Annotated in this window: 53 protein-coding genes (1 of these 53 cut by a window edge); 29 read left to right on the forward strand and 24 right to left on the reverse strand. The window is 41.4% G+C overall.

Annotated elements, in window-relative coordinates:
- Nucleotides 1-332: 332 nt before the first annotated feature.
- Both NH454_RS04315 and NH454_RS04320 read left to right on the forward strand, forming a co-directional pair.
- Entirely contained in the window at nucleotides 333-1,694 is a 1,362-nt protein-coding gene (locus NH454_RS04315; RefSeq protein WP_135926003.1) for a hypothetical protein, read from the forward strand.
- A gap of 105 nt (nucleotides 1,695-1,799) precedes the next feature.
- The gene (locus NH454_RS04320) at nucleotides 1,800-4,403 is read left to right on the forward strand and encodes a DUF2339 domain-containing protein (RefSeq protein ID WP_253038310.1); all 2,604 of its coding nucleotides are present in this window, start codon (nucleotides 1,800-1,802) and stop codon (nucleotides 4,401-4,403) included.
- Nucleotides 4,404-4,422: 19 nt separating this feature from the next.
- On the opposite strand, the gene NH454_RS04325 is transcribed toward NH454_RS04320, so the two are convergent.
- Nucleotides 4,423-7,863 (reverse strand): PAS-domain containing protein, encoded by a 3,441-nt coding sequence (locus NH454_RS04325; RefSeq protein ID WP_138558386.1) that lies wholly within the window; start codon nucleotides 7,861-7,863, stop codon nucleotides 4,423-4,425.
- A 386-nt stretch (nucleotides 7,864-8,249) separates the two neighbouring features.
- On the opposite strand from NH454_RS04325, the gene NH454_RS04330 reads away from it, so the two are divergent.
- The 12 genes from NH454_RS04330 (at nucleotide 8,250) to NH454_RS04385 (ending at nucleotide 21,647) form a co-directional block, all read left to right on the forward strand.
- Nucleotides 8,250-8,513 carry a DUF4212 domain-containing protein gene (locus NH454_RS04330; RefSeq protein WP_054551160.1) on the forward strand — a complete coding sequence of 88 codons (264 nt, stop codon included), beginning with the start codon at nucleotides 8,250-8,252 and terminating at the stop codon, nucleotides 8,511-8,513.
- Nucleotides 8,514-8,523: 10 nt separating this feature from the next.
- Complete coding sequence (locus NH454_RS04335) at nucleotides 8,524-10,248, forward strand: sodium:solute symporter family protein (protein ID WP_138558385.1); 1,725 nt, start codon at nucleotides 8,524-8,526, stop codon at nucleotides 10,246-10,248.
- A gap of 119 nt (nucleotides 10,249-10,367) precedes the next feature.
- On the forward strand, nucleotides 10,368-12,206 hold the full coding sequence (locus NH454_RS04340; protein WP_253038315.1) for a DUF294 nucleotidyltransferase-like domain-containing protein: 1,839 nt from the start codon (nucleotides 10,368-10,370) through the stop codon (nucleotides 12,204-12,206).
- 8 nt (nucleotides 12,207-12,214) lie between these two features.
- Nucleotides 12,215-12,838, forward strand: coding sequence for a 3'-5' exonuclease (locus NH454_RS04345; RefSeq protein WP_138558384.1), 624 nt, complete (start codon nucleotides 12,215-12,217; stop codon nucleotides 12,836-12,838).
- Complete coding sequence (locus NH454_RS04350) at nucleotides 12,835-13,296, forward strand: isoprenylcysteine carboxylmethyltransferase family protein (RefSeq protein ID WP_138558383.1); 462 nt, start codon at nucleotides 12,835-12,837, stop codon at nucleotides 13,294-13,296. The genes NH454_RS04345 and NH454_RS04350 overlap by 4 nt, the downstream gene beginning before the upstream one ends.
- Before the next feature lie 220 nt (nucleotides 13,297-13,516).
- Nucleotides 13,517-14,533, forward strand: a complete 1,017-nt coding sequence (gene epd / locus NH454_RS04355) for an erythrose-4-phosphate dehydrogenase (RefSeq protein ID WP_135925996.1) — start codon at nucleotides 13,517-13,519, stop codon at nucleotides 14,531-14,533.
- Between the two features lie 42 nt (nucleotides 14,534-14,575).
- On the forward strand, nucleotides 14,576-15,751 hold the full coding sequence (locus tag NH454_RS04360) for a phosphoglycerate kinase (protein ID WP_135925995.1): 1,176 nt from the start codon (nucleotides 14,576-14,578) through the stop codon (nucleotides 15,749-15,751).
- 198 nt (nucleotides 15,752-15,949) lie between these two features.
- Nucleotides 15,950-17,014, forward strand: a complete 1,065-nt coding sequence (gene fba, locus NH454_RS04365) for a class II fructose-bisphosphate aldolase (protein WP_063703260.1) — start codon at nucleotides 15,950-15,952, stop codon at nucleotides 17,012-17,014.
- Between the two features lie 399 nt (nucleotides 17,015-17,413).
- On the forward strand, nucleotides 17,414-18,364 hold the full coding sequence (locus NH454_RS04370; protein WP_135925993.1) for a porin: 951 nt from the start codon (nucleotides 17,414-17,416) through the stop codon (nucleotides 18,362-18,364).
- A 145-nt stretch (nucleotides 18,365-18,509) separates the two neighbouring features.
- A complete protein-coding gene (gene phoB, locus NH454_RS04375) occupies nucleotides 18,510-19,199 on the forward strand; it encodes a phosphate regulon transcriptional regulator PhoB (RefSeq protein ID WP_054551169.1) in 690 nt (229 codons plus the stop codon).
- Nucleotides 19,200-19,255: 56 nt separating this feature from the next.
- Entirely contained in the window at nucleotides 19,256-20,587 is a 1,332-nt protein-coding gene (phoR, locus tag NH454_RS04380) for a phosphate regulon sensor histidine kinase PhoR (RefSeq protein WP_135925992.1), read from the forward strand.
- Between the two features lie 91 nt (nucleotides 20,588-20,678).
- Nucleotides 20,679-21,647 (forward strand): phosphate ABC transporter substrate-binding protein PstS family protein, encoded by a 969-nt coding sequence (locus tag NH454_RS04385; protein WP_135925991.1) that lies wholly within the window; start codon nucleotides 20,679-20,681, stop codon nucleotides 21,645-21,647.
- A 52-nt stretch (nucleotides 21,648-21,699) separates the two neighbouring features.
- On the opposite strand, the gene mdoH is transcribed toward NH454_RS04385, so the two are convergent.
- The 10 genes from mdoH to sfsA all read right to left on the reverse strand — a co-directional run bounded on the left by mdoH (nucleotide 21,700) and on the right by sfsA (nucleotide 32,130).
- On the reverse strand, nucleotides 21,700-23,682 hold the full coding sequence (mdoH, locus tag NH454_RS04390; RefSeq protein ID WP_253038316.1) for a glucans biosynthesis glucosyltransferase MdoH: 1,983 nt from the start codon (nucleotides 23,680-23,682) through the stop codon (nucleotides 21,700-21,702).
- Nucleotides 23,654-25,372, reverse strand: a complete 1,719-nt coding sequence (locus tag NH454_RS04395; RefSeq protein ID WP_253038317.1) for a glucan biosynthesis protein G — start codon at nucleotides 25,370-25,372, stop codon at nucleotides 23,654-23,656. The genes mdoH and NH454_RS04395 overlap by 29 nt, the downstream gene beginning before the upstream one ends.
- Before the next feature lie 341 nt (nucleotides 25,373-25,713).
- Nucleotides 25,714-25,953 (reverse strand): hypothetical protein, encoded by a 240-nt coding sequence (locus tag NH454_RS04400; RefSeq protein ID WP_062564854.1) that lies wholly within the window; start codon nucleotides 25,951-25,953, stop codon nucleotides 25,714-25,716.
- A 57-nt stretch (nucleotides 25,954-26,010) separates the two neighbouring features.
- Nucleotides 26,011-26,862 (reverse strand): pantoate--beta-alanine ligase, encoded by an 852-nt coding sequence (gene panC / locus NH454_RS04405; RefSeq protein ID WP_135925988.1) that lies wholly within the window; start codon nucleotides 26,860-26,862, stop codon nucleotides 26,011-26,013.
- Nucleotides 26,863-27,657 carry a 3-methyl-2-oxobutanoate hydroxymethyltransferase gene (gene panB / locus NH454_RS04410; protein ID WP_138558378.1) on the reverse strand — a complete coding sequence of 265 codons (795 nt, stop codon included), beginning with the start codon at nucleotides 27,655-27,657 and terminating at the stop codon, nucleotides 26,863-26,865.
- A gap of 29 nt (nucleotides 27,658-27,686) precedes the next feature.
- Nucleotides 27,687-28,175 (reverse strand): 2-amino-4-hydroxy-6-hydroxymethyldihydropteridine diphosphokinase, encoded by a 489-nt coding sequence (gene folK / locus NH454_RS04415; protein WP_135925986.1) that lies wholly within the window; start codon nucleotides 28,173-28,175, stop codon nucleotides 27,687-27,689.
- 2 nt (nucleotides 28,176-28,177) lie between these two features.
- A complete protein-coding gene (gene pcnB / locus NH454_RS04420) occupies nucleotides 28,178-29,464 on the reverse strand; it encodes a polynucleotide adenylyltransferase PcnB (RefSeq protein WP_235383261.1) in 1,287 nt (428 codons plus the stop codon).
- Nucleotides 29,465-29,756: 292 nt separating this feature from the next.
- Nucleotides 29,757-30,701, reverse strand: coding sequence for a tRNA glutamyl-Q(34) synthetase GluQRS (gene gluQRS, locus NH454_RS04425; RefSeq protein WP_253038318.1), 945 nt, complete (start codon nucleotides 30,699-30,701; stop codon nucleotides 29,757-29,759).
- A 25-nt stretch (nucleotides 30,702-30,726) separates the two neighbouring features.
- Nucleotides 30,727-31,170, reverse strand: coding sequence for an RNA polymerase-binding protein DksA (dksA, locus tag NH454_RS04430; protein WP_135925983.1), 444 nt, complete (start codon nucleotides 31,168-31,170; stop codon nucleotides 30,727-30,729).
- 240 nt (nucleotides 31,171-31,410) lie between these two features.
- Nucleotides 31,411-32,130, reverse strand: coding sequence for a DNA/RNA nuclease SfsA (gene sfsA, locus NH454_RS04435; RefSeq protein ID WP_253038319.1), 720 nt, complete (start codon nucleotides 32,128-32,130; stop codon nucleotides 31,411-31,413).
- Between the two features lie 149 nt (nucleotides 32,131-32,279).
- On the opposite strand from sfsA, the gene pepB reads away from it, so the two are divergent.
- Both pepB and NH454_RS04445 read left to right on the forward strand, forming a co-directional pair.
- Nucleotides 32,280-33,575, forward strand: a complete 1,296-nt coding sequence (gene pepB, locus NH454_RS04440; RefSeq protein WP_253038321.1) for an aminopeptidase PepB — start codon at nucleotides 32,280-32,282, stop codon at nucleotides 33,573-33,575.
- Nucleotides 33,576-33,776: 201 nt separating this feature from the next.
- Nucleotides 33,777-34,343 (forward strand): phosphoribosyltransferase family protein, encoded by a 567-nt coding sequence (locus NH454_RS04445; protein WP_138558375.1) that lies wholly within the window; start codon nucleotides 33,777-33,779, stop codon nucleotides 34,341-34,343.
- A gap of 27 nt (nucleotides 34,344-34,370) precedes the next feature.
- Here the strand turns inward: NH454_RS04445 and NH454_RS04450 are convergent, their stop codons facing one another.
- The gene (locus NH454_RS04450) at nucleotides 34,371-35,027 is read right to left on the reverse strand and encodes a Crp/Fnr family transcriptional regulator (RefSeq protein ID WP_135925979.1); all 657 of its coding nucleotides are present in this window, start codon (nucleotides 35,025-35,027) and stop codon (nucleotides 34,371-34,373) included.
- A gap of 268 nt (nucleotides 35,028-35,295) precedes the next feature.
- On the opposite strand from NH454_RS04450, the gene NH454_RS04455 reads away from it, so the two are divergent.
- Nucleotides 35,296-35,532 (forward strand): YgjV family protein, encoded by a 237-nt coding sequence (locus NH454_RS04455; RefSeq protein ID WP_253038323.1) that lies wholly within the window; start codon nucleotides 35,296-35,298, stop codon nucleotides 35,530-35,532.
- Here the strand turns inward: NH454_RS04455 and NH454_RS04460 are convergent.
- The 5 genes from NH454_RS04460 to NH454_RS04480 all read right to left on the reverse strand — a co-directional run bounded on the left by NH454_RS04460 (nucleotide 35,529) and on the right by NH454_RS04480 (nucleotide 38,400).
- On the reverse strand, nucleotides 35,529-37,169 hold the full coding sequence (locus NH454_RS04460) for an amidohydrolase (protein WP_253038325.1): 1,641 nt from the start codon (nucleotides 37,167-37,169) through the stop codon (nucleotides 35,529-35,531). The two genes, NH454_RS04455 and NH454_RS04460, sit on opposite strands and share 4 nt — an antisense overlap.
- A gap of 91 nt (nucleotides 37,170-37,260) precedes the next feature.
- On the reverse strand, nucleotides 37,261-37,494 hold the full coding sequence (locus NH454_RS04465; RefSeq protein ID WP_135925976.1) for an EF-hand domain-containing protein: 234 nt from the start codon (nucleotides 37,492-37,494) through the stop codon (nucleotides 37,261-37,263).
- A 4-nt stretch (nucleotides 37,495-37,498) separates the two neighbouring features.
- Nucleotides 37,499-37,732: an EF-hand domain-containing protein gene (locus NH454_RS04470; protein WP_138558372.1), complete on the reverse strand. Its 234-nt coding sequence runs from the start codon at nucleotides 37,730-37,732 to the stop codon at nucleotides 37,499-37,501.
- Between the two features lie 251 nt (nucleotides 37,733-37,983).
- Entirely contained in the window at nucleotides 37,984-38,211 is a 228-nt protein-coding gene (locus tag NH454_RS04475) for a hypothetical protein (protein WP_253038327.1), read from the reverse strand.
- Nucleotides 38,212-38,220: 9 nt separating this feature from the next.
- The gene (locus NH454_RS04480) at nucleotides 38,221-38,400 is read right to left on the reverse strand and encodes an EF-hand domain-containing protein (protein WP_235383269.1); all 180 of its coding nucleotides are present in this window, start codon (nucleotides 38,398-38,400) and stop codon (nucleotides 38,221-38,223) included.
- A gap of 359 nt (nucleotides 38,401-38,759) precedes the next feature.
- Between NH454_RS04480 and NH454_RS04485 the strand changes: the two genes are divergently transcribed.
- From NH454_RS04485 to NH454_RS04500, 4 genes are read left to right on the forward strand one after another with little or no spacing between them, the layout of a single operon-like run.
- Complete coding sequence (locus NH454_RS04485) at nucleotides 38,760-40,217, forward strand: HAMP domain-containing sensor histidine kinase (protein ID WP_235383265.1); 1,458 nt, start codon at nucleotides 38,760-38,762, stop codon at nucleotides 40,215-40,217.
- 1 nt (nucleotide 40,218) lies between these two features.
- On the forward strand, nucleotides 40,219-40,746 hold the full coding sequence (locus NH454_RS04490; RefSeq protein WP_235383266.1) for a hypothetical protein: 528 nt from the start codon (nucleotides 40,219-40,221) through the stop codon (nucleotides 40,744-40,746).
- Nucleotides 40,747-40,748: 2 nt separating this feature from the next.
- The gene (locus NH454_RS04495; protein ID WP_253038328.1) at nucleotides 40,749-42,092 is read left to right on the forward strand and encodes a sigma 54-interacting transcriptional regulator; all 1,344 of its coding nucleotides are present in this window, start codon (nucleotides 40,749-40,751) and stop codon (nucleotides 42,090-42,092) included.
- 8 nt (nucleotides 42,093-42,100) lie between these two features.
- Nucleotides 42,101-42,601: a DUF1543 domain-containing protein gene (locus NH454_RS04500; RefSeq protein ID WP_253038329.1), complete on the forward strand. Its 501-nt coding sequence runs from the start codon at nucleotides 42,101-42,103 to the stop codon at nucleotides 42,599-42,601.
- A gap of 1 nt (nucleotide 42,602) precedes the next feature.
- On the opposite strand, the gene NH454_RS04505 is transcribed toward NH454_RS04500, so the two are convergent.
- From NH454_RS04505 to pdsR, 4 genes are all read right to left on the reverse strand, one after another.
- Entirely contained in the window at nucleotides 42,603-42,812 is a 210-nt protein-coding gene (locus tag NH454_RS04505) for a hypothetical protein (protein ID WP_054560860.1), read from the reverse strand.
- 50 nt (nucleotides 42,813-42,862) lie between these two features.
- Nucleotides 42,863-43,033, reverse strand: coding sequence for a hypothetical protein (locus NH454_RS04510; RefSeq protein ID WP_156426462.1), 171 nt, complete (start codon nucleotides 43,031-43,033; stop codon nucleotides 42,863-42,865).
- A gap of 113 nt (nucleotides 43,034-43,146) precedes the next feature.
- Nucleotides 43,147-45,273: a proteobacterial dedicated sortase system histidine kinase gene (pdsS, locus tag NH454_RS04515; protein WP_253038330.1), complete on the reverse strand. Its 2,127-nt coding sequence runs from the start codon at nucleotides 45,271-45,273 to the stop codon at nucleotides 43,147-43,149.
- Nucleotides 45,273-45,962, reverse strand: a complete 690-nt coding sequence (gene pdsR / locus NH454_RS04520) for a proteobacterial dedicated sortase system response regulator (RefSeq protein ID WP_253038331.1) — start codon at nucleotides 45,960-45,962, stop codon at nucleotides 45,273-45,275. Before pdsR ends, pdsS begins: the two co-directional genes overlap by 1 nt.
- A 219-nt stretch (nucleotides 45,963-46,181) precedes the next feature.
- On the opposite strand from pdsR, the gene pdsO reads away from it, so the two are divergent.
- Genes pdsO through NH454_RS04535 form a run of 3 tightly spaced genes read left to right on the forward strand, consistent with a single transcriptional unit; the run spans nucleotide 46,182 to nucleotide 49,521 of the window.
- Nucleotides 46,182-46,919 (forward strand): sortase-associated OmpA-like protein PdsO, encoded by a 738-nt coding sequence (gene pdsO, locus NH454_RS04525; RefSeq protein WP_063703305.1) that lies wholly within the window; start codon nucleotides 46,182-46,184, stop codon nucleotides 46,917-46,919.
- A 26-nt stretch (nucleotides 46,920-46,945) separates the two neighbouring features.
- Nucleotides 46,946-48,946, forward strand: a complete 2,001-nt coding sequence (locus NH454_RS04530) for a marine proteobacterial sortase target protein (RefSeq protein ID WP_253038332.1) — start codon at nucleotides 46,946-46,948, stop codon at nucleotides 48,944-48,946.
- A complete protein-coding gene (locus NH454_RS04535; RefSeq protein ID WP_253038333.1) occupies nucleotides 48,934-49,521 on the forward strand; it encodes a class GN sortase in 588 nt (195 codons plus the stop codon). The genes NH454_RS04530 and NH454_RS04535 overlap by 13 nt, the downstream gene beginning before the upstream one ends.
- Here the strand turns inward: NH454_RS04535 and NH454_RS04540 are convergent.
- Nucleotides 49,428-50,375 carry a DMT family transporter gene (locus NH454_RS04540; RefSeq protein ID WP_199526281.1) on the reverse strand — a complete coding sequence of 316 codons (948 nt, stop codon included), beginning with the start codon at nucleotides 50,373-50,375 and terminating at the stop codon, nucleotides 49,428-49,430. The two genes, NH454_RS04535 and NH454_RS04540, sit on opposite strands and share 94 nt — an antisense overlap.
- Nucleotides 50,376-50,497: 122 nt before the next feature.
- Between NH454_RS04540 and proB the strand changes: the two genes are divergently transcribed.
- The 5 genes from proB to NH454_RS04565 all read left to right on the forward strand — a co-directional run bounded on the left by proB (nucleotide 50,498) and on the right by NH454_RS04565 (nucleotide 55,873).
- A complete protein-coding gene (gene proB / locus NH454_RS04545; protein WP_135925964.1) occupies nucleotides 50,498-51,601 on the forward strand; it encodes a glutamate 5-kinase in 1,104 nt (367 codons plus the stop codon).
- 64 nt (nucleotides 51,602-51,665) lie between these two features.
- Complete coding sequence (locus tag NH454_RS04550; protein ID WP_135925963.1) at nucleotides 51,666-52,637, forward strand: GGDEF domain-containing protein; 972 nt, start codon at nucleotides 51,666-51,668, stop codon at nucleotides 52,635-52,637.
- Nucleotides 52,638-52,703: 66 nt separating this feature from the next.
- Nucleotides 52,704-53,063 carry a glutathione S-transferase N-terminal domain-containing protein gene (locus NH454_RS04555; protein ID WP_135925962.1) on the forward strand — a complete coding sequence of 120 codons (360 nt, stop codon included), beginning with the start codon at nucleotides 52,704-52,706 and terminating at the stop codon, nucleotides 53,061-53,063.
- Nucleotides 53,064-53,144: 81 nt separating this feature from the next.
- Entirely contained in the window at nucleotides 53,145-54,629 is a 1,485-nt protein-coding gene (gene gltX, locus NH454_RS04560; RefSeq protein WP_135925961.1) for a glutamate--tRNA ligase, read from the forward strand.
- A 401-nt stretch (nucleotides 54,630-55,030) separates the two neighbouring features.
- Nucleotides 55,031-55,873 carry a MipA/OmpV family protein gene (locus NH454_RS04565; protein ID WP_135925960.1) on the forward strand — a complete coding sequence of 281 codons (843 nt, stop codon included), beginning with the start codon at nucleotides 55,031-55,033 and terminating at the stop codon, nucleotides 55,871-55,873.
- On the opposite strand, the gene NH454_RS04570 is transcribed toward NH454_RS04565, so the two are convergent.
- Together NH454_RS04570 and NH454_RS04575 are read right to left on the reverse strand one after the other, a co-directional pair.
- Nucleotides 55,857-57,047, reverse strand: coding sequence for an ATP-binding protein (locus tag NH454_RS04570; protein WP_253038334.1), 1,191 nt, complete (start codon nucleotides 57,045-57,047; stop codon nucleotides 55,857-55,859). The genes NH454_RS04565 and NH454_RS04570 overlap by 17 nt on opposite strands.
- A protein-coding gene (locus NH454_RS04575; protein WP_253038335.1) for a response regulator transcription factor crosses the window boundary here: on the reverse strand, nucleotides 57,047-57,671 show its 3' portion. 62 nt of this gene lie beyond the right edge of the window; the window shows 625 of its 687 coding nt (coding positions 63-687); its start codon lies beyond the right edge, outside the window; its stop codon occupies nucleotides 57,047-57,049. The genes NH454_RS04570 and NH454_RS04575 overlap by 1 nt, the downstream gene beginning before the upstream one ends.

Raw genomic sequence — 57,671 nt, forward strand, 5'->3', positions numbered from 1 at the left:
TTCTAATCCCGTTTGTGTGAGCCTCATTATTTGCTAATTTTTTAGCGCTGCATAGCGCAAATTGAACTATCTAATAATTTATCTGAATTCATTGTCTAACCTTACAAAATGTAATCATTATTTACTTTTCGTGTAAAAGTAAGCTGCTTTCACTATAAATGTGATTTTCTGTCCATAATTATGATTAATTGAGTGCCTTTCTATACCTTTTTCTACACTTTTTAACCTTAACGTAAGCAACTGTAAGTGAAGGTAATCGTTTGTAAAATATAGAATTTTATTGCTTTAGTTGAGTCAAAGTAGATTATTACAAACAATAAGGAATAAACTCCATGAAAAGTACTCTGCTTAAAACAATTGTTGCCACAAGTTTGCTTTCGGTGCTGGCTGCCTGTTCTAGTGACGACAGCAGCAATAGCAACAGCGGCTATGTGCAACTGTACAATGGCTCTTATAATAGCCCCTATACACGTTTATTTGTTGATGACACTGAACGTTCGGGCGCAGATTTTGGTGATGTATCAACCCGCCATAATTACAGCTCGGGTGAGTATGAGCTGAGTTTTCAGTATGTTGATGTCAACGATAGCTATATCACTATTGATGAAGAAACCATTAAAATTAAAGACGATCAAACCCAGTTGCTAGTAATGAATGGTGATTTTGCTGAGCCAACATTTACTGAGCTAAGTGTGCCATCTTCAAGCGATGAAGATGAGTTTAATGTTGGCTTTTTTAATATCGTCGGCGAAGACAATATTTACGACGTTTACATTGCCACTGATGACGGGTTATTTGATACCGCAGAGTTACTGATGACTTCGCAGTACCTGGTAGAGCCAGAACTATCTACGCTTGAGGAGGGTTATTACACTATTTATGTCACTGCCAGTGGTAGCACTGATGTGATTTTTGAATCACCAAAATTGTATTTTAATGATGAAGCAACTTACATGGCGATGATCCGCCCAAGTTATGCAACAGAAGAAGACGGCATTACCCTTGATGTAGTGACGGCAAGTAGCTCGGTGACTCAACTAAACCACCAAGACGCACAAGGCCAGTTGCGATTTATTAATACTATTGATGATTACACACAAACCCAATTTAAAGTAACCAGAGGAACAACGTCTACCAATACCGAAGTTGTAAGCAACGATAGTTACTCTGAATACATGAGTATGTCACCAAATAGTTACAGCGTAGCCATGTTAGATGAGGCTGGCGACAAGATTGTTGATAACTTCTTAATGACATTAGAGCGTGAGCAAAGTGCGGTTGGTCTATTCTACAATGACAAAGACTACGGCCCTCGTATGATGACCATTGAAGAAAACCTAACACCTAGCAGCTATAGCCACACAGTTACTGTGGTTAATTTAATTGATAACTATGCAGGGCAACAGATTGACGAAGTCGATGTGTATTTCACTCTCAATGGTGAAACCGTTGATGATACTAGTAATGTCGTTGAAGGTTTAGATCAATACGACCAAAAAAAGCAGGTGGTTGATAACGAAGTTTATACAACCTATGTGGTGTTTGAAGACAACGGCCAGCAGATTGTGCTATTGCAACAAAGCGACATGGATTTTACCGAAGAAGGTAACTATATCTTGGTGATTGAACATGATGAAACCACTGATTCAGGTTACAAAATGACCTTAGAGCGAACGGTGACTGAGCAGTCTTAATTGGCTTGAACGCAATATCGTTGTTTCTTTACTCTTGCTAAGTGTTTATTATATAAACAATTAAGGTTTTTGCTTTTTTGTTTAAAGCGTACACATGGAGTGAGTATGGACGACGGTATTGCGTTACTAGTATTACTAGCACTAGTTGTTGTAGGTGGCTCAATTGCTGGCATTATTGCCTTTTTTCAACTCTCTAGTTTGAAGCGTGAAGTAGCTGCTCTTCGAGTAGAACTTAACGCGACCTATATCCATAATCCACAAGCAACTATTGTAAATTCGTTTGATAATTTAAACGAAGATCTGACCGACGCTGCAAAACGAGAACCAAAGCCTGAAGCCATCAATAAGCCAACTGAGGCAATGGCTAAAAAGCCACAGCAAACGAAACCCAAGCCTGCAACTTTTAATCCGCTAGTTAGCCAACTAGTTACACAAATCAAAGCCAATTGGCTAACTTGGGTAGGAGCGGTTGCACTTGCCTTTGGTGGTATCTTTTTGGCCCGCTATTCACTTGAAGCCGGTTTATTATCCGAAACCATGCGACTCATACTTGGCGCTATTTTTGGCCTGAGTTTAATTGTTGCAGCTGAGGTTTTACATCGTAAAGGTATTACCTTTGAAGGATTTAGCAACTATATTCCCGCAGCGCTGGCAAGTGGCGGCTTTATTAGTTTGTTTGCATTGACCTTGCTGGCCTACAGTCATTACGGCTTACTCCAAGCCTTACCAGCATTTAGCATTTTAACCTTGGTTTCTTTGGCTGCAAGCTGGATGGCATTACGTTTTGGCCCCGTGCTGGCTGTAATTGGTATTATTGGCGCTTACAGTGTGCCTGTATGGGTAGATACTGGGAGTAATGACTTTATTGCACTCCTTACTTATGTTGCTTTTGTCAGTGTATCAGCTTCGCTAGTCGCACATTACGTAAAACGGCATTGGTTGTGGTATTTGTTATGGGCGGGGCATTTAGGCTGGTATTGCTTGGTTGCAATGAGTGCAGCTAAAAACCTGCACTGGTTTATTAACCTTTATGCGCTGTTTAGCATTATATTGTTAATTGCGATTCCACGCTTAGGGCTGAGTATTAAACAAGTTGAATACCGCCCACACCGCTTTAAAACGCTACTGAAACAACTGCCCGACAACCCTCTGTTATTAGCTGTTGTCATGCCACTTTATCTTTTACTCATCAGTCATAATGATCTGCTTACTTGGCAGCTTAGTATGTTGTCGTTAGTGGCTTTACTGTTGTTTTTGGTATTAAAAAACAGTGCATGGGATCACTGGCTGATAATTGCTGTAGTGAGTGTGGTGTGTTTGCTAACAGGGCAATACAATGCTGTTGATTACTCTGAGCAGCTTTTTGTTTTTAGACAAAATTACGGAGCAGGGCTGTTTTTTATTGCTTTGTTTGCTGGTTATGGTTTTTTGTTTGGTCGTAAATACCCTAAACGCTTTGGCTTTACCTTACTCGCTTCACTTTCAAGCTTTGTGATTATTAGTTGCTTATATGTCATCACTCCTGATCATGCCTTAATGACGGCATACCCGGTTTGGTGCTTTGTATTACTGGCACTGTCTGCTTGGTTATTTAAGTTATCAATTAACAGCACGAATCCGATGCAGGTATTTAGTTACTGGCTTGGCGGCAATGCCAATATTAGTTTGGCGTTAACCATGCTTCTTGAAGGGAGTAGCTTAACCTTGGCACTCGCTGCGCAAGTGTTGTTGATCAGTTTTTATGTCAATAAACATGCACTACACATACCTACTTGGCCGCTAAAAGGTTTAGTTGGTGCTTTACTTGTTAGGTTAAGTTTTGCACCTTGGTCAGCTGATTACAGTGATGCGCTATTACTTGGTGTGCACTGGAGTTTAGTTGTTTACCCTGTGTCTGCTTGCTTATTTTACTTGGCAGCAAGACACTGGCAGCAGCAATCTGTTCGGGTGTGGCTAGAAGGTGCTACGCTTCATTGTATCGCCTTATTCATTACTACAGAGACGAGCTATCAGTTAGTGGGGCACTATCCTGATTTTGAGAACTTGTCAGTGTATGAGCACATTTTGCTGACCTGTAACTGGGGTATATTGGGCTGTGTTTACCTGATGCGTTCACGTTTTACTGCGCAATTAGCTAAGCTCTATCAAGTGGCAGGTTTTGCGTTATTAGCATTAAGCGGTTTGTTAGTTCTGAAAAGCTTTACCGCTGAAAATCCGTTTTTTGAGCCGATAAATATTGGCAGTTGGTCGATTATTAATTGGCTACTATTACTTTGGTTAGTTCCAGCCATTATTGCAATTTGGGCAAGCCGACTGACGAAATCTCAGCACTATTTACAAAAGCTGTTTACAGCACTTGCAGGTGTGATGAGTGTTTTATATATCAATGCGGAAATTCGCCACAACTGGCAAGGGGAGTATATAAATCTTGCTTTACCGACCTCAGATGCAGAGCTGTATAGCTACTCTTTAGTTTGGCTTATTATTGGTGCTTTGGTGGTCGTGGCGGGGCAGTTAAAAACTATTACGGTTTTACAAAAGCTAGGCCTTGGTTTATTAGCGCTGGTGGTATTAAAAGTGTTTCTGATAGACATGGCAAACTTAACCGGATTATTACGTGCTATTTCGTTTATCGGTTTAGGCTTGTCGTTAGTTGCACTTAGTTGGTTGTTCCAAAAATTTAAGGCAAAGCCTACTGCTTTGCCTTAAATAAAGGGAATACATGGTGTTAAGTGCTATGGTTAAGCAGGGCTTTTAGTTTAGCGGGCTTAACGGGTTTGCTAAGGTAATGAATTTGCTCAGCTTTGGTTTGTTGTTTTAGCGCTTCATCACGTACTGCTGTGATTAAAATTGCCGGTACTGGGCTTTGCCAAATTTCTCTTAATGTTTTAATTAGCGTGATACCATCGCAATCATGGCCAAGCTGATAATCCATTAAGATCACATCGGGTGCGCCGTGGTCTTTAGCATAGGCCATGACAGTTTCAACTTGATCAAAGAGCTGATAATTTGCCTGCCATTTTTGCAATAGGCTTGCCATGGCATTAAGGTTTTCTGGGTCATCATCCACCGCAATAATGTTCATTGCACTGCGATTTTCAACGCCTTTTTTAGGCGTGTCTTTTTGCTGAATAAATTGGCTTTCACCATATGGTACTTCAATACTAAAGCGGCTACCTTTGCCGGGCGTTGAAGTGACATCCATACGTAGCGAAAGCAAGTCGACCATCCGTTTTACTACCCCTAAACCAAGTCCGACTCCTTTGTTATCGCCCGCTTCAATACGGTAGAAATCATTAAATATTTTTGCTTGCTCCACTTCACTTATACCCGGGCCTGTGTCCCAAACTTCAATACGTAAATGGTGTTTGCGTTTGCGACACGCAATTAAAACTCGGCCGCTTTCGGTGTACTTAACCGCATTTGACACCAAGTTTTGAATAATTCGTCGCAAATAGGTGATATCGCTGTGTACGATTGTCCCTTTTGAACGCACTGTAAGCTTTAAGCCTTTTTCACTCGACATAATGGCGTATTCATTTTTTAGCGGTGCAAGTATGTCATCAATACTAAAATGACGTGGCGTTGGGGTCATTGCCCCTTGCTCTAGCTTGGCAATTTCTAACAGTGCCGACATCAAATGCACCGTTGAATCTAAACTTGCGCCAAGCTTTTCAAAGTTGTTTAAGTTGTTGCTCGAAAGGGATTTATCATCGATGGCAGCAAGGTAAAGGCGCGCCGCATTCAGCGGTTGTAAAATATCGTGGCTTGCTAAGGCTAAAAATCGCGTTTTACTATCGTTGGCTTGCTCAGCCTCTTTTTTCGCTAAAGTAAGTGCTTGCTCAGTTTGTACTCGGCTATCAATTTGCGCTTGTAAATCTCTATTTATGGTGCGTATTTCTTGGGTACGCGCTTCGATGCGGTTTTCAAGATCCATGTTTACTTCTTCGAGGGCGTTTTGCGTTTCGATATGCACAGTAATATCAGAGAAGCTTGTTACAAAGCCGCCATCAGGTAATGGGTTACCTATCATTTCAAATACTTGGCCATTTCGGCGGTGGCGAATAAAGTGATGAGGTGTGCCGTTTTTAAGATGCTGTACACGCTTTTCTACATGACGTTCAACCTCACCCGGACCACATTCACCGCGCTCTGCGTTATAGCGGATCACTTCTTCAATTGGTTGACCAACCTCCAGAAACTCATCAGGGTAGTTAAACATTTCGGCATAGCGTTTATTCCAAGCAACCAAATTTAGTTCTTTATCAACAACCGAAATACCATGACTGAGGTTCTCAAGGGATGTGAAAAGTAAATTTTGATTAAATTGCAGTGCTTGTGTGGTTTCATCAAAAAAGTTAACCACTTCTTCAAATGCCATGCGTTTACCAGAGGCAACCGTGTGGATCAGCGCTTGTGCTGAAGATGCGCCAAGCACACCGGTTAAGGCTCGCTCACAATAAGCGATAAACTCAGGATCTGGATGTGCGTTGTTGTCATCCAAATTATGTGACAACGCAAAGTGAGCCAGTACTTGTTGCGAGCGTTGAACGCCTAAAAAGGTTTGTAGCAGCACTTTAAAGTCGTAAACGGTGGCTTTAACGTTTTTATTTAAGCGTCTGGCGAATACAGCTTGCTCTTTAGGGTTAACAAAGGCTGCAGCCTGAATCTTATCAATTAAACGCTCATCTGCACCGAGCGAAAAACTAATATAACAGCCAATATTGGCAAACAAGGCGATTAGGGTGCCACGTGTAATAAGTGTTTGTTGCAGCTCCGTATTTAGGCTATTACCCGCATCTAAAATAGGTAACATTAAGAATAATACCCAACAAATGAAGCCTGCTAATAATCCGGCATAAACGCCATAAGCGTGGCCTTTTCGCCAGTATAAGCCGCCAACAATGGCTGGAAGTAATTGCGACACCAAAGAAAAGGCCACTAACCCCATACTTGCCAGTGCTTTACCATGACCAAACCATTGCTGGTAGAAATACGACAAAATCAAAATACCTGCAATGGTGAAGCGCCTCACTAATAAAATTTGTGATTTATAGCTGCTGGTAATGAGGTTACGTTTAAACTTACGACGTAGCATTAACGGTAGTACCACATCATTTGAGATCATGGTGCTGAGGGTGAGTGTAGCCACTACAATCATTGCCGTGGCTGCTGATAGACCACCAATAAATACAAAAGTCGTTAAGAAGGCATTTTCATGGATCAGTGGTAGGGCTAATACAAAGCTGTCGGGCGAAAATCCACTGCCAATACCAGGGTGAATAGCGGCAGTTGCAATAGGGAAAATCATTGCCGCAGTTAGCAGTAAATACAACGGGAACGCCCAACGTGCAGTAAAAAGATGGCGTTTATCTTGGTTATCAACCACGGTGACATGGAACTGCCTTGGTAAACAGATAATCGCTGCTGCCGCCATCATTGATTGGCCGATAAAGTTGAAGCTAAAAAAGTCAAAATTATGCCAATGCTGCCAAACTGAACCTGTTAATTGCTCTGCTTGTACCTCACTGAGGTTAAACAAAGTGTATAGTGCAAGTCCTGCCACAGCGACTAAAGCTAGTAACTTCACCATAGATTCAAAAGCGACAGCGAGCATCAGCCCTGAGCGATATTCGGTAACATCCACTTTGCGGGTGCCAAAGAATATCGCAAACATTGCCATGATTAAGGTTGCAGATAACGCCAACATAGAGCCTGAAATACGGCTATCGTTTTGTAGTAATAAGAAACTACCACTGAGAGCTTTTAATTGCAGAGCAATGTAAGGAATCGTCGCTAATAAAGCGATAATTGTCACCATAATGGCGGTAGTTTGTCGTTTACCGTAGCGCGCTGAAATAAAGTCGGCAATCGTGGTGATATTTTGCTTTTTACTCACCAAAACTAATTTGCGCAAAAAACCTTGGCCAAAGAAAAATAGCAACGCAGGACCAATTAAAATCGGTAAGTAATTCCAACTGTTAGTAGCGGCTGTTCCGACTGAACCGTAGTAAGTCCAAGACGTACAGTAAATGCCTAATGAAAAAGAATAAACAAATGGATGGTGACTAATTCTTTTTGCAAGAGGAGTGGTTTTGTCCCCCCAATTTGCCAACCAAAACAACACGCCAATGTAGGCGAGTGCAACAAATAAAAGCGCAGCTGTCATGTTTAAATTCAGTAATTATTGTAATAACACTACCTTACCAGAATTATGCGCGATTTCGATGGCTAGATTTTTTGCAATAAAAATTAATAAAAAGCAAGTTGTTGATAATAAATGGATAGTTCTGTTTTATGCACGGTTATTAGACTAATGTCGCAGATCATTCGTTTTTACTATTTTCGCTATTTCGCAAATTTATCTTTATAGGTTAAGTTGTTGTTAATTATTGTTTTTTACCATTTGTTAACAAAAGGCGTTTTGCAGTTTACGTAAACGTAAACTGACTGTTACGACTATGGTCTCAATTCCATAAATCAGAACCCTTGCTAACTTAGTTAATGACAACTAATACCACTCATTACTTTTTTGTAATGCATAAGGGGATAAAAATGGCTTTTAAAGATGAAGAACAAGCAAAAGCTTATTGGGCGGAAAACCTCGCACTGCTATTTAAATTATTAGCAATTTGGTTTGTCGTTTCATTTGGTTTTGGCATTTTACTAGTAGACGTACTCAATGAGATACGTTTCTTTGGGTTTAAACTCGGCTTCTGGTTCTCCCAGCAAGGCGCTATTTACACCTTTGTAGCTTTGATTTTTGTTTACGTTTTCAAAATGAATACGTTAGATAAAAAATACGGCGTAGACGAATAGGAGCTAAGCAATGGATGTTCAAACACTCACGTTTATTATCGTCGGTTTAAGCTTTGCGCTTTATATCGGCATCGCAATCTGGGCCCGCGCGGGGTCAACAAATGAATTCTATGTTGCAGGTGGTGGTGTACCGCCGCTGGCAAATGGTATGGCAACCGCTGCTGACTGGATGAGTGCGGCATCGTTTATCTCAATGGCGGGTATTATCTCGTTTGCGGGTTATGACGGTGGTGTATATCTAATGGGTTGGACAGGTGGTTATGTACTACTTGCGTTATGTTTAGCACCTTACTTGCGTAAATTTGGTAAGTTCACAGTGCCAGATTTTATCGGCGATCGTTATTACTCACAAACTGCACGCGTTGTTGCGATTTTATGTGCGATCTTTATCTGTTTCACATACATCGCTGGTCAAATGCGTGGTGTAGGTGTGGTTTTCTCTCGCTTCTTAGAAGTGGATATTGAGACCGGTGTTTACATTGGTATGGTGATTGTATTCTTCTACGCTGTACTTGGCGGTATGAAGGGGATTACTTACACGCAAGTAGCTCAGTACTGTGTACTTGTATTTGCTTACCTTGTTCCAGCAATCTTCATTTCAATGATGATGACAGGTCACTTCTTCCCACAAACAGGTTTTGGTGCAACGCTTAGCGATGGCTCAGGACAGTTTGTACTTGATAAACTAGATGGGCTCAGTACTGAACTCGGCTTTGCGCAATACACCGAAGGCTCGAAGAGCATGATTGATGTATTCGCAATCACAGGTGCGTTAATGGTTGGTACTGCAGGTTTACCGCACGTAATCGTTCGTTTCTTCACTGTTCCTCGTGTTAAAGACACGCGTATCTCAGCTGCATGGACACTTGTTTTCATTGCAATCGTTTATACAACAGCACCTGCTGTAGCGTCATTCGCTCGTGTAAACATGATTGATACAATTAACGGTAAAGACGGTAGCGGTACAGAGTATGCAGAAGCACCAGCATGGGTTAAAAACTGGGAAAGAACAGGCCTAATCACCTTTAACGATAAAAATGGTGACGGCAAAATGTTCTACTCAGCAGGTAAGATTGATGATCCAAACAGCGCTAACGAAGTTAAAGTTGACCGCGACATCATGGTACTTGCTAACCCTGAGATTGCAGACTTACCAGCATGGGTTGTAGCATTGGTTGCAGCAGGGGGTATCGCAGCAGCGCTATCAACTACAGCAGGCTTACTATTGGTAATCTCGACCTCGGTTTCGCACGATTTATTAAAACGTACCTTAAAACCAGATATTAGTGATAAACAAGAGCTACTTGCTGCGCGCTTAGCAGCGATGATAGCGATTGTGATTTCAGCTTACTTTGGTATTAACCCGCCTGGATTCGTGGCTTCGGTTGTTGCCTTTGCCTTCGGCTTAGCAGCGGCGAGCTTCTTCCCAGCCATCATTATGGGTATCTTCTCTAAGAAGATGAATAAAGAAGGTGCGGTTGCGGGTATGGTGACAGGTATTACATTCACAGCGGCTTATATTATTTACTTCAAGTTCGTAAGTCCTGAATTAAATACACCGGCACACTGGTTATTTGGTATCTCACCTGAGGGTATCGGTCTAGTTGGTATGATTGTTAACTTTGTAGTTGCAGCTATCGTACTTAAACTAACAGCTGAAACACCAGTTGAAATCCAAGAAATGGTTGAAGGTATCCGTAACCCTAAAGGTTCTAGCGCAGCACACGCGCACTAATAAAACCATTTTATGAGAACACACTCTTGAAGATCAAAAGCCCGACTTAAGTCGGGCTTTTTATTTATTTAAAACAGGGGTAGTGTAGATATTGTCTCTATTTTATAGCGAGAATGACCATGAATATCGAGCAACAGGAAGTCGCCCAATTTGTGATGCAACAAACGCCGTTTAATCAGCTAGATAGCGCTGCATGCGAGTATTTTGTTAATCATCTCGATATTATTTATCTGACCCGAGAGAATCAAAATCAGTGGTTAAGCTCTGATAATTTACGGTTATTTTTAATTCGCTCTGGCGACTACGACTTAGTCGACCCAAAAGGCGATGTGATCACTAAGTTATCAAGTGGCGATTACTTTGGTTTTCCGTCACTGTTAACCGGCGAAGCGATTCAAAATAGCATTGCAGTGCAAAAGGAAGGCATTGTTTACATGCTAAACCAAGCGGCATTTGATTACTTACGCCGAGAGTACAAGGTGTTTGAGCAATACTTTGTTCGCGCCCATAAAAATCGTTTATTGTCGTCTCATTATAAAAGTCAAAACGACAGTTGGTCGGAGAAAAAAATTTGCGAATTGATGAATCGCAAAGCGGTCACTTTGGCGCCAGAGGCAAGTATTCGTCAAACCGCTAAAAAAATGAAACAGCATGGTGTTTCGTCGATTATGCTAACTGAACATGATCGCCTCGTAGGGGTCGTCACCGACAGAGACTTACGCAATCGCGTATTGGCCGATGAGGTTGACCCTCAAGAGTCAGTAAGTAGCATCATGACCTGTAAGCCCAAGTTTATTTTTGAAAACAATCGCGTGTTTTCGGCATTGCACTTAATGCTTAAGCACAACATCCACCATTTACCTGTGCTTGATGAACATCACAAACCGCTTGGTATGCTCACCAGCACAGATTTGCTGCGTCAGCAAAAAAGCGATCCAGTGCAATTGATTGGACGAATTTATAAAGCGCATAGCGTGGTAGATTTAAAGCGTTATTCGCAAGAGATACCCGGCTTGTTAAAAGGCTTTTCAAACAATATTGATGACATCTCCTTGATTGGTAAATTATTAAGTGGCTTAACCGATGCACTGACTTCGCGGTTAATCCTTTTGTTCCAAGAAGATAATGGCGCGGCACCAACCAGCTTTAGTTTTATTTGTTTTGGTTCACAAGCAAGGGAAGAGCAAACATTGCATTCAGACCAAGATAATGGCTTGTTACTACCTGATGATTTAACGGACGAACAACAAGATTACTTTAAGCGTATGGGCGAATATGTCTGTGAGCATTTAATTGAGTGCGGCATAAAACGTTGTCCTGGCAATATCATGGCGAGCAATGCAGAATGTCGAATGGGCATTAACGCTTGGACTGAAAAGTTTCATAAGTGGATCACCTCACCGACACCAGAGGCGATGCTCAATTGTAAGATATTTTTTGACTTACGTTTTATAGAAGGTTCCACTACCTTATATGCACGCTTTTGTGAGCAGCTAAAACGCATTTCTAAGAATGACTTATTCTATGCGGCTATGGCGAGCGACATTAAAAATACCCCAGTGCCCATTGGTTTGTTCAATCAGTTCAAATTAGAAAAAGACGATAAACAGCATAAATACCTCGACTTAAAAAAACGCGGTGTGGTGATCATTAACGACATAGTGCGTTTATATTCCCTCAAAGCGGGTATTCAGCGCGCTAATACCCAAGAGCGCATAGACGCGTTAATGAAATTTTCGCTACTCAATAAAGATGACCTATATAACTTAAAAGACTGTTGGCGCTTTTTAACTCAACTGCGTTTAGGCACGCAAATTAACGAAGAGGGACTGCCTAGCAACTGCATTAACCCAAATGCGTTGAATTCATTGGAGCGACATCAATTAAAAGAAGCATTTTATTTGGTTAAGCAGGCGCAGCAAGCCGCCGCATTTAAGTTTGCTCGCGGTAGTTTATAGGAGAGGGTATGGTTAAACGCTGGTTAAGTCGGTATTTAGCGCGAAAGCAACTTTTGGCAGCTGATGCCTATAAAGAGCGCTATGTAGTGATAGACATGGAGTTAACGGGCCTTGACCCTCGCCAGCACGAAATTGTTTCGGTGGCGTGGGTAATGATAGAAGAGCAATGCATTAAACTCAGTGGTGCGCAGCACTTAATAAATAAAGACGTGCAAAGCTTAGAGCAAAGCCCGATTTATCACGGTATCGCTAAACATGATATCGCTGCAGGTGAGAGCCTCGAAACCATTCTTGGCAAGCTGCATCAGCATTTTGGTGAGTGCATTCTAGTGTTTCATAACGCGGCACTTGATTGGGGATTCTTAAAACAGGCGTGCAGAACGCTTGGTTTAGATGCAAAAGCGCGTTTAATTCTTGATACCTTCGTTATTGAAAAAAAACGCCTGCACCAGCAAGGCCACGAAATTGGCCACGATGATTTAACACTTAGCGAATGCCGCAAGCGCTACAACTTACCGCATTACAGCTCGCACCATGCCCTTACTGATGCGATGGCAACGGCCGAGTTATTCTTAGCACAGTGTCATCAAATTAGTCGTGGTAAGGCATTGAAAGTAGGAGAGCTTGTGTGAGTCAGTTAGAATTAAAAGTGCCCCCAGTTGTGCTGGTTTTGATCATTGCGTTGATGATGTGGGGCACTGCAGAGTTGATTGCGAGCTTTAGCTTCTCGTTTTTTGTATCATCTTTTGTAGCACTACTCATTGCATTTTCAGGTGTGGTGTTTGCTTTATTAGGTGTTTATCAATTTCGCAAGCAAGGCACGACCGTTGATCCTCGAATTCCAGAACAGTCAGCAAGTCTTGTTACCAGTGGTGTTTATCAATTTAGCCGTAACCCAATGTATGTAGGTATGTTATTAATGCTAGTTGGTTGGGGAATTTATCTTGGTAATATTGCGAGTTTTATTATGCTGCCGATATTTATTCTTTATATGAATCGATTTCAAATTATGCCAGAAGAAACGTTTATGGCAGAGAAGTTTGGATTAGCATACCAGCAATACAAAAAATCTGTTCGTCGCTGGTTATAAAGGATTAAATAAAGAGACTGAGGTTGCTAACGCAGATTTATTTACCTTGCCCTCTTATAATAACTTTTCAGGTCGATTACCAAAATTGTGCCATCTAGGGTTGTTAAAGTAGTTTTATTTACCTTGCCCTCTTATAAAAATGTGTAAGGTCGATTACAATACCGCCATCTAAAAGGCAGCTGCCTTTATCTGCAAGCAAATAGAGTGGATTTTCTTCTTCATGGCAATCAAACTTGCAATTAATGGTTTTGGTCGAATCGGGCGCAATATCGTCCGTGCCCTGTATGAATCTGGGCTTGAAGATCAAATCAAAATTGTCGCTATTAACGAATTAGCCGACCCAAAGGGCATTGCCCATCTCCTTAAATACGATACATCTCATGGCCGCTTTTCATTCCCTGTTAATCTTGGCGAAGATACTTTAACGGTTGCTAACGACTCTATAGCCTTATTTGCAGAAGAAAACCCTGCAGAACTGCCTTGGCAAACACTAGATGTTGATGTGGTTCTTGAATGTACTGGGGTGTATCACTCACGTGAACATGCAGAGCTACACTTAGCTGCGGGCGCAAAAAAAGTATTGTTTTCACAGCCAGCAGATGCTGATGTTGATGCCACAATTGTGTATGGTATTAACGATGATGAGCTAAAAGCAGAACATACGATTGTTTCAAATGGTTCATGTACCACAAACTGTATTGTGCCAGTGATTAAAGTGTTAGATGACGCATTTTCAATTGAGTCTGGGGCCATTACGACGATTCATGCCTCGATGCATGATCAACAAGTGATTGATGCGTATCATCATGATTTGCGTCGTACTCGCGCCGCAAGCCAGTCTATTATTCCGGTAGATACAAAGCTTGCGCGTGGTATTGAGCGCATTTTGCCTAAGTTTCATAGTCGCTTTGAGGCCATTGCTGTTAGGGTACCAACTATCAATGTGACGGCGATGGATTTAAGTGTAACAGTGAATACCGATGTGAATTTAGCGACTGTCAATCAAGCACTTAAGTTAGCAGCAAAAGACCGTCTTGAAGGTATTTTAAGCTACACAGAAGAGCCATTGGTATCGGTAGATTTTAATCATGACCCACATTCTTGTATCATAGATGGCACTCAGACACGTGTTAGTCATAAACGACTGATAAAGTTGTTAGTGTGGTGCGATAATGAGTGGGGCTTTGCTAATCGTATGCTCGACACTGCGCGTGCGATGATGGCTGTAAGCCAATAATGTATAAATATAATATTAGTATCGTTAACTAAGGAGAAGTCCATGTCGGTCATTAAAATGGCAGATTTAGATTTAAACGGCAAACGCGTGTTAATTCGTGAAGATTTAAATGTGCCTGTAAAAGAAGGTAAAGTGACCTCTGATGCACGTATTCGTGCAGCATTACCAACTATTAAATTAGCGTTAGAAAAAGGCGCTAAAGTAATGGTGATGTCACACCTTGGCCGCCCTACGGAAGGGGAATATGATGAAGCGTTTTCACTCGCCCCTGTTGTTGATTATTTAAATAATGCTCTTGAGCAAACTGTTCGTCTTGAAAAAGATTACCTTGATGGCGTTGATGTAGCAGACAACGAAGTGGTTGTTTTTGAAAACGTTCGTTTTAACGTTGGCGAAAAGAAAAACGACGAAACACTGTCTAAAAAATTAGCTGCATTATGTGATGTTTACGTAATGGATGCATTTGGTACGGCTCACCGTGCACAAGCATCGACTCACGGTGTGGGCTTATTTGCTGATGTTGCATGTGCAGGTCCACTTCTTGCGGCCGAGCTAGACGCACTAGGTAAAGCGCTTGATAACCCAGCTCGTCCTTTAGTGGCTATCGTTGGTGGCTCTAAAGTATCGACTAAGTTAACTGTACTTGATTCGCTATCTAAAGTGGTTGATCAACTTGTAACGGGTGGTGGTATTGCTAATACCTTCATCGCGGCAGCAGGGCACCCAGTAGGCAAGTCTTTATATGAAGCTGATTTAATCGATGAAGCAAACAAATTAAGTGCAGCTGCAAAAGCGAATAATGGCGAAATTCCTGTACCAACAGATGTTGTTGTAGGTAATGAATTCTCTGAATCTGCAGTAGCGACACTAAAAGATGTGACTGAAGTAACAGATGAAGACATGATTTTTGATATTGGCCCTGATACAGCAAACCAATTAGCAAAAATTATTGCTAATGCGGGTACCGTTGTATGGAATGGTCCAGTAGGTGTATTTGAATTTGATCAATTCGGTAACGGCACACGTGCTATTGCAGATGCGATTGCTAACTCAAATGCATTCTCGATTGCTGGTGGCGGTGATACGCTTGCAGCGATTGATAAATACGGCATTGCCGATAAAGTTTCTTACATTTCAACCGGTGGCGGTGCTTTCCTTGAATTTTTAGAAGGGAAAAAACTACCAGCAGTTGCTATGCTTGAAGAACGTGCTAAGTAATTAGTGCGAAAGCCAGCGTAGTTGTTAAGTAATTACGCTGGTTTAGCTGTTTATAAAATACCTCTCACCCTCATTTTATTTACAGCTATTACGGTAGGCGACAGCTTCTCGCGATGCAGTGATGCATCAAAAAATAACTTATATCCGTTCAAACTAGATGGTAGGTAACTACTGTCGATACAATTTGGAGAATACCAAATGGCTTTAATCAGTATGCGACAACTTCTTGATCATGCAGCTGAAAATGGTTATGGCGTACCTGCGTTTAACGTTAATAACCAAGAGCAAATGCGTGCAATTATGGAAGCAGCTGACAAAACAAACAGCCCAGTAATTGTACAAGGTTCTGCAGGCGCTCGTGCCTATGCCGGTGCCCCTTTTATTCGTCATATGATTTTAGCTGCCGTTGAAGAATGGCCACATATCCCAGTTGTAATGCATCAAGACCACGGTACATCACCGGGTGTATGTCAGCGTTCAATCCAATTAGGCTTTTCATCAGTAATGATGGATGGCTCATTAATGTCTGATGGTAAAACCCCTTCAAGCTACGAATATAATGTTGATGTAACACGTCAAACAGTTGAAATGGCGCATGCTTGTGGTGTGTCTGTTGAAGGCGAGTTAGGTGTTTTAGGTTCACTTGAAACAGGTGAAGCAGGTGAAGAAGATGGTGTTGGTGCAGAAGGTAAACTGTCTACGGATCAAATGCTAACAGATCCAGAAGAAGCGGCTGACTTCGTTCGTAAAACGAAAGTGGATGCACTGGCTATCGCTTGTGGTACATCACATGGTGCGTACAAATTCACTCGTCCACCAACAGACGATATCTTAGCGATTGATCGCATCAAAGAGATCCATGCCCGTATTCCTAACACTCACTTAGTAATGCATGGTTCGTCTTCAGTGCCACAAGAGTGGTTAGAAGTGATCAACCAATACGGTGGTGAAATCCCTGAGACTTATGGTGTGCCAGTAGAGCAGATCATCGAAGGTATTAAGTACGGTGTTCGTAAAGTAAATATCGATACCGATCTTCGTTTAGCATCAACAGGTGCAATTCGTCGTCACTTAGCTTTAAACCCAGCTAACTTCGATCCACGTAAATACTTAGCAGAAGCAACGAAAGCAATGACTGAGATCTGTGTTGCTCGTTATGAAGCCTTTGGTACTGCCGGTCAAGCGGCGAAGATCAAGCCTATCTCTTTAGATGATATGCACCTTAAATACTTATCGGGTGAACTTGATCCACAAATCAAGTAATTGATAATAAGTTGAAAAAGCCGGCTTTTTGCCGGTTTTTTATTGCCTTGATCAAGACGGATCATCGGTTTACTTACTCATGCACCTCAGGATCAGTGTTTTACTAACCCTGGCTTTCACGGATCATTATTTTACTAGTTGTAGACTGATCAGGGGCTTTTCTTTGTTCACCTTTTAAACAATGGGCTGATCGCCCTAACATTAAATCAACAAGTTAACGTACTCTCTAAGTAAAAAACTGATCTGTGATTGATCAACTTAGTAAAAACCTGATCCTGATCTGATTTAGTTGGTAGATCAGTGATCCGTGATTTTTATTTGAAATATCCTCTCCTTGCCTTGACCAAAAGCCCTTTATGTTCGATTTTTAAGTTACTGCTTAAATTAAGGATCGCTACCATGAAAAAACCTGCCATGATGTTGTCGAGCTTTGCTATGTGCTTTATTTCTTTTCATAGTGCTGCCGAAGCAGTGGATGTATATGGACGGGCTCATTTAGGGATTGCTAACAGCGACACTGGAAATGGCAGTGAAACTTCCATAGAGAGCTACAACTCACGAATGGGGATCAAAGGTAGTGGTGATATAAGTGATGGTTTAAAAGCCGTATATAAATTTGAATTTGCGGTTAATGCCGCTGATCAAGACAGCGATGGTAAAACTGAAGAGAATATTACCGCACGTAATCAATATGTAGGTTTACAAGGCAGTTATGGGCAAATTGTGATAGGCCGTCATGATACTGCGTTGAAGGTCGCGCAAGGCAAAGTTGATTTAATGAATGACTTTAATGGTGATATTAAGGCTTTGTTTAATGGTGAAAACCGTCTTGGTGATGTGCTGCATTATAACTCACCAATAGTTGGTAATATGCAGTTTGTAGTGACCTATATTGCTGAAGATAACTCCAAACAAAATGATGAAACAGGTATTTCTGCAGCGATAACATATGGTGATAGCAAGCTTAAAAAAGCGCCTTATTTTGTAAGTGTTGCCCACGACAGTAAAGTAGCAGGTTACGATACAACACGGTTTACTGCGCAAGGTAAATTAGGTGAGCTAACCTTAGGCGGTATGTATCAACAAAGTGAAAAAGTATCGGGTTCAAACAAAGAAGATGGCTTTTTAGTCAGTGCCTCTTATAAAATTGATAAATATAAATTACTCGCACAATATCAAGACTCTGATGGTGACTTTGGTAAGCTCAAAGATTCAGGCAGTGGTACCTCAGTCGGTGTGGAGCGAAGCCTGTCAAAACAAGCACGTATGTATATGTGGTATACGCAATTTTCACTAGATAATAATTCTGATGAAGATCATTTAGCAGTCACTTTAAGGTATGATTTTTAGCCTGAAAAGGCTGTTTTTTCCTTAAAATTGCTTATTTTTACGCTGATTTTTTTGAAGTTTTTGAATTACTCGTTAGACTTTCATAAAAATGTCATACTTAGTCATAATAATGAAACCAGTTCGCTAACGTAAGAGATAAATTGGAATGTCACGTAAAGTACTAGTCGTCGATGACGAAGCGCCTATCAGAGAGATGCTGGTTTTTGTTTTAGAACAAAATGGTTTTCAAGCAATTGAAGCCGAAGATTATGACTCTGCTATTGAAGCGATGGTTGAGCCATACCCAGATATGGTTTTATTAGATTGGATGTTACCTGGTGGTAGCGGTATCCAAATCGCTAAAAAGTTCAAGCAAAATGAATATACTCGTCAAATCCCTATCATAATGCTGACAGCGCGCGGTGAAGAAGAAGATAAAGTGCGCGGATTAGAAGTAGGTGCTGATGACTACGTAACAAAACCTTTCTCACCAAAAGAATTAATGGCGCGTATTAAAGCGGTTATTCGCCGTGTTTCACCTACTTCATTAGAAGAAGCTATTGAAGTTCATGGTTTACGCCTTGACCCAATTTCACACCGTGTAACATCAGAAGGTAGTGAATTAGATATGGGACCAACAGAATTTAGACTACTGCATTTTTTCATGACTCATCCTGAACGTGTTTACAGTCGTGAACAATTACTTGATCATGTATGGGGAACAAATGTATACGTAGAAGACCGTACTGTTGATGTGCATATTCGTCGTCTACGTAAAGCGATTGCACCATTGGGGCATGACCGTTTAGTGCAAACCGTTCGTGGTGCAGGCTATCGTTTTTCAAGTAAATTATAAGTGTCATAGGAATGACCTTAACAAGCTAATTTACATACTTAAGGTAAAGTGAGTGTATGTATCGAGTAGTGAATAAACAGGCGTTAGCAAAACGCCTGTTTATGTATTTCTTACCCTTGTTATTAGTTGGCGTACTTGTAGGTGCGCCTTTTTTGCTTTTATTTTTAGGCTCTTTTGCACTTCTAATTTGGCATTATCATCAATTATATCGTCTCAGCGATTGGCTTCTTAATCAACGTAGTTTTAACCCACCTGAAGGGGAGGGAGCGTGGGAGCAAGTCTTTGAAGGGATTTATCATTTACAACATCGTAACCGTAAAAAACGCAATGAACTGGCAGATTTAATACGCCGTTTTCGAGATGGTGCTGAAGCGGTACCTGATGCCGTTGTGGTACTACAAAAAGATCTCAGTATTATATGGTGTAACCAGCTAGCACTTAAAGTGTTAGGGCTACAATGGCCGACCGATCATGGCCAACGCTTAGATAATCTTATTCGCGATCCCAAATTTGCTAAGTATATGCACAAAGCCTGTTTCGATGAACCGCTCGAGCTTGATGGTGGCCACAGCTACGATCAAACTCTAGAGTTTCGTGTTATGCCTTATGCAAGTTCGCAGTTGATGATGGTGGTGCGTGATGTCACGCGCTTAAAGCAACTAGAACAAATGCGAAAAGATTTTGTGGCTAATGTGTCTCATGAGCTAAGAACACCGCTTACGGTGGTAACCGGTTACTTGGAAATGCTTGATTCAGAAAGCCTGCCACCTCCTGCAATGTGGCACAAAGCGCAAACGACTATGCTCGAGCAATGTAAGCGAATGGACAGCTTGGTTAATCAATTGCTGTCGCTGTCGCGGATTGAAGGGGCGCGTCGTCAAGATAACGACAAGCCTGTCAATGTACCGCAGCTGCTTACCTATATTCAAACTGAGGCACAGTCACTAAATCAAGATAAAGGTCATGAACTGATTTTTAACATTGATGCCAGCCTCGATATAAAAGGTGCTGAAGATGAATTGCGTAGTGCCTTTTCTAACCTTGTTTTTAATGCCATTCATTACACCAAGCCTGGCGGCAAAATCGTGGTTGATTGGCAGCGTAAAAATGACCAAGCTTTATTTAGTGTGACCGATAATGGCGATGGCATTGCGGCTGAGCACATAAACCGCTTAACGGAACGTTTTTATCGTGTAGACAAGGCTCGTAGCCGCACTACTGGTGGTTCTGGCTTAGGTTTAGCTATTACAAAACATGTACTTACACGTCATGACAGCCGTTTAGATATTCGCAGTCAATTAGGAAAGGGTTCAACTTTTTCGTTCGCATTTGGTAATGAAAAAATCGTATCGATAGTAGAAAAAATTGAAAAAACTGCAAAGTCATAAAAATGTCATTTTAGAGTAATCTAACTGTCATCTAGTGTCATTAGAGTAGACCGCAGTTAGGAAATGGGACGAACAAATCGGAGTAACCCCTATGAAATTCAAAAATCTCGTTGCCGCAATGGGTGTGGCTGTAACAACATTTGTATCAGCACAAGCAGCTGCAGTAGATAAAGATATGCCTGAGTACACAAAAACAAGTGGTATCTCTGGTAACTTCTCATCTGTAGGTTCTGACACGCTTGCAAACATGATGACGTTCTGGGCAGAAGAGTACAAACGCTTCTATCCAAACGTGAACATCCAAATTCAAGCAGCGGGTTCTTCAACGGCTCCACCTGCATTAACTGAAGGTACAGCAAACTTCGGCCCTATGAGCCGTCGTATGAAGTCAAAAGAAATTGAGGCATTCGAAAAACGTTACGGCTATAAGCCAACTGAAGTACGCGTTGCAATCGATGCACTTGCTGTATTCGTACACAAAGACAATCCAATCAAAGGTTTACGTATTGACCAAGTTGACGCGATTTTCTCTTCTACACGTAAATGTGGTGCTGAAGCAGAAGTTAACCGTTGGAGCGATGTTGGTCTAGAAGGCGATTGGGCTGCAAAAGATATTCAGCTTTACGGTCGTAACTCAGTATCGGGTACTTACGGTTACTTTAAGAAAAAAGCACTTTGTAAAGGTGACTTCCGTAATAACGTAAACGAACAGCCTGGTTCTGCATCTGTAGTACAGTCAATCTCTTCGTCAGTGAACGCGATTGGTTACTCAGGTATCGGTTATAAAACATCAGGTGTACGTACAGTACCACTTGCTAAGAAAGGCGATAACTTTGTTGATGCAACATTAGAAAACGTAGCAACAGGTAAATACCCACTATCTCGTTTCTTATATGTTTACGTGAACAAGCACCCTAACAAGCCTCTTGCACCAATTGATGCAGAGTTCTTAAAAATGGTGTTATCTGTAGATGGTCAAAAAATTGTTGAGAAAGATGGTTATGTGCCACTTTCAGGCAAAATGGCAATGGCTGAACTTAAAAAGCTAGGCCTTCTGTAACAACCATACAGACATAGCTAAGAAAACCGCTCATTGAGCGGTTTTTTTTCGTTTAGCTTTTGGCAAAGAGCTTGGCTTTAATACGTTGCTGAGCAATACGTACTTGCTTACGCTTTTTACCCGAAGGTGCCTTAAAGCTTTGAATTGGCATTACCGTAGGGTATTCATTCGGTAATGCAGGAACACTAAAGTCAGCATGTTCATCTTTTGGTAAACCAATTTCTTGTTGGTGTACACGAAGTGCCGCTAAAGTATCATCGTTTTCAACTTCACTTGGGCATAAAAATAAACCCATTTTACGCATTTTAACACCTAAGCCGATGCTACTTGAGTAGCGTACAATCGGTGCAGCCAAAATAAGACCCACTAAAATAGGTGATAACCACCAAAAGAAGGTTGGTGTGAAGTAGTAAGCGACGCCTCCCCAAATAATTGCGGTAATAGTCGAAAATAACGTATAACCAATCGCTTCTTTCCAAGGCACCATGCGGCCTTCACGAGGCTGTGCATCCCAACTGACTTTTTTACCCAAAAATACGCATACTACAAAATAGCTATGAAATACCATCATTAGCGGTGCAATCACAATCGCAAAAATGGTTTCGATGACTGAACCTGCAATAAGCTTCATGGTGCCGCCAAAGGCTTTGTTACGGTGTACCAAAGTTACAATAACACCCATTAATTTTGGCAGTAACAACAGCACGGCAGTAATAAATAATAACGAATCAATTAAATCTGTTTTGGCAATTTGCCAAGTAGGGAAAAGCTGATAAGCATGGTTAAAATACACGTCACTATTCAGCGCACGAGTCACCGCATCTAAGGTACTTAATGCCAGCATAGATAACCAAATTAACGATGAGATATAGGCTGTGGCACCAAATAAAAAGTGCATTTTACTCATTAGCTTAAGGCCAGATTTAGGCAATAAACCTAAATGCTGGATATTACCTTGCACCCAACGTCTATCACGAATCGCATAATCAAGAATATTACTTGGTACTTCTTCGTAACTACCTTCAACATCGCTCAGCAGTAACACATCCCAGCCACTACGATGAAGAAGTGAAGCTTCGACGAAGTCATGACTTAAAATTTCACCACCAAATGGGGCATTGCCTTTTAAAACTGGCAGACCGCAGCATTTAGTGAATGCCTCAACGCGAATAATGGCGTTGTGACCCCAGTAATTTGCTTGGTTTGTTTGCCAAAAAGCAGAACCGGTTGCTAGCATCGGGCTATATAAAATTGAGGCAAACTGTAAAAAGCGACCAAAAAAAGTGTCTTGGCGAACTGGAATTGGAATAGTTTGGATTAAGCCTGATTTTGGATTACTGATCATGCTAGCAGTAAGCTCAAGCATACACTGACCCGTCATAATGCTATCAGCATCAAGTACAATCATGTGATCGTATTGGCTACCCCAACGTTCACAAAAGTCGGTTAAGTTACCTACTTTACGGTGTTTATTGTCTTCACGGCGACGATAAAAGGTATGCTTTGCTAAATCACCTAAGCGTTTAGTAAGTGCATTCCATGCTTTAAGTTCATTACGTGCAATTTCAGGGTCTTGCGTATCACTAAGCAAGTAAAAGTCGTAATGTGGCATCTGCCCTGTTTTTGCCAGCGAGCGAAGACTAACTTCAAAACCAGCTATCACACGTTCAGTATCTTCATTGTAGATAGGCATAACAATGGCTGTTTTAGTTTGGCTTAAGGCATGCTGATCAATCTCGATTGGTTTTTGACGTTTTAAGGTCAACGGGTCAATACGAAATAATTGCAGGATGAAGCCTATACAGCCACTACAAAAGGCTGTAACAATCCACGCGAAGGTGACTGTAAATAATGCCAGTAAAGCGTACTCAAGCGGTGTCATGCCGTTAGAATTTAAAATATCGAACATGATCCACACGCCATAGGCGGTAATGGTGAGCGCTAGGCTCGAAAAAAGCCAAGCGCGTGTTTTTTTGAACGGCATTGCTGTTGCTTCTAATGCTTTACTATTGGACGTCGTTTGGATACCAGACATAGCTCCATACCTCGCTGATTTCTTTGTCACGTAGTTTTAACGATAAGCGCATATCTACAGGCTTATCTCCCTCTGGCGCCACTTTAAAGGCTACGCGCCATCCTTGATTATTTGGTAACTGCTGCACAGTTTTATCGCTCACTTGACCTGATGACAGGGTTAAATCGGCCATCATGGCAAAATTAGCTGAAAGTTGATTGATGTTTTCACCACTAAAATCAACGGTAAATTGACGATGGCTTTTCGGTGGTGGGTTTTTCTCACCTGGTAGCGCTGCACTGCCAATTCGGGTTCTTAACACGCTCGCTTTATCTTGAGTTGCCAGCGTGGCATTGAAAGTTGAAAGCTTGTAACTAAAGCTTAAGCTGTCACCGGCTTTCATTGGTTGCTCTGGCACCCAATAGCTAACAATATTGTCGTTGGTTTCTGTATCTGTTGGGATCTCAACTAACTCAACGCGTCCTTTACCCCAGTTACCCATTGGCTCAATCCACATGCTCGGACGATTATGGTAATGCGCCTCAGTATCAAGGTAGTTATTAAAATCACGGTCTCGTTGTGCTAAACCAAAGCCTTTTGGATTATCGTAGCTAAATGAAGTAACGCTTAATTTTTTTGGGTTATTCAGTGCACGCCAAACCCATTGACCTTGTTCTGATTGCATCAAGAGACCATCAGAGTCATGCACTTCTGGGCGATAATCATCAAAAAACTTGGTACTGTTTTCACCGTGATAGAACATGCTTGTTAAAGGGGCAATCCCAAGTTTTTTAATGTCTTTACGAGCAAAGATCTGCATCTCGGTTTTTACTTCAGTATTGGTAGAAGGTGTTAATTCAAAGCGATAAGCACCTGATACTGATGGGCTGTCTAATAGGGCATAAAGCACGATAGTGGTATCTTCGGGTGCTGGTTTTACTAACCAAAACTCTTTAAACACCGGGAACTCTTCACCTGAATTCAAGGCAGTATCAATTGCAAGACCGCGGGCTGAAAGACCATATACCTGATGCGGGCCTACTAAACGAAAATAAGAAGCGCCTTGGAATACTGCAACTTCGTCTTTGTACTCATTATTATTGAGTGGAAAATGCAAGCGGAAACCTGCATGACCAAGTTGTGTATCTGCAATTGCTTTACTGATCTCTTGTTCTAGTGGTGCAGCGGTTGCATCGTAACGATAGTAATCTGTTTTAAATGGTAAACTCTTTACTTCAGCATTTTGCTCAACAGTATTAATAGCAACCGGTGAACGGTATAAAAAGCCTGGGTGGAATAACTGCACTTCATACAGGCTTTGATCTTTCCAAATTGCTTTATCAGTACGAAAACGGATTGCACGATAATCTTGATAGCCGATGCTTGTTAATGCTTCAAGCTCTAAATCTTTTGGTGCAACATACGGTTCAGATGCTAATTTCTTTGCGCGAGCCTTGATGACTTCAAATAGCTTTTCTTGAGGAATCGTGATCATTGCAGGCTTAAGCTCAACAGCAGTATTATCCTTTACTTGCTGTTTTTCATTTTCGGTAGCTTGAACCTTGACGGCTGTTTGTTCTGTTTCAGTCGCTTTTGGCTGGTCTGGGTCTTCAATAGCGTAGCTAGTACCTGCACTCATGGCTAATAATACGCCCAAGAAGGTCTTCTTTTTGACAGCGCTGAAGAGCTTAGTTCGGGTTTCTGGTCTCATTCAATTTTCCTTTAGCCGTAAATCACGTTAATTCATTCATATCTCTTAGCAATTACTGAACCCATAATAAAAACTAATATTCTCAATGGCTTTGAGTTCGTACAGTAAATGCGAGTTGGTAAAAATTTGAAATTAGTGAGAAACAATTACACGGTTGCAGTTGTTTATTCGTCACCAATATGGAGAAGTTTAATGAACGAAAGCTTGCCCTAATATGAATAGCTTAAAGGACGAACAAAAATATGAACAAAATTACCATAGGCTTAATTGTGAATGCGAAATTGTAATCGAGGAGGGGAGTGCAGGCACTGAAGGGGTTTTCAGTGCCTCGAAAAATCAGCTTATTTAACTTCACCTAATTTTTCTGCATTGGCTTTACATTGGTTGTAAGCTTCAATGCACTTGTTGCTACAGACTTTATGAACTAAGCCATCAGCCGTGCTTTGTTGTTCACAGCTTGCTTCGCATTGATAGTTTTGCTGAGCACATTGCTGCATTTCTGGATTGTCAATTTTGTTTGAGCAGGCAGACAGTAATGTCATAGCAAACAATGTTGCTGCAATTGCTGGTAGTTTTTTCATGCTTATCCCTAGTTTATGTCTATTCTTTGCAATCCATCTTACCCAGATTGTTGCTATTTAATCCAGCTCAACTTGTAAATTGTCAATTAAACGCACTGTACCTAAATAGGCGGCAGCTAAAATAACAAGTTGTTTATCAGCCGCGGTGGCTGGTTTTAGTGTTGAGCGCTCTGCAATCGAATAATAGTCAGGTTTTAGTCCTGCCATTTCGAGCTGAGTTTTTGCATCAGCCTCAAGTGTTGCGATGTCCGCGTTACCTTGTTTAAGTGCTGTTGCTGTATTATTTAGCGTGGCAAACAGCACTTTTGCGGTGTCTTTTTGCTCATCAGATAAATAGCCATTACGAGAGCTCATGGCAAGCCCAGATATTTCGCGACAAGTAGGTACGCCAATAATTTCAACTGGAATAGATAAATCGCGCGTCATGGTTTTAATGACTTGTAGCTGCTGAAAATCTTTTTCACCAAAACAAGCAAAGTCAGGTTGAACCAAATTGAATAACTTAGTAACAACCGTTGCAACACCTTTAAAGTGACCAGGACGTGAGCCACCACAGTAACCCATAGACACACCCGGTACATCGACAAAACTTTGTTCGCCTAAACCATTCGGATAAATAGTCTCAACAGAGGGGGTAAACACAATGTCAGTACCAAGATCTGCTAAACCTTGTTTATCTTCGTTTAGTGTACGCGGGTAGCTATCAAGGTCTTCATTGGCACCGAACTGCATCGGGTTTACAAAAATACTCACAACGACTTTATCAGCCAGTGTTTTGGCTTTTTCAACAAGTGAAAAGTGGCCTTGATGTAAATTGCCCATGGTTGGCACAAGCGCAATGCTCAGGCCTGCTTGACGCCATGCTTTTACTTGGCTGCGTAACGATTTGATTTCAGTGATTGATTGCATTTATTTAAACTCGTGTTCGGCACTTGGGAAAGCACCACTTTTTACATCTTCACAATACTTTTGCACTGCTGCTGGCATATTGCCTGTCTCTAATAAAAAGTTTTTTGAGAACTTAGGAATATAGCCTGCTGAAATGCCAACTAAGTCGTGCATTACTAAAATTTGTCCATCAGTTTGATTGCCAGCACCAATACCAATGGTTGGAATGCTTAGTTCATCAGTAATACGCTTAGCAAGCTCACTTGGTATGCATTCTAATACGATAAGTTGCGCGCCAGCTGCTTCAAGGGCTTTTGCATCACTGACCATTTTATCAGCTTGAGACTGCTCGCGGCCTTGAATTTTAAAGCCACCAAAAACATGGACAGATTGCGGTGTTAACCCTAAATGACCGCAAACTGGAATACCTTGTTGCGTCATAGCCTTGATGCTGTCGTGCAGCCACTCACCGCCTTCAAGCTTGATCATATTAGCGCCTGCACGCATTAGCTCTGCAGCATTTTTACACGCATCAGTTGGGTTGGCATAGGTCATAAATGGTAAGTCAGCAATCACAAACAATTCACGACTACCGGCACGTACGCAGCGTGTATGATAAGCAATCTCACTGTTGGTTACTGCTAATGTGTCATCACCACCTTGCAATACCATTCCTAAAGAGTCACCGACTAAAATCACCTCGACGCCATTATCATGAAACAATTTAGCAAAACTGGCATCGTAGGCTGTTAATGCGGTGATTTTTTGTTGTTCTTGTTTCATTTTATTGAGAGTTGAAACGGTGATTTTAGACATAATTTCCTCTAAGGCTTCGCCTTGGTTGATTACTGCTGAGGGAGTTGTTGTAAACCGTTTAAAGGCAACGTTTTTGTTATATCAGCAAGTGATTGATTGTTCGGTAAAATGAGTGATGGCGCGATTTCAAGTAGCGGATACACCACAAATTCTCGCTCTGTTAGGCCGTAATGAGGCACGGTTAGGCGAGGGGTGTCGATCACATCATTGGCGAACAATAAAATATCTATATCAAGGGTACGTGGACCCCAGCGTTCTTCTTTACGTACTCGACCATGTTCAAGTTCAATAGCTTGAGTTAAATCAAGTAGCTGTTCAGGTTGTAATGCTGTTTTAACACAGGCTACGGCATTTACATAGTCAGGTTGATCCTGTGGTCCCATAGGTTTACTTGCGTAATCGTGCGAGACACAGACAAACTCAACTTCCTTTAAGGCTTTTAACGCTTCAACGGCCGCATGAATTTGTTTACGTGGCGCATTTAAATTAGCGCCTAATCCTAAATAAACCGTGTTCATACTTAATCAGCTTTTTTCTTGCGAGGGCGGCGGCGACGCTTCGGCCCACCTTGATGGCCGAGGTTTTTAACCATTTCTTTTTGCCCGTTGATGTCTTGGCTTAGGTAGGTTGTCCACCAAGTTGCCAGCTCTTCGTGCTGCTCTTCGCCAGCTTGAACTCGAAGTAGTAAGAAGTCATAAGCTGCTTTAAAACGTGGTTGTTGCGTTAGCCTGTAGGCGCGCTGACCACCTCGTTTATCAAGACGTTGCTGAATATGCCAAATATCACGAGCACCTAATGTAAAGCGTTTTGGTACTGCAACATGTTGCGCGTTCTCACTGAGTACTTTATTCATTGCTTGCGCAAATGCATCGTATTCTGATAGTTGGTCGCGCTGTTGTAGTTTCTTCGCAATATTAAGTAGTGGAAACCACAATATAGCGGCAAAAATAAAGGCCGGAGTGACTTTTTTATCGGCATTAATACGCTTATCTGTGTTTTTAAACATTTGCAGAATAAACGCATGCTCAATACCATCTGGGTTAGCATCTAAGATTTTATCAAGCGCAGGAAACAGCGCTTTGAATAATCCATATTGGCGTAGCATTAAATAGTTTTCTTCGGCTTTGCCGTTTAAGAACAGTTTAAGTGACTCTTCAAATAAACGCGCTGGCGGAATATGATCTAGTAAATTAGCAAGGCCTTTAATGGGTTTTTCTGTGGCAGGGGCTATGCTCATGCCCAACTTTGTTGCAAACCTAACCGCGCGCAACATACGCACAGGGTCTTCACGGTAACGGGTTTCTGGGTCGCCAATCAGCTCAATTTGCTTCGCTTTTATTGCGCTGATACCGTTAGCGTAATCATAAATGCAAAAGTCATTAATCGAGTAGTACAGCGCATTAATTGAAAAGTCACGGCGTTCAGCATCTTCTTCAATACTGCCGTAGACATTATCGCGCAGGAGTTGCCCGTGTTCGCTTGATTGGCTTATTTGATTTTTACTTTCATCCGCTTCATGGTGACCACGCATGGTAGCAACTTCGATGATTTCGCGACCAAACACAATATGCGCTAGGCGAAAGCGACGGCCGATTAGTCTACAATTACGAAAGAGTTTTTTAATTTGCTCTGGAGTTGCATTAGTTACAACATCAAAATCTTTTGGTTGCTGGCCTAACAATATATCTCGAATACAACCACCTACTAGATAGGCATCAAACCCACCTTCTTTAAGGCGGTATAATACTTTGATTGCATTTGGGCTAAATTGTTTGCGTGAAATACCATGTTCACTGCGCTCGATCACCAAAGGTAACTCGCTCGTTTGTACAGCATTACTGGATGTCGTGGCATTTGGGCCAATAATCTGCCGACAAAATTGAAAAAGCTTGGAAATAATAATCTGTCTCCTACGACGCGGACTCTGCGACTCATCAAGTATAGCGCTTGTTTGTTACTTCGCCGATGAGAGATTGACTCGATAACGGAGTGTTTAATATGACGCTAAAGCAAGGTGTTGATGAATCGTACACTTTGGGTCGCTATCATATACCAGCGTGGCTGAAAAATTAAGTTACTCGACCTTTAAAATTGGCAATTTATTTTGTAATAGTAAGAAAGTCACAAAAAGCTGAGTTAGGATCCTCACTAACTTGGATTTCTAGGCTCTTAGGAACCAGTTCCATACGATAGGTTTTAATTGCCCACTCAAGCATTTGCTCAATGCTTAACGAGAGGATGGATGCCTCAGGCTGTAATCCTAAAAAGCGCAAGGCATCAAACAGTGCAGGTTTAGGATCTTTTTTAGAAATGGCCGGCGCATAATTTTGTTTTGACAATTTAAAACCTGGTTTTGCAACCGCAAGGGGTAAATGTGCATACTGCGGAGCCGGTTGATTAAGTTGCTTAAATAAGCTTAGCTGCCTAGCTGTGGGCTCAAGTAGATCCGCGCCGCGAACAACATGAGAAATACCTTGTGCAATATCATCAACAACCACAACCAGTTGATAGGCGAATAATCCATCACTGCGTTTAATTAGATAATCTTCTTGAGCAAGCTGGCTGTCTACATGGATCTCACCTTGAATTAAATCAGCATAGTTGCTGGTAGCAAATTGCTGGGTTAAACGCAGCGCTGAATCAGATAAAGAATGATTTTTATGTCGGCAATGACCTTGGTAAATGCCCCCGATAGCTTTAATTTCTTTACGGGTGCAATGGCATGCATAAACAAGGTTTTGAGAAATGAGTTCATCAACAATAGCTTGATAATGTTCATGACGTTGGGTTTGGTAGATTACGCTTTCATCCCAGTGCAGGCCGTAAGCCTCTAGGGTGTGTAATATGTCGTCGCTAGCACCATTTACAACACGCGTTGTGTCGATATCTTCAATGCGTACTAACCATTTTCCTTGATTGGCTTTTGCATCAAGGAAGCTCCCCACAGCCGCTATAAGTGAACCAAAGTGCAATGGCCCCGAAGGGGATGGCGCAAAGCGGCCACGATATTCACGCTTTTGCGTATTAACGGCTGTGGTAGGCATGGGCTAATTAAGCAAATGGGTGTAATTAACCGCGTCCAGATTGTTTTTCTTTAATTTCCGCAAGCGTTTTACAGTCAACACATAAGTCTGCTGTAGGACGCGCTTCTAAGCGGCGGATACCGATTTCGATACCACATGATTCACAAAAGCCAAAGTCATCTTCTTTGATTAGTTGAATCGTTTTTTCAATCTTTTTGATCAGTTTACGTTCACGGTCACGAGTACGAAGTTCTAATGAGAATTCTTCTTCTTGTGCTGCACGGTCTACTGGATCTGGAAAGTTAGCTGCCTCGTCTTGCATATGCGATTTAGTGCGGTCAACTTCGTTACGTAAATCATTACGCCAAGCTTCTAAAATTTTTTTGAAATGAGCACGTTGTGCTTCATTCATATACTCTTCACCTGGCTGTTCTTGGTATGGTTCCAACCCGGCCTGAGCCAATAACCCTAGTCTTTTTTGGTCTGGCATAACTTTCTCCTAAATCCTTAATATTTTGCCCAGCGTTAGCCGGCGGCTATAAATAGCAGAATCATTAGATTGAGGCAAATTTATTTTAGCTTAATTTATATGCCTCGACCCCTGATTGCATAAATTGCCATGAGTAGAGCCACTACTCATAATTTTAATAAATTTGCTAAGTTATATAGGCAAAAAAAAATAATACAACTTAAATCGTGTTTTTTATTGTCATTTTAGTAAAAGAGTTGGTTAGCTCAGAAAATCACATTTTTCTTGCAGTTTAATTTCTTCAGCAGAAATTTTTGCTTTGTAAGCAATGACTTCAACACCATTTTCTATTGCATCTGTTAAAAGCTGAGCATATTTAGGATCGATATGTGCAGCCGCACTTACTTGATTGATACCTTCATGTAAAACGGCAAAAAATAGCACTGCACGATACCCTTGCTGCGCCATCTCTATTAACTCTCGAAGATGTTTTTGGCCTCGCTCCGTTTTTGCATCCGGAAAATAACCTTGTCCAGATTCTGGTTCTGCTTGCGAAAGCAATGTCACTGATTTTACTTCTACGTAGCAGTGGGGTTTGTGTTCATCTGTTAATAAAAAATCGATACGACTATTTTCTTGGCCGTACTTTACTTCTGAGTTTAGGGTTTGATAGCCAGCAAGCTCTTTAATCAACCCATTTTGCACTGCCTCGTGGACAACTTGATTGGCAATAGCGGTATTGACACAGATAAGCTGATTAAACGTGTTTTCAGTTAATTGTAAAGAGTGGGGATACTTACGTTTAGTGTTGTCACTCGTTGAGTAATAAGCGTTAAAGCCGGGTTCTGCACAACCAGTCATTTTACCAGTGTTAGCACAATGAGCGGTAAACTCGTGACCACAAGGCGTTTTTAAGTCAGCTAAGAAGCGCTTATAGCGCTTGAGTAAAGTGGCAGATTGTAATGGTGGCGTAAATTTCATGGCGTTATTGGATCGCTTTTAATTTTTGTATGTAATTCAATACATGGACTGAACCACGTCGATATTGGCTATTTATCGCAAGCAGTTGGGAACTGACGCGTGCTGTAGTAAACTCGAGCGACAATTTCTAGCGCAAAGAGTATTCTAACATGTCAGAAAAATTTTTAGTTCAACTTAGCGAGCACAGTGCTGCCGCACATTGGGGCGAAAAAGCCACTCTTTCTTTTACTGAACAAGGCGCAACTGTTCATTTAACTGAGCATGATACACTTAAAAGTGTTCAAAAAGCAGCACGCACGTTAGCTAATCAAGGTTTAAAAAACATCGCGTTAGTGGGTGACGTTTGGTGCACAGAAACACAGTGGGCCTTTTACCAAGGTTTCGTTTCACCAAAGAATTTAGATGCGATTGAATTTTTTGAAAACGCAAAAACAGACAGCAAAGAGCTAGCTTCATTAAAGCAAGCGGCTACATGGGCTCGCCAAATGATCAACGGCACAGCCGATGATATCTTCCCTGAAAGCCTAGCTGGTAAAGCGGCTGAGTTTATTCAGTCGTTAGCGCCTGAGCATGTAAGCTATCAAATCATCAAAGGCGATGCGTTGTTGGAGCAGCAATGGATTGGTATCCATGCCGTTGGTCGTGGTAGTGAGCGTCCGCCAGTTTTATTAGCACTAGATTATAATCCAACGGGTGATGAAAATGCGCCAGTTGCAGCAGCTTTAGTGGGCAAAGGTATTACGTTTGACTCAGGTGGTTATTCAATCAAACCAAGTGAAGGCATGCTAGGCATGAAGTGCGATATGGGTGGTGCTGCCACAGTAACTGCAGGCTTAGCGCTTGCTATCAGCCGTGGTATCAACAAGCGTATTAAATTGTTCTTATGTTGTGCAGAAAACCTTATTTCAGGTCATGCCTACAAACTTGGTGATATCTTAACTTACAAAAATGGCACCACAGTTGAAATCGTTAATACTGACGCTGAAGGCCGTTTAGTACTAGCTGATGGCTTAATGGCTGCGGGTGAGTCTGGCGCGCCATTAATTATTGATGCAGCAACGCTAACAGGCGCTGCACTTGTTGCTGTTGGTCAAGAGTACAACGCACTGTTTGGTCTTGATAAAGAGCTAGTACGTGACGTACAGGAATTTGCAGAGCAAGAAATGGAAGCGGCTTGGCCTCTACCTCTTGAAAAGTGGCATCAACAAAACTGCCCATCACCATATGCAGATACAGCAAATAGCCGTCCTCAAAAAGGGGGTGGCTTCGGTGGTGCTTCTAACGCGGCTGGTTTCTTATCACGCTTTGTGCCAAATGAAGGCAAAGGTTGGGTGCACATTGACCTTGCTGCAGCATTTAACATGGGTAGCACAAGCGAGTGGGCTGCAGGCGCTACAACACAAGGTATGCGTACCGTTGCAAGAACGTTACTAGAAAAAGCATAAGTAATTTTCTTGTAGCTAATTAAGCGCCTTAACTTTACCTAAGTTAAGGCGCTTTTTTGATCTAAAGAGTAATTTTACAAACTGATACAAGCTTTTTTGAGTAAATTAGTATAAAATCCCGCCCCACATTTTCTCATCCTGTGGTTAGTTTTTATTAAATTAGCTACACTTGAATGATCATTCACACTGGGGTCTCTATTTATGTCAGATAAGTGCTATATCACAGCGCAGCAGCTTCTTGAAGATTCATTTCGTGTTGCGGCACAAGTTTATAAAGATGGTTTCCGTCCTGATTTCATCATTGGTATTTGGCGTGGTGGCGCACCAATCGGTATCGCAGTTCAAGAATATTACGATTACAAAGGCATTGAGACTGATCACATCGCGGTTCGTACTTCTTCGTATTACGGTATTAACCAACAATCAAAAGAAATCAAAGTTCACGGTTTGCATTACATCATTGAAAATGCCAATGCAGACAACTCATTATTAATCGTTGATGACGTGTTTGATTCTGGTCGCAGTATTTTTGCATTGAAAGAAAAGCTTTCTGAGCTAATGCGTTTGAACTTACCACGTGATATTCGCGTTGCATGTCCTTACTACAAGCCTAAGAACTCAAAGGTAGATATGGTACCTGATTATTACATTCATGAGTCTGATGAATGGCTAGTATTCCCGCATGAGCTGTCAGGATTAACACCGGATGAGATTATTGAAGGTAAGTCTGATTTAAAAAATATCCACGATATTTTGTTAGAAAAGTAATCCAAGTATTTCTTCGCAGTTATGCTGTCATAACTGCGAAAAACTCTCTACATAATCACTCAGTTTTTCAATATCAACAACTTGCAGGCCTTGATTACTGCGTTGTACTAAGCCTTTTTCAACAAGTTCTGTTACTACACGTCTATAAGCTCTTTCAGTTGTGGCAAAGCGCTCAGCTTCTGCATTAACCGTTGGATATGCACGCAGCAGAGTGGGGTTGTTATTTTCTGCTCTCAGTAAACAATCTTTAGCTATGTTATAGCTAAGTGGTAAAAGTAACTTATCTAAATTTATTTTTTGATTTTCTTGGAATTTTGCAGCAATAGTTTGCGCTGTATATAAGCTCAGTTCAGGCTTTTCTAACAGTAGTGAACGCCAGTGCTTTAGTTCTATTAAGTTATAACTGACATCACTAAAGCAAGTTACTGTGTAAATACAGGGTAAGTTATTGAGCGCTTCAATTTCACCAATCAGAGTGTTGTTGCAATCAAGTTGACCTAATAACAGGCGACGGCCATTACCCACATCATAGCTAAACGATACAGTGCCACTTCTCACTAAAACAAGTTTACTGAGTGGTTGATCTTGGTGGATAAGCACTTCTTTTTTAGCTTGCTGAAAACTACTGCCTGCAAATGTCAGTAGCTGGTCAACAAGGTAGCTTGAAAAATGATATTGAAACATTAACGCCGCTCTTCGGACAATTGTCCTATTTATTACATCTTAATGACGCTAGCATTAAGATTCAAAGAATTTATGCTAACTTACTAGTAAGGTGATACACGTTACTGATACCTTCATTTCCCGTGTAATGATTTTAAAGCTAAGATGATTTCTTAAGCTTTACAAGGTTTTTAGTAGGTTAGCTTTTTTATTTATTGTCAAAGTAGCACTGAGTGCGTCAAAAAAAATGACAAGCCCCAATGCTAACCTAAAGCCTAGGAGAGAACAATTGAGTTGGGAATATTTAGGCTATTTAGCATCTGCACTGTTAGTTGCTTCTTTGACGATGAGTGATGTGGTAAAGCTCCGCTGGTTCAACCTAGCAGGGTGTATTGCTTTTACCTTTTATGGTATTGCAATTGGTGCCGTTCCGGTGGCCTTCACCAATGGCTTACTGGCATTTGTAAATATTTACCACATCATAAAGTTAAAGCGTCAGCAAAAAACTGACGCTAAAAACCCTTAATCCTCTTTTTTATATTTAAGCTCGCCTGCAATCCAAGTTTGAGTAACGCTAATAGCGTGAATTTCTGATACAGGCACCTTGTAATAGTCTTTATCAATCAAAATAAAGTCAGCCCACTTGCCTTGCTCTAAGCTACCAACTTTAAACTCTTGATGTGCGGCATAAGCACCACCTAAAGTAAAAGCACGCAGCGCTTCATCGCGAGATAATAATTCTTGAGGACGCCAGCCGCCTTCAGGCTGTTGATTGTGATCCATTCGTGTAATGGCTGAATATAAACCATCAAATGGGTCGGCAAGCTCTACAGGAAAATCAGAACCCGCTGCAATTACTGAACCTTGCGCTAAAAAGGTTTTCCAAGCGTAAGCCCCTTCAAGTTGTTTCTCAGTTAAACGCTGCTCAGCCATATGCATATCAGAGGTTGCATGAACGGGTTGCATTGATGGAATAATTTTTAGTGTCTTAAAGCGAGGTATGTCATCAGGGGCAACAATTTGTGCATGTTCAATGCGGTTACGCAGTAAAATGCCTCCTGATTTTTTAAACACATTTTCGTAAGCATCTAGCACTACATGGTTGGCTTTATCACCAATGGCGTGAGTGTTCGCACTAAAGCCATGAGCAAAACTCAGGTTAAATAATTGTTCAAGTTTCTCTTGGGTTTCAAGCATTAAGCCATGATGATTTTTACGATCTGCATACTCTTCGATTAAAGCGGCACCACGACTACCCAAGGCACCGTCAGCGTATACTTTGACACTGCGAATAGACAGCATGTCGTTCATATCTTTATAACGACCAGCTTTAAGCATGACTTCTAGCTGAGGATCGGCGGCACTAAGCATGGCGACAATTCTAACTGGCAGGGTATTTTGCTCAGAACGCTGCTTATATACTTGCCATGTATCATAATCGATACCAGCATCATGGGTTGAGGTGATCCCCAAACTTAGTAAATGCTCACCAGCATTGTCTAATGCTGTATTAATGCTGGCATGGCTTACTTTTGGTACATGCTTTGTAATAAGCGTTTCGGCTTTATCAATAAATACGCCTGATGGCTCACCTGAAGTCAGTTTGATGATTTCTCCCCCAGCAGGTGAATCGGTGGCTGCAGATATCCCAGCTAATTCTATTGCTTTTGAGTTAACCCAGACCGCATGGCCGTCAACCCGAGAAAGTACCACGGGTTTATCTTTTACATATTTGTCTAAATCAGCAGCGGTTGGAAACTGTCCGCCGGGCCATTGTTCTTGGTTCCAGCCGCGGCCAATGATCCAGCCTTGTTTATCTTTAGCAAATTCAGCCAGCATTTTGCCAACCTCATCTGCTGAACGGGTATTTCTGACATCAAGTTGAGACAGATTATTACCTAAACCAATCACATGACCATGAGCATCGACTAAACCAGGTAAAAGAGTGGCTTGTTTGCCATCAATAGTGGTAGCGTCAGGGAAGCTTTTTTTAATTGAGTCATCGCCAGTTTTTACGACTTTACCGTCTTTAAAAACCAGTGCTGAAAAGTGTTGGGTTTCACCTTGGTAGGTTGGTGTATAACCATTTACATTGTAGATAACTGTGGTGTTGGCAAAACAACTCAGTGAAGCTGTTGCCAGTAGGCTGATGATAAGTTTCATAATCTTTTAATTATTTTTTAATGTATGAAAACAGTATCAGAGTTGCAGTAAACTGCAACTCACAGAAGAAAATTTCGACTAAAAATAACGGCTATTTACTGGCATAAGCCTTGTATTCTGAGAGAGATAGCTTGTTATCTTTATTATTATCGTAATTACTAAACCGAGACCATAAAGCTGGATCTCGAGCAGATTCTGAGCGGCTCAAGAAGCCATCTTCATTACGGTCTAGTTGTTTAAATTTTTCACCAATACTATCTGCAGCGACACTGATTGTACTAAATACGCAACACATTGCGAGGCTGGCAAAGGTTAATTTTGACATTGCTTTAACTCTTATTTGTTAAGTAGTGTTTAAATTCAAGAAGCGATATTTGTTGATCTTTATTTTCATCCCACTGCGCCATATGCTTTTTTAAATGCGGTTGAGATGAAAGTTCTTCCAAAGATAAAAAGCCGTTTTTATCTTTATCTAGGTGATCAAAGCGCTGTTTTACATCCAATGCTAAGCTGTTGAAGCTTATAGTAATTAAGGTACATGAAGCAAGCCAGAAAATTCTCATAATTACTCTCCTTTATTAGGGCGCGCTGCCCTTCGGGTTCTTCCTAGGGGCGATTAACTCTTTGTTGCTCGATTTTTACTTAGCCCACTAGGTTACAAATCTCGCGCCGCGATTGAATCGTCCCTAAAGTGAACAAATTTTAATCCACAAAGGTCAACACGCTTTGGTAAAAGCGCTTGCCATAATTTAAGTCCCAAAATTTAAATCCGTTTACACATTCCCTCTGGGATTATGGCAAGCACTTTAAGCCGTTAAGGTTTGAATTTCTCAAACTCTTGTTCAGACAGAACTTGATCGCCGTTTTCATCCAGATCGGCAAATTGCTTAAGTAAGTTATCGTGTTTGGTTGCTTCAGTTAATGAAATTTCGCCATCGGTATTGGTATCAAATTTCGCAAAACGCACATCCATTTGCGATGCTAAAACGGTGGCACTTATAACTAAAAACATCAACGAGAATGCTGCAAAAAGTTGTTTCATCACACACTCCTAATTAATAAATGATTTAAACTCTGCAAATGAAATTTGACCATCTTGATTGCTATCAATTTGAGTGAAGTTTCCATGTAATAAAGCGTCTTCAGATGCTTCAGCATCACTCAAAAAACCATTGCTATCTTTATCTAATTCATTGAATGTATCTTTTAAATCAAATGCATTGCTGCTCATTGAAATTACACTCAACAGCACGGCTAGTGTGTAGGTCCTCGTTTTCATTTGGTGTCCTAATAAACTTATTTGTAAGTGCTAATACAATAACAGTGCCAACTTTTATTCTTCTTTTTTATCAATGATTTATGTTATTTTACTGTTGTTGGGTACGAAATAGTTACAGAGTAATGTGTCTTTTTTGCAACGTAATTATTGGTTTTTATTTTTTTATCTTAATTTTCATTGAGTTGTGTTGTTGCAAAATAGCAACGTTGCGCCTGATTTAGGCAGTAAGTTGTCTTTTTTCAGTTCGGATTCAGCGAGTGTCTAAGTTCATTCACGAATAATGAATGCCAGCGTTTCTTATGAGGGTAAGTATGCAAAGTAGCATAGTAATTAAGTGCAAACAGTGTTTAAGCTGGCGACCAAGCTTAATTGGTCAGTTTGTATGTAGTATTTTACTTTCCTTATTACCATTGTGTTTAGTGGTGATTTTGTTTTTAAACGCACTGAATAAACAGCTGGCTGTTACGCAAGAAATTGTGGGTGATAATGATGAAATCACAAAGGTATTTAACAATTTAAAGCAAGACTTAAATAGCCTTGAAAGAGCAACGCGGCAAAATTGGGTACTCAAGAGTGAATCTTTAGATACATTAATTGAAAATAAGTGGAGTTCATCAATTCAGCGTATTGATGAACTGATCTTTTTAAGTCCTACGGCTGATTATATTTTGCAGTGGCGTCAATTAGCTGAGGTACTGCAATTTGCACAGCAGCATCTTTTATTTGAACAAAAGCAAGATGGTGAGTTATTTGCCCCCGCAAGTAAGTTAATTAGTGAGCAAACCAATTGGCTTAGAGAGCAAAACGAATTACGTATAACTAAAAACCAGCAGCAATTAAAAGCATTGCAAACATCTTTTATTAACTGGTTAGTAGCACTTATTCCTTTGACTCTACTCGTAGGCGGAGGGTTTTTATGGCGGATCAGTGGTCGTCTACGAGAGCTAACGAGCGTGATTGATAAGCTAGGTCAAGGCCATTGGCAGCAAAAAATAAATGTCCGAGGCTCGTCTGAGTTAGTTGAACTTGGCAACAAACTTGAATGGGTTCAAGCGCAGCTACATATGCTTGAGCAGCAAAAAGATACATTTTTACGTCATGTAACTCATGAGTTAAAGACCCCACTTGCTTCAATGGTTGAAGGAACTGATCTATTAACAGATGAAATTGTTGGCCCTATTAATGATGAACAAAAAGCAGTCCTTGAGCTAATCACCCAAAGCATGGTGCGACTTAGAGCAATGATAGAAAGTTTACTTAGTTATAATGCGATTCGTACTAGTAAAGAGACAGTGACTGAGCTTAGTTTTGCCGCCATAAAAGATAAGATTGAGCGTCACTTTGAACATCGTCTAGTTGCACGTGAACAATCACTGTTATGGGTTGATGAGCTGCCTAAAAAAGCACTTTATATTTCAATTGAGTTACTAGAAATGATCTTGATCCAACTCACTTCTAATGCAATCAAGTTTTCGCCTGAACAAGGCTGTGTCACGATTAAAGCGAATTTCAAACATGGCAAACTTATTATCAGTGTTATTGATCAAGGACATGGAATTGATGATTCCGAAAAGGCCGCGGTATTTGGTGCGTTTTATCAAGGCAAAAATGCAAAACAGCAGAGCGAGATGGGCAGTGGCTTAGGTCTCACAATTGTTAAAGAAACCGTAGAGCAATTAAATGGCAAACTCTCTATTACAGATAACGAACCTCAAGGGTGTGTTTTTACCGCCGAATTACCAATTCAATTAACCCAAGGAGTTAACTGACATGGGCTTAGCACATAAAGCCAGTTTTATCCTCATTGCATGCTCGATGCTTATCACGGGCTGTACATTAACGCAAAAGAAGCCCGTAGCAGAGGTGAAGACAGAAAATAATCAGGTCGCATCGCAAGGAAAACCTAATCCTAAACCGCGCCCGAAAAGCGAGCCAAACTACCCGCCAGCAAGTACTGTGATTGCTTGGCATGCAGCACAGTGTGGTGGTTATAAAGCTAGTACGTCAAAGCTAAATTTTGTCGGTGAGAATGAATTGAAAAGCCTTTTTAAATCAATGTGTTTGTTAAGTGCTACAGAACCTGAAAAAGCACTTGCTCAACTTGAAAAAAGCGATCACGCCTATTACTGGCCTGACGATATAAAGCAGTATCTTTGGTTGCAAAAGCAACATTTACAGCAAAGCTTAGCAGCAAAACAAGCAAAGCAAGCGCTAAGTGATGAAATGGAAAAAACCTTGTCGTCGCTTGCGACTATCGAACAACAACTTCTGCTACGTGAAGAAACCAAGGAGCAGTAATCATGAATGAAGTAACAAAACCACGGGTTTTATTAGTAGATGACGATGCGAGTTTATTAAAGTTACTAGCGATTAGAATTGAGTCTAAAGGCTATTTGGTTAGTACAGTTGAAAGTGGCATTGAGGCACTACAAACGCTAAAAAACCAAACCTATGATGCGGTGATCACCGACTTAAGAATGGATGAAATGGACGGCATGGCTTTGCATCGCCAGTTACAAAGTCGTTATCCTTCAATGCCGGTGATTATGATGACAGCACATGGTTCGATACCTGATGCAGTGGAAGCGACGAAGCAAGGTATATTTGCATTTATTACCAAACCGGTTGATAAAGATGAGCTGTTCGACAGCCTTGTTAAAGCTATCGAGATCCATGGTGTACACGGTGATGAAACACCGACACAAACGAATATTGTCACTCGTAGCGGGGCGATGTTGCATTTGCTTGAGCAAGTTAAATTGCTTGGTCCAACGCAAGTGAATGTATTGATCTCCGGTGCCAGCGGCACAGGTAAAGAGCTGCTTGCACAAGCAATACATCAACACAGCCATGTTAGTGACGGGCCATTTGTGGCAATTAACTGCGGCGCAGTGCCGGGAGAGCTTTTAGAGTCTGAATTATTTGGGCATAAAAAAGGCGCATTTACAGGTGCAGTCAAAGACCATCAAGGTTTGTTTCAACAAGCACAAGGTGGTACCCTTTTTCTGGACGAGATTGGTGATATGCCGCTAAATTTACAAGTAAAACTGCTGAGGGTTTTACAAGAGAAAACTATTCGCCCTGTAGGCTTTCAAGAAGAGATCCCAATTGATGTGCGGGTGGTGTCGGCGACTCATAAGAATCTTCCTGAGGCAATCAATAATCAGCAGTTCCGTGAAGATTTATATTACCGATTAAACGTGGTGAACTTAAAATTGCCTCCGCTTTGTGAACGCCGAGAAGATATCAGTTTGCTAGCACAGCATTTTGCAGGTCTAATTGCTAAACGTATGGGGCAAGAGCAAAAGCAGTTTGCTAACGATGCAATGCATGCTTTGGTTCGCTATGACTGGCCGGGTAATATCCGTCAATTACAAAATGTGATAGAGCAGGTAGTAGCCCTTACACCTGGTAAAGTGATTGCTGCTCAGTTAGTTGAGAGTGCATTAAATAGTAATGTTAGTATTGCTGAGCCACTTTCGTTAAATGATGCAAAAAAAGAATTTGAGCGAGATTATTTAATTAATACGCTGAAAATGTCAGCGGGTAATGTTGCCGAAGCCGCAAAGCTTGCGAAACGTAATCGCTCAGATTTTTATAAATTAATTAAAAAGCACAACATAAATGTTGAAAGCTTAATATAAGGAAAAACATGGCGCTTTTTTTAGTCTATCTGGGCGGTCGTATTCAAGGTTGTCACATTGAAATGCACGACGTTCGATTTGTCGTAGGTGATAACATTGAACAAACCTATTCAAAATTAAAAGCACAATGGGTGGGTGATAAAAACAATGTGCACATGGATAGCTACATGCAAATTCAGCACATCGATGGCTATCAGGTCGAAGTGGTTGATACTGCGCATTACCAAGCCGAAAAACTGTATTTTGTGAATTTAGGTGCTTACCGAGCTGATAGTCTTGCGGAGCAACATGATTTTGCATTGTACGTTGCGCGTAGCAGTGAAGAAGCAAAGCAACGCGCTAAAGAGTCTTTATTGGCTGGAATGACTCATCTTCATAAAGATGACTTACACGATGTAGACGATTGTTTTGCGATTGATTTGTTAGATAGCAACTTATCAATAAAATTAACGCCAAGCGGGCAAGCTCAAGCAATGAAGCCCGATTGGTTTGGCTATCACGTGCTTTAAGCTAATCTTGGTTATCGTTTTTACTGGCAACTTTAAAGGCGATAATCACCAATCCAAACAAAGCAAATGGCAGTGCAGCGAGTAAATACTCAACGGTATGGCTGTCTTGGTAGTTGGGCTGGAGTAGGAAGTGACCTGCAACACAAAGTAAAATAGCCACGAATAAAACGGGCAGTAAAATCAGTTCTTTTTTAGGTGAGTGTTTTTTCATTACAAGGCGTTATATTCCAAAGGTGCGCCATTGTAATGAGCTACCCTTAGCTAGGTCAAATAAGTTGCTTTGTAGTTTGCTTTATATTGCGCTGTATCAACTTTTTTTGTGTCAGCTTTTACAGGCTGCTTTTTTGGAGCCGCTGGTTTATCGGTTGCTTCATTATAGCTAAATAGCCCCATAATGAACTCAATCTCTTCACGTTGTAATCCAGATCGCATGATGCCCTCCAAAGAATAATTTGCCTTTTGTATTACAAATATTACGTCCTGTAATCTGAATTATCGGTGAATACTCAGTCATTAAACTGTAATCATATGTAACGCAAATATGCTTATTTAATAGGCAACTCCACAGTAAACACAACACCTGTGCCATCATCTAAATTTTCTGCCAATACTTTACCGTGATGGTAATCGCAAATAAGCCTTACAATATAAAGACCTAAACCCAAGTGTGGCTGCTGCTGATGTTGCTGACTTCTCACCGAGACCATTGAGTCGAAAATGTGTTCAACTAAACCGTCAGGGAGCAGAGGCCCTTGGTTGCTAATTGTTAATAATGCATGGTGCTCTTGCTTGGTTAAGCTGACTGAAATTGTGCTTTGCGGGGTTTTAAACTCAAGTGCGTTGTTGATGAGCTTATCGAGTAATTGGGCAATAAATTCTGGTGCGCCACTAACATTTAACGGCTCTTTACAAAGTGACAAGGTAAATAGGCTTTCACCATAGGTTATTTGATAGCCCTGCATGCAGCCGGTGATCACCTTGGTCAGGTCAAACTCTTCTGCCTCGGCGCTTTGAATACTTTGTTCAAGGCGGGTTGCTTCACTCATGGTGGTAATAATTTTACCTAACCGCTCAACCCCTTCACTGGCACGGTCGAGGTATTTTTGACTTAGTTCAGATTGCGGCTGCATTTGTAAATTTTCAAGTGATGAGCGTACAACAGCCACAGGCGTACGCAGCTCATGGGAGAGTCGTGATGACATATTTTCTAAGTAATCAGTATAACCACTTAAACGGCTAACAATGTTGGCAAAGCTGCGAGAAAGGTCGCCAATTTCGTCATTCGAATCGGCATAAGTAATTTTGCCGGTGATGCGCCCTTGGGCATCAATGGCTTGCTCGGCATTGTCACGTAAGCGGCGAATACGGTTGGAAATTCTTGAAGCAAAAAAGAATAGCGTTACAGTGCCAACAAGCATCACCGCTAAAATCACATTAAAGAGCTTTTCTAACGATTTATTACGCAGAGTGCGCACGCCGTTGGTGGTTTCTTCTGCGATTACTGCACCAATGACTTTATCTTGGATCCAAATAGGGTAGGCCGCCGATAAAATAACGGCTTTGTTATCTGGGGTTAAGCGCCATGATGATGCGGGTTTACCATTTAAAGCACTGGCTATGTGAGTACCTTGCATCGCTGCGACATCATGCAAGGTATCAATAAACTCATTTTCTGGGCGAGTTAAAATTTTATAGTAAAGAGGGTGTAAGTAATCTTGCTCAAAGCGTTGCCACCAGGTTGTTGCAGGCTCCTCTTTTAGGCCGTCTGCCCAAACGCCATCGGCATGATGAATTGAGCCTGATTGTGCAAGTACGCGATGATGGTTATCGACGACCCAAATTCGGCTGCCACTGTGGCCCATGCCTTTCAAAATACGGTTAATTTCTGGCGAAGGTACTAAAACAGAGCCGATATTATTGGGATTTTGTAGGTTTGAGGTCGACATAAGCTGGGGCTCAACCTTGTCTTCATCCCAATCTTCAATCGCAAAACCAAGCTTATTACCTAACATCGAAAGCGGAAAACGCAGCTCTATGTTGTAACCCGTGTCGGTGCTTTTAAAGTAGCCTTGGATTTTAGTGATAGGCTCTTGTGTTTTGGCATCAAAAGCATTGACCCAGCCATCTTGACGGGCAGCCACTACATAACTTTTAAATTCACCTTCTGGTGTTTTTAACATGATCTGTAAGTGATCATTGCGGGTAAAGCTAAGCACATTTTTAGCACGATACACCAGTGAGCTATCAGTGACTTTAAATGCTGCATAAAGATAGTTTTCGTACTTGCCCACCATGTGCTCAAAACTCAGATCGCTTGGTTGATGATCATTGCTTAGCCCTTGTAAGTAGCGTTTGTCATAATGCCAAAATAAGCTTTGATAAGGCTGCCACTCCGACAATTTACCATCAAGTTGAATCGGGTTATTTAGGTTATAGGCATATAAATCTCGGCCTTTTACAACTTGATCTAAAAAGTTGGTTTGCGAGTCAAACAAAGCAGGGCGCTCATGTAATGCCGTTGCAAGTGCGCGGGTGGTGCCCACTAAGGTTTTTTCTTGCCCTTGCCTTAAGAACTTTTCCATTTCCCAAACATATTCATAGCCAAGCCAAGGCAATAAAAATAAAAAGCAGGATAAGAAAATAAACTTTGTTCTAAGCCCCAAACGCAGCATTAAGCTTGCTCCCAGCGATAACCCATACCGTAAACGGTATCAATGCAGTCAAATGCATCATCTAATGCAATAAACTTTTTACGAATGCGTTTTACGTGTGAGGTAATGGTGCTGTCATCAACATAAATTTTCGCATCACTCATTAATTCGTTGCGGCTTTTTACATGGCCTGGACGCTGTGCAAGTGAATGTACCATCCAAAATTCTGTCACAGTTAAATCAACCAGTTGCTCTTGCCAAAAAACCTGCATGCGCTGAGTATCTAACTTTAACAGGCCGCGATGCAAAAGAGCGGTTTGATCGGCAGGTTGATCGAAGGCATCAAGGCGTCTAAACAAGGCACCAATTCGAGCAGCAAGATGCGCCATACTGATATCTTTGGTTAAGTAGTCGTCTGCTCCCATGCGCAGGCCACATACGGTATCAATTTCGCTATCACGGGCGGTTAAAAATATAATCGGTAAGGTTTTAGAAAGACTACGTAGTGTTTGGCAAAGTAAAAAACCACCATCCACTTCATGGCCAAGGCCAATATCAACAATGGCTAAATCTGGTAAAGATTGACTAAATGCCAGTTCAGCACTGGCTCTGTCAGCAAAGCCTACAACCTGATAGCCCTGAGCGCTGAGCATTTCTGTGTAGTTTTCGCGGATTGCTGTTTCATCTTCAACGATTGCTATTTTCTTCATTGTTAATACTTACTTAAATTCTTTCTATAGCGAACTATACCTAATTTTTTGCCTTGCGTACTGGCAAAAACGCGATTGCCATTTTTCTGCCACAATTGCTCAGCAGTTTGCCTTTTTTGATCCCCTTTATTGCCATTTCGACTTGTTTTAATAGCTCCATACCAAGTTCGCAACACCAACCAATGTTGCCAAGCAATTAAGTAGAAAAAGGATTAAACCATGAAAAAATTAATTATTGCCGCTGTTATTACGTCTGCTGTATCTGTAGCCCCTTTTGCAGACGCTGCGAGTCAAACTAAACAAGAAACACCAAAAGAAACAGCCATTGGCTTAGGTGCAGGTGCCCTTGTTGGCGGCATAGTCGGCGGCCCAGTGGGTGCATTTATTGGCGCGTTTGCAGGTGGCTTAATTGGCGAAAAAGAAGCGGCAGACAACACCATTGATGAACAAGCTCACGCATTAGTTGTAATGAAAGAGCAAACCGCAGATTACCAACAAGTGATTGCCGATAACGCAGCGCTAAGTGAGCAGCTTGAATTATTAGCTGACGAAAAAGAGCAGTTGTTACAAGCCCAATTGAACACCCTATTGGCGATGACGGTGCAGTTTAAAACCGGCTCTAGCGAAATAGCCCCGCACTTTGCTAATCAACTCGACAAAGTCGCACAGTTACTGATCGCTCAGCCAAATCTGGCTATCGACTTAAATGGCTTTGCAGATCAGCGTGGTGATGAGTTGGCTAATTTAATGCTTTCAAAACAACGTGTAAATGCAGTGCAAAGCTACTTAATTAAACAAGGTGTGCCTCATACGCGCTTAACCGCAACCGCCTTTGGTGAGCAGCAAAGTGTTGCCGATTCAAATAACTACGAAGACAACGTGTTTGACCGCCGCGTAACCTTAACGACACGCCCCGTGTCACAAAGCAGCTTACGTACAGCACAAAGTAACCACTAATTCATCGGTCGATGGAGTGACATATTATGTTGAGTAACCGTACCAAAAGGCTCCTTTTTGGGAGCCTTTTTATCCTCTTATTAGGCTATGCAATTAACCCTGCATTTGCAGCCAATGCCAGTGCCGAACTGCGTTTTTATGATGATTCAAATAGCCAAGTGTCGTCGGGCTTATTAGTGAAAAACGATGTCACTATGACGCTCACTGGGCTTATTAATCATGTTGTTGTTAAACAACGTTATCAAAACCCGCACCCGTTTGCGGTTAATGCACGCTATGTGTTTCCGTTACCTGATGAAAGTGCAGTTCATGCCATGCAAATGCAAATTGGTGAGCGCATTATCACCGGTAACATTGCCCTTAAACAGCAGGCTGAACAGCAATTTGAGCAAGCTCAAAAACAGGGTAAACGCGCCGCTTTAGTTCGTCAGCAGCGTGCGAACATTTTCTCAACTGATGTGGCAAACCTTGGAGCAGGGGAAGAGATTGAAATTACCTTGCAATACCAAGAGATAATCGGTTTTCGAGATGGTGTGTTTTCACTGCGTTTTCCAACCACTATTACGCCGCGCTACGAACCTTTAACGGCAGAACTGCAGCAAAAAGCGAATCTAGAAACAACAGACACAGAACAACAGAACGACGCAACAGCTAACACAGTGCAAGTGGCATCAGCGTGGCTAAAGCCTGTTTTTCATCGTACACAAAGCCAAAAGTCTGATGCGAGCCTAAACCTTGCAATTGCGATGGATATTGGCCTTGAACTCAGTGATATCAGCGCTAATTTAGCGGGTATGCAAATCGATAATCCAAGTTTTGGTCGGTACCAGTTATCACTTAATCGTGATGTTCCAATGGATAGAGATTTTGAGCTGACATTTAAACCCCTTGATAAAGCTCACTCTCAGGCTGCATTTTTTACCGAAACAGTAGCAGGGCAAGAATATGGTTTACTGATGTTAGTACCGCCAAGCGATCACTTTACCTCGCAAGCTCGTCTGCCTCGTGAAATGGTGTTTGTTGTTGATACCTCCGGCTCAATGCATGGTCAATCTATGGAGCAGGCCAAACAAGCCTTGTTTTATGCCCTTTCGTTATTGGATGAAAATGATAGTTTTAACATCATCGGCTTTGATAACGAAGTGTCAGTGTTAAGTGACACGCCAATGATTGCCAATGACTTTAACATTCGTCGTGCAGAGCGCTTTATTTATGGCTTACAAGCTGATGGCGGCACCGAAATAGCAAAAGCACTGACTCAGGTACTTGATGGTAAACAGCATGATGGCTTTGTACGCCAAGTGGTGTTTTTAACCGATGGCAGTGTGGGTAACGAAACGCAGCTATTTAAACAAATTCAAACAGATTTAGGTGACAGCCGACTCTTTACCGTCGGTATTGGTAGCGCGCCTAATAGCTTTTTTATGACCAGAGCTGCTGACATTGGTCGTGGTACATTTACTTTTATAAGTAGCACCAGCCAAGTACAGCCAAAAATGCAGCTGCTCTTTGATAAGCTGGCGCATCCAGCTGTTACTGAGCTTGCTCTTGAAGGCGACAAAGCAGCCCTTGAGTATTGGCCATCGCCATTACCTGACTTGTATTTTTCAGAGCCGGTTTTGGTTGCCGTGAAGCTTGATGGTAGTCAGCACTTAACATTAAAGGGGCAGACAAACACAGGGCCTCTCACCATTAATTTAGCAACTGCCAATGCTGCAAACGGCGAAGGTATAGCTAGACTCTGGGCCAGACAAAAAATTAAATCGCTGCTGCTTTATAACGAAAAACAAGCGGTACGCGCAGAAGTCGAAACATTAGCACTTCAGCATCATTTACTTAGCCCTTTTACGGCCTTTATTGCAGTTGATAACTACGCGGGGAATGAGATTGCAGAGCGTTCAATGCAAGTACGAAATAAACTTCCTAATGGCATGACACTGCCACAAACTGACGGACAAAGCCGAGTGTTTATGTTACTTGGGTTGTTGCTGCTTACATTCTCATGGTTATGGCAATGGCGACGCTAAATAAAGCGCTGCCAGTTTGCAGCGCCTTACTTGGCATCGCATTGTTTGTTAATGGTGGATATATGCAGGCGAAAGCGTGGCTGGCACAGGCGTTGATTGAGTCTGCTTGGCAGCAAGCTTTGCAAAGTCCTAATGAGCAAGTAAGGCCTTGGTTTTACGCCGATGGTTATGTCACTGCACACATAACTTGGCCAAGCCAGCAGCAAGAGTTGACTGTACTTGCCGGTGCGTCGGGGCGAAACCTTGCGTTTGCCCCCGGGCATTTTTTACCAAGTGGTGAACTTGGCAGTTCAAAAGGGGTGTTAATTGCGGGTCATAACGACACCCACTTTGCATTTTTAAAACATGTTGCAGTGGGTGAGCAGTTCTCTATGCAGTTGCAAAATGGCCAGATTGAACACTATCAAGTTCGCAGCATTGATGTTATTCATCAAAGCGAACAGGGCTTTTTAGCACAATCAGGCCTGTATTTATTAACCTGTTACCCTTTTGACTCGTTAGCTTCCGGGACTGAGTTTAGGCTATTGGTGTCGGCTGATAAATTATCGTCGTCTACGTCAACTTTCAGCTCTTGATGACGTTGGCTAACAATAACACCGGCGAATACCACTGCGATACTCACCCATTGCCAAAGTGTGAGTACTTCGCCAAGTAAAATGGCTGACAAAATTAACGCAAAAATTGGAATGAGGTTTGAGTAAGCAGCAGCGGTTAATACCGACACTTTACTGATGGCGTAGTTGTACATGCCATAGCCGCCTAAAGTGACACATGAGCCTAAATATAAAATGCTCAGTAGGGCACTTAAATCGTGCTGATTTTCGCTGGGTAATTCGATGAAAAATAAAAAAGGCGCAAAAAATAAGCTACCGCTAAATCCTTGGATTGCTATTAAGGTCAGCGGTGAGTAACGAGCGACTAAGTGTTTTACGCTCACGGTATAAAACGCCGCGCACACCATCGCCATCAATTCTAAAAAGTTACCGAGCAGTGGGTTAGGGGCTTGCTCTGTGCTTGGTGATAATAGCGTTAATAAAATACTGCCACCAATACACAAGGTAAAACCAACGACGATGGCTTTACTGATGTACTCTTTTAATATTAAGAACGCCAAAATAGCGACGATAATTGGTAAACAAGAGACAATTACCCCAGCTTGCGATGCCGAAGTATATTCAAGAGCATGCCCTTCAAATAAATAATAAAAACAAGGCTCAGCCAGTGACATACCAATTAAATACTTCCAGTCACCTTGTTTGAACTCAAAGCGGATCACATAGCGCCATAAACATAAGCTAATCAATAATGTGGTTAGCATTCTTAAAAAAATGACTAATACGGGATCATAAACATTGATTGCATGCTTTAAAGCAATGTATGAGCTACCCCATAAAAAGGTCGCAATAATTAAGCATAAACTGGCTGGCATAGGTGTCGCTATTGAGTAAAAAAACGAGAGCGCGATCCTAGCATGAATTTTTTTAACTTGTTCAAAAACTGTTAGCTGGTATATATAAATTCTCTATTTTAATTACAGAATATAAGAATCAAATGCAAAGGCCACACGTCGTTGTTGTAAAGCTGGGCACAAGCGTGCTGACAGGCGGTACCGACAAATTAGATAAAGCACACATGGTTGAACTTGTTCGCCAATGTTGCGAGTTAAAAAAGCAGGGTTATCAGGTTGTTTTAGTATCAAGTGGCGCGGTTGCCGCAGGTCGCGAGCAACTTATTACTCCCTGTGGTCGTTCTTTGATTGAAAAACAAATGCTTGCCGCTATCGGCCAAGGGCAGCTTATTCATATTTGGCAGAGCTTGTTTGCTTTGTATGGAGTGAATGTTGGGCAAATGCTCTTGACCCGCGCCGATGTAGAAGACCGTGAACGTTACTTAAATGCCCGCGATACCTTAAATGCGCTACTCGCTCATAATGTGGTACCAATTATTAACGAGAACGACGCCGTGGCCACCGCCGAAATTAAAGTCGGCGATAACGATAACTTATCTGCTTTAGTCGCAATTTTAGCAAATGCAGAAAAGCTGTTACTGCTAACTGACCAAGAAGGTTTATTTACCGGTGATCCGCGCTCTGATGTGAATGCCACACTCATCAATGAAGTGACGCATATTAATGATGAACTCAGAGAGCTCGCTGGTGGCAGTGGCACAACCCTAGGTACCGGAGGTATGGCAACCAAACTGCAAGCGGCCGATATTGCACGTCGCGCCGGTGTTGAAGTCATTATTGCCAAAGGCGCTGGCAAAAATGTGATTTTAAATTGCATGGCCGATAAGCTCCCAGGTACACGATTTTTAAAACTCACCGCACCAAAAGATGGCCGTAAAAAGTGGCTTCTTGCTGGGCCTAAAAGTAGCGGACAATTAGTGATTGATGATGGCGCAAGCGCCGCGCTTAAAGAACGTGGCGCAAGCCTTTTGGCTAAAGGCGTAAAAACAGTGCGAGGGCAATTTGAACGTGGTGATGTGATTGAAGTAGTGACGAGTCAAGGCCAGTGTATTGCTAAAGGTCTCGTTAATTTTAATCATCAAGAAATTGATCAAATTAAAGGTTGCCATTCATCGCAAATCACCCAGTTGCTTGCGTTTGCGCCGAGCAGTGAAGTTATTCACAGAGATGATATGATTTTGTTATAGTTTTTTAGTATTTCTGATAAAGTTAACTAAACTAAAGTTATATATAGTTTTGGGGACTTTATAGATGGCGTCTAACGCTTGCGGACATGACTGGGTTGTAGAAATTACGCAACAAGAAGAAGAGGCTGGACTTGACGAGGCGCTTATAAAATCTGTGAGCGAATTGGAAGAGTTTTCGCGCTATGCAATCTATATTAACAAAGTCTTCAAACCCGGTTTCCCAGCCCGTCTACTAAATAAAGACTCGTTGATAGAAGAGCTTACTGAGTCTGAAGTTAATGAACTTATTGATAAGGTTAGCCGTAACAAAATTCGTATAAGTCGAAACTATGGCTTTATTTCGACTTACATACCTGTTTATTACATGGGCAATGTGGTTGGCGTGCTTGTTGTTGAGTCTGAAAAAGAGTTGTCAGAGAGATGTAGTATGTTGGCAATTTATATGCTCAACATTTATGCCAACCAACTAGCGCTGCTTTATAAATCACAATTGGATCCCCTCACTGAGTTACTTAACAGGCAAACTTTTGATAAAAAAGTCATCGATATCGCATCAACTACTGTAAAAGGACAAAGCGAATTAGATCCCCATCATCGCCAATGGTATCTTGCTATTGTTGACATTGACCACTTTAAAAAAGTGAATGACAACTATGGTCATGTTATCGGTGACGAAGTGATTTTGTTAGTCGCTCAACTGTTAAAAAATAACTTTCGTATTGAAGATTACGTGTTTCGTTACGGTGGTGAAGAGTTTGCAGTGCTATTTCAAGCAAGCGACGAGTTAGATGCACGTAATGCACTCAATCGTTTTCGCGGATGTGTTGCCGAATACCCGTTCCCGCAAGTGGGTAACTTAACCGTGAGTAGCGGTTTTATGCCGATTTATGAGTTTGAAATGGTTGCCAGTCTTGTGCAAAAAGCCGATCAAGCCTTGTATCACTCAAAAAACAAAGGCAGAAATTGTGTTACAGCCTATTCTGAGTTAGATATCCCAGATTCTCAATGCAGTGATGACTCAATAGAGCTGTTTTAGCCTGTTGCAGCGTCTCTTGCTGTGTTAAAATTGGCCACTGTTTTTAGAACCCTATGAGAAGGTGAGATGAAGTTTGTTCGTTGGTTGTTAGGCCGCATCATTTTGTTTTTTGATTTTGTATTCACGCCACGTAGTAAAAAGCGTCCAGCTGCTGAGCAAGCGGCGCTTGATTCAGTGACATCACAATTTAAGTTATATCAATTTAAGGCCTGCCCATTTTGTGTGAAAGTTCGTCGTGCAATTAAGCGTCAAGGTCTTTCAGTTGAAACTCGTGATGCCAAAAGTAACGAGCAATTTCGCCAAGAGCTTTTAGAGCAGGGCGGAAAAATCAAAGTGCCTTGTTTACGTATTGAAGAAAACGGCCAAGTAACTTGGCTGTATGAATCAAACGATATCATTGCTTATTTAGATAAAGTCGCTGCATAAAGCGGCTTTACACTTCGATTATAGCCCGTGCTGTGCTAGCATTTGGGCAAATTTTTTAATTGTCTTTTGAGAGATATAACCATGACAATTCGCACCCGTGTTGCTCCGTCACCGACAGGTGATCCGCACCTAGGTACAGCATACATCGCATTATTTAACTACTGTTTTGCTAAGCAGCAAGGCGGTGAGTTTGTGTTACGTATTGAAGATACAGACCAAGTTCGTAGTACGCCAGAATCAGAGCAAGCTATTATGGATAGCTTGAAATGGTTAGGCTTAAACTGGGATCACGGTCCCGATGTTGGCGGTGAGTTTGGTCCATACCGTCAGTCTGAGCGTAGCGATTTATATAAGAAATTCGCGCATCAACTCGTTGAACAAGGTAAAGCGTTTTATTGTTTTGCTACGAGCGAAGAATTAGATCAAATGCGTGAAGAGCAAATGGCCGAAGGTCTGCGCCCTAAATACGATGGTCGTGGTTTAAACCTTTCTGAAGATGAAATTAAAGCAAACCTTGAAGCGGGTAAGCCTTACGTAATTCGTATGAAGATCCCAAGCGAAGGCACGTTTAAGTTTAACGACTACTTACGTGGCGACATTGAGATCCCATGGGAAAATGTAGACATGCAAGTGCTACTTAAGGCCGACGGTTTCCCAACTTACTTCCTTGCCAACGTTGTTGATGATCACCACATGCAAATTAGCCACATTTTCCGTGGTGAAGAGTGGATCAACTCAGCGCCTAAGCTATTAAAATTATATGAAGACTTTGGTTGGGAAGCGCCAGTACTTGGTCACTTACCGCTTCTTCGTAACCCAGATAAGTCAAAATTATCGAAGCGTAAAAACCCAACTTCAATCAACTACTATAAAGAAATGGGTTACCTACCAGAGGCACTATTAAACTATTTAGGCCGTATGGGCTGGTCAATGCCAGATGAGCGTGAAAAGTTCACTTTAGATGAGATGATTGAGCACTTCGATATGAAGCGTGTGTCGCTAGGCGGCCCTATTTTCGACATCGATAAGCTTAGCTGGTTAAACGGTATGTGGATCCGTGAAAACTTATCTGATGCAGAACTAATGCAACGTTTTGTTGATTGGAAATTTAATACTGAGCTATTCGCCAAAGTATTGCCAGAAGCAAAAACGCGAATTAATACGCTTTCTGACATGGTTGACCTTGCCGGTCACTTCGTGGGTGGTATTCCAAGCTATGATCCTGCGCTATTAACAGCGGGTAAAGCTGATGAAGATGTAATCCGTCAAGCATTACAGTTCTTCATCTGGCAATTAGAAGGTTTACGCAGTTGGGAAAAACCAGCGATTTTTGCTATCGCAAAAGAAGTTGCGACTTTCCATGAGTTGAAGATTAAAGACTTCCTTGAGCCAATTTTCGTGGCTATCACAGGTAAGACATCTTCAACATCAGTACTTGATGCAATGGAAATTTTAGGTTCAGACCTTTCACGTGCTCGTTTACGTGTAGCATTAGCACATATTGGTGTGTCTAAAAAGCAAGCGAAAAACATCGAACGTGCCTATCGCGATTATCCGCAAGCTTAATCGCAATATAACTTTCAAAAACCGAGCTTTATGCTCGGTTTTTTTATGTTTGATTGACAGGCTAGATGGTTTTTAAGCAAGCTGAGTTAAATGTAATGCCTTTTACAAAACAGGTTTGGAAGTTAGCTCTCATATTTGGCTACTGAAATAACCAAAAAAATAACTAAAAACTGAAAACCAATGTAGCAAAATGTACATACTATTTTATATTTCATTCAATATGTTAGATTTAATTGATAGGGGATCATAAGCTATTTTTAACAGTGTAGACTGGAAAATAATTATACAAAAATGTAGGCAAACGATATGATCGCACCTGTAAGCGTTAAGAGTAGGCTATTGTTAGTATTATATAGTTGCCATAACTGTTTTTAATTATGGTATCGAGGTGAATCAAGTTAATGAATAAATTGTTTGGCTTAGTATGTTGTTTAACTGCATCAACTGCGTTTGCGCAGGTTGATGATAAACAGCCGCAATTAATTAAAAAGTCGACAATTCATGCCAGCATTACTCTGGGCTATGGGGGAATCGAAAACCCTGTTCTTGATGCTGATGATATTACTTCACCAATTTTACCTAGCTTTGCTTACTATGGTGATAATTGGTATTTCGACGATTTTTCTATAGGTTACAGCTTACTCGAAACAGAGAGTTTTTACGTTGATTTACTTGGTCGATTTAACGATGATGGCTTTTTCTTTGAATTAGATGGCATAGATAAGCTCTATGCTGTGGGTGTGATAAGATCAAACAGTGGCCGACCTACCATTCCTACCGCTTCACCTATAAATTTAACGCCAATTAAACGTGATCTATCATACATGGCGGGCTTATCATCTGCATTGAATGTATATGATAATATCTGGCTTAGCGCAGCATATGTGCATGATGTAACCGCTGTGCATAATGGCTACGAAATTTTGTTTAATGGTTATCAGGCATTTGAGCTGCTTTCAGGAGTCGCGGGTGTTGAAATGGGCCTTACTTATAAAAATGAAGAGCTCATTGATTACTACTACACAGTTGCACCTACAGAAAGTAAAACCCGTGTATTTGATTATGACTTACAAAGTGCCATCAATTATTACGTAAAAATTAGCTACGAATACCCAATTAACGATAGTCTAAGTTTAGATTTCAAATTAAAGCACACTTGGCTTGATAGTAACTTAGCTAATTCAACGATGATCCATAAAAATGGCTATTTTTCAGGTTTTACTGGGATTACTTACCACTTTTAGGCCAGCGAATAGTGATCCTCGCCCCGCCAGTTTCTGAGCTATTAGCTAAGCTAATTTTACCGCCATGCCAGCTAGCGATACGATGGACTATATAAAGTCCTAATCCATAACCACTGGCCAGCTTATCACCTTCACCTTGTTTAAAAGGCTCTATTAAGGCATCGGCATTTATTGGTAAGCCGGGGCCATCATCTGTAATGCTTATAGAGTAATGGGCTGCTTGTTCTTCACTACTTATTTGGATAGTGTGTTTTGCGTATTTTGTGGCGTTGATCAGTAAATTTTGCACTGCAATAGCCATAAAGCTCGCTTCACAATATGCAGTATCTATTTTTAACTTTGCAATAAATTGGAGCTCTTTATACAAATCGAACTTAGCAATTTCACAATTGATTAGCTTAGTTAAATCAACTTTATCTTGATTAAATACACTTTGTTGATGCTCTAAGCGAGCAAACGATAAATACTGCTCCAAACGCAGTTCAATCTCATCGATATCGCGTTCTATTTGGCTACTTTGCTCTGGTTCTACGTCAGCAATGGATAAAGCAAACCGCATACGTGTAAGGGGAGTGCGAATTTCATGCGAAATAATACGTGATAAATCATTATGAAGCTGAACGAATTTGTTAATGCGTTCAGACATGTGAGTAAAGGTACTAGCAAGCGGTGCAATCGACGAGTTAGGCTTAATATCAAGCTCGATCCGCTGCGGTTTTTTACTGAATTGGTACGCTGCGCGCTGTAACGAGCTTAAATCACGAAACACGGGACGAATAAACACTAGGATCATAGCGCCGAGTAATAGGTAAAAAGCAAAGAACGCAAACCAGTCTGTTTTGGTCTGCGAAATCAAAGTGATCGGGCCTACTTTTTGAATAGTTCCATTACTGCCTTTGAGATACACAAACTGTTGATTATTTTCGACCACACTAATAATGCCATTGTTTTCGAAAGTAGTTTGTAAAGAATCTGGTAACACTAGCTCATTTTGGTTTAAGGTGCTGATCCGTGAATCTTTATGTTCGGCGATTTGTGTAAGCTCATGGACGCTGAGTTGTATACTCGGCTCATGCTCAGAAAAAAATTCATTATACAGCTGCCCAAACGCAAGAACTAAAGCGATTAGACTCACTGTGATGATTAAATATAATTTAAAAAACTGCTGCTTCATTAATGCGAGATATCCAAGCTGTAACCTTTACCTCTTACTGATTTTATATCAAGCGACTCTTTATGTTCGCTAATCGTTTCTTTTAGTTTCTTTCTTAAGCGGCTGATTTTAAGGTCAATAGCACGGTCTAACCCGTCGTATTCACGACCAATGACATGTTTAAATAAAACTTCACGGGAAACAGGTTGCGGACTGTTTTTAGCCAAATAAGCAATGATCTCGAATTCACTATCATTTAGGTTGAGTGCTTTACCTTTAAAAAAGATATCTCTTTTCTTTGAGTCAATCCGAAGTAGGTCATACTCATTTGAAAAGCTATCTTGGCCGATGGTATGAGCTATGATTGTTTTTATTTTTGCCAGCAATAGCTCAGGTTTAATAGGCTTGACAAGATAGTCGTAGGCTCCGAGATCTAAGCCTTTAATTTGTGATTGCACAGAATCCAGTGCCGTTAGAAAAATGACAGGGCAACTGTACTTTTCTTTCAACTGAGAAATTAACTCAAAGCCATTGCCATCCGGTAGCATAACATCACATATGATGAGTGAAGGCATGAAGGTGATGTCGCTGTTGCGATAGGCCTTAGCAGTATTAAACACATCTATGGTGTAGCCATGTTTTAGT

Source organism: Pseudoalteromonas sp. Ps84H-4, assembly GCF_024124645.1.
GTDB lineage: Bacteria > Pseudomonadota > Gammaproteobacteria > Enterobacterales > Alteromonadaceae > Pseudoalteromonas > Pseudoalteromonas lipolytica_C.

Excerpts from the sequence above, each read along its gene's own strand:
- NH454_RS04535 (WP_253038333.1), top strand. The coding sequence starts at position 48,934 with ATGGCGACGCTAAATAAAGCGCTGCCAGTTTGCAGCGCCTTACTTGGC.
- NH454_RS04400 (WP_062564854.1), bottom strand. The coding sequence starts at position 25,953 with ATGAAAAAACTACCAGCAATTGCAGCAACATTGTTTGCTATGACATTA.
- NH454_RS04500 (WP_253038329.1), top strand. The coding sequence starts at position 42,101 with ATGGCGCTTTTTTTAGTCTATCTGGGCGGTCGTATTCAAGGTTGTCAC.
- gluQRS (WP_253038318.1), bottom strand. The coding sequence starts at position 30,701 with ATGCCTACCACAGCCGTTAATACGCAAAAGCGTGAATATCGTGGCCGC.
- NH454_RS04385 (WP_135925991.1), top strand. The coding sequence starts at position 20,679 with ATGAAATTCAAAAATCTCGTTGCCGCAATGGGTGTGGCTGTAACAACA.
- NH454_RS04490 (WP_235383266.1), top strand. The coding sequence starts at position 40,219 with ATGGGCTTAGCACATAAAGCCAGTTTTATCCTCATTGCATGCTCGATG.
- NH454_RS04530 (WP_253038332.1), top strand. The coding sequence starts at position 46,946 with ATGTTGAGTAACCGTACCAAAAGGCTCCTTTTTGGGAGCCTTTTTATC.
- pdsO (WP_063703305.1), top strand. The coding sequence starts at position 46,182 with ATGAAAAAATTAATTATTGCCGCTGTTATTACGTCTGCTGTATCTGTA.
- NH454_RS04465 (WP_135925976.1), bottom strand. The coding sequence starts at position 37,494 with ATGTCAAAATTAACCTTTGCCAGCCTCGCAATGTGTTGCGTATTTAGT.
- NH454_RS04320 (WP_253038310.1), top strand. The coding sequence starts at position 1,800 with ATGGACGACGGTATTGCGTTACTAGTATTACTAGCACTAGTTGTTGTA.
- epd (WP_135925996.1), top strand. The coding sequence starts at position 13,517 with ATGGCAATCAAACTTGCAATTAATGGTTTTGGTCGAATCGGGCGCAAT.
- NH454_RS04325 (WP_138558386.1), bottom strand. The coding sequence starts at position 7,863 with ATGACAGCTGCGCTTTTATTTGTTGCACTCGCCTACATTGGCGTGTTG.
- fba (WP_063703260.1), top strand. The coding sequence starts at position 15,950 with ATGGCTTTAATCAGTATGCGACAACTTCTTGATCATGCAGCTGAAAAT.
- NH454_RS04510 (WP_156426462.1), bottom strand. The coding sequence starts at position 43,033 with ATGCGATCTGGATTACAACGTGAAGAGATTGAGTTCATTATGGGGCTA.
- NH454_RS04505 (WP_054560860.1), bottom strand. The coding sequence starts at position 42,812 with ATGAAAAAACACTCACCTAAAAAAGAACTGATTTTACTGCCCGTTTTA.
- NH454_RS04335 (WP_138558385.1), top strand. The coding sequence starts at position 8,524 with ATGGATGTTCAAACACTCACGTTTATTATCGTCGGTTTAAGCTTTGCG.
- proB (WP_135925964.1), top strand. The coding sequence starts at position 50,498 with ATGCAAAGGCCACACGTCGTTGTTGTAAAGCTGGGCACAAGCGTGCTG.
- panC (WP_135925988.1), bottom strand. The coding sequence starts at position 26,862 with ATGCAATCAATCACTGAAATCAAATCGTTACGCAGCCAAGTAAAAGCA.
- NH454_RS04445 (WP_138558375.1), top strand. The coding sequence starts at position 33,777 with ATGTCAGATAAGTGCTATATCACAGCGCAGCAGCTTCTTGAAGATTCA.
- NH454_RS04340 (WP_253038315.1), top strand. The coding sequence starts at position 10,368 with ATGAATATCGAGCAACAGGAAGTCGCCCAATTTGTGATGCAACAAACG.
- NH454_RS04495 (WP_253038328.1), top strand. The coding sequence starts at position 40,749 with ATGAATGAAGTAACAAAACCACGGGTTTTATTAGTAGATGACGATGCG.
- NH454_RS04480 (WP_235383269.1), bottom strand. The coding sequence starts at position 38,400 with ATGAGCAGCAATGCATTTGATTTAAAAGATACATTCAATGAATTAGAT.
- panB (WP_138558378.1), bottom strand. The coding sequence starts at position 27,657 with ATGTCTAAAATCACCGTTTCAACTCTCAATAAAATGAAACAAGAACAA.
- NH454_RS04485 (WP_235383265.1), top strand. The coding sequence starts at position 38,760 with ATGCAAAGTAGCATAGTAATTAAGTGCAAACAGTGTTTAAGCTGGCGA.
- gltX (WP_135925961.1), top strand. The coding sequence starts at position 53,145 with ATGACAATTCGCACCCGTGTTGCTCCGTCACCGACAGGTGATCCGCAC.
- NH454_RS04360 (WP_135925995.1), top strand. The coding sequence starts at position 14,576 with ATGTCGGTCATTAAAATGGCAGATTTAGATTTAAACGGCAAACGCGTG.
- pdsS (WP_253038330.1), bottom strand. The coding sequence starts at position 45,273 with ATGCTGCGTTTGGGGCTTAGAACAAAGTTTATTTTCTTATCCTGCTTT.
- NH454_RS04460 (WP_253038325.1), bottom strand. The coding sequence starts at position 37,169 with ATGAAACTTATCATCAGCCTACTGGCAACAGCTTCACTGAGTTGTTTT.
- pepB (WP_253038321.1), top strand. The coding sequence starts at position 32,280 with ATGTCAGAAAAATTTTTAGTTCAACTTAGCGAGCACAGTGCTGCCGCA.
- NH454_RS04450 (WP_135925979.1), bottom strand. The coding sequence starts at position 35,027 with ATGTTTCAATATCATTTTTCAAGCTACCTTGTTGACCAGCTACTGACA.
- NH454_RS04315 (WP_135926003.1), top strand. The coding sequence starts at position 333 with ATGAAAAGTACTCTGCTTAAAACAATTGTTGCCACAAGTTTGCTTTCG.
- folK (WP_135925986.1), bottom strand. The coding sequence starts at position 28,175 with ATGAACACGGTTTATTTAGGATTAGGCGCTAATTTAAATGCGCCACGT.
- NH454_RS04345 (WP_138558384.1), top strand. The coding sequence starts at position 12,215 with ATGGTTAAACGCTGGTTAAGTCGGTATTTAGCGCGAAAGCAACTTTTG.
- phoB (WP_054551169.1), top strand. The coding sequence starts at position 18,510 with ATGTCACGTAAAGTACTAGTCGTCGATGACGAAGCGCCTATCAGAGAG.
- mdoH (WP_253038316.1), bottom strand. The coding sequence starts at position 23,682 with ATGTCTGGTATCCAAACGACGTCCAATAGTAAAGCATTAGAAGCAACA.
- sfsA (WP_253038319.1), bottom strand. The coding sequence starts at position 32,130 with ATGAAATTTACGCCACCATTACAATCTGCCACTTTACTCAAGCGCTAT.
- NH454_RS04370 (WP_135925993.1), top strand. The coding sequence starts at position 17,414 with ATGAAAAAACCTGCCATGATGTTGTCGAGCTTTGCTATGTGCTTTATT.
- NH454_RS04555 (WP_135925962.1), top strand. The coding sequence starts at position 52,704 with ATGAAGTTTGTTCGTTGGTTGTTAGGCCGCATCATTTTGTTTTTTGAT.
- NH454_RS04395 (WP_253038317.1), bottom strand. The coding sequence starts at position 25,372 with ATGAGACCAGAAACCCGAACTAAGCTCTTCAGCGCTGTCAAAAAGAAG.
- NH454_RS04470 (WP_138558372.1), bottom strand. The coding sequence starts at position 37,732 with ATGAGAATTTTCTGGCTTGCTTCATGTACCTTAATTACTATAAGCTTC.
- pdsR (WP_253038331.1), bottom strand. The coding sequence starts at position 45,962 with ATGAAGAAAATAGCAATCGTTGAAGATGAAACAGCAATCCGCGAAAAC.
- dksA (WP_135925983.1), bottom strand. The coding sequence starts at position 31,170 with ATGCCAGACCAAAAAAGACTAGGGTTATTGGCTCAGGCCGGGTTGGAA.
- NH454_RS04550 (WP_135925963.1), top strand. The coding sequence starts at position 51,666 with ATGGCGTCTAACGCTTGCGGACATGACTGGGTTGTAGAAATTACGCAA.
- NH454_RS04565 (WP_135925960.1), top strand. The coding sequence starts at position 55,031 with ATGAATAAATTGTTTGGCTTAGTATGTTGTTTAACTGCATCAACTGCG.
- NH454_RS04540 (WP_199526281.1), bottom strand. The coding sequence starts at position 50,375 with ATGCCAGCCAGTTTATGCTTAATTATTGCGACCTTTTTATGGGGTAGC.
- NH454_RS04570 (WP_253038334.1), bottom strand. The coding sequence starts at position 57,047 with ATGAAGCAGCAGTTTTTTAAATTATATTTAATCATCACAGTGAGTCTA.
- NH454_RS04475 (WP_253038327.1), bottom strand. The coding sequence starts at position 38,211 with ATGAAACAACTTTTTGCAGCATTCTCGTTGATGTTTTTAGTTATAAGT.
- phoR (WP_135925992.1), top strand. The coding sequence starts at position 19,256 with ATGTATCGAGTAGTGAATAAACAGGCGTTAGCAAAACGCCTGTTTATG.
- NH454_RS04330 (WP_054551160.1), top strand. The coding sequence starts at position 8,250 with ATGGCTTTTAAAGATGAAGAACAAGCAAAAGCTTATTGGGCGGAAAAC.